Annotated in this window: 59 protein-coding genes, 2 tRNA genes and 3 pseudogenes (2 of these 64 cut by a window edge); 40 read left to right on the top strand and 24 right to left on the bottom strand. The window is 62.6% G+C overall.

Going from position 1 to position 54,030, the window contains the following annotated elements; all coding sequences use genetic code 11:
* From D3880_RS07050 to D3880_RS23310, 3 genes and pseudogenes are all read left to right on the top strand, one after another.
* Nucleotides 1-530, top strand: partial view of a DUF2058 domain-containing protein gene (locus tag D3880_RS07050; RefSeq protein ID WP_119892774.1) — the 3' portion only. Its footprint begins 10 nt before the window's first position; 530 of the gene's 540 nt are visible here — the last part of the coding sequence; its start codon lies beyond the left edge, outside the window; it ends in the stop codon at nt 528-530.
* A gap of 276 nt (nt 531-806) precedes the next feature.
* Nucleotides 807-2,123 (top strand): Wzz/FepE/Etk N-terminal domain-containing protein, encoded by a 1,317-nt coding sequence (locus D3880_RS07055; protein ID WP_119892775.1) that lies wholly within the window; start codon nt 807-809, stop codon nt 2,121-2,123.
* Between the two features lie 277 nt (nt 2,124-2,400).
* Nucleotides 2,401-2,665: pseudogene (locus tag D3880_RS23310) on the top strand (DUF2058 family protein); the annotation flags it as partial.
* 77 nt (nt 2,666-2,742) lie between these two features.
* Here D3880_RS23310 and D3880_RS07065 read toward each other — a convergent pair.
* From D3880_RS07065 to D3880_RS23320, 5 genes and pseudogenes are all read right to left on the bottom strand, one after another.
* A complete protein-coding gene (locus D3880_RS07065; RefSeq protein WP_119892777.1) occupies nt 2,743-3,459 on the bottom strand; it encodes a DUF3108 domain-containing protein in 717 nt (238 codons plus the stop codon).
* An 8-nt stretch (nt 3,460-3,467) separates the two neighbouring features.
* Nucleotides 3,468-4,118, bottom strand: a complete 651-nt coding sequence (purN, locus tag D3880_RS07070; protein ID WP_119892778.1) for a phosphoribosylglycinamide formyltransferase — start codon at nt 4,116-4,118, stop codon at nt 3,468-3,470.
* A complete protein-coding gene (gene purM, locus D3880_RS07075; protein WP_119892779.1) occupies nt 4,118-5,176 on the bottom strand; it encodes a phosphoribosylformylglycinamidine cyclo-ligase in 1,059 nt (352 codons plus the stop codon). Before purM ends, purN begins: the two co-directional genes overlap by 1 nt.
* Before the next feature lie 167 nt (nt 5,177-5,343).
* A complete protein-coding gene (locus D3880_RS23315; protein ID WP_420800861.1) occupies nt 5,344-6,207 on the bottom strand; it encodes a methyl-accepting chemotaxis protein in 864 nt (287 codons plus the stop codon).
* 276 nt (nt 6,208-6,483) lie between these two features.
* Nucleotides 6,484-6,957, bottom strand: a pseudogene (locus D3880_RS23320) (methyl-accepting chemotaxis protein); the annotation flags it as partial.
* A 192-nt stretch (nt 6,958-7,149) separates the two neighbouring features.
* Here D3880_RS23320 and D3880_RS07085 point away from each other — a divergent pair.
* From D3880_RS07085 to hda, 4 genes are read left to right on the top strand one after another with little or no spacing between them, the layout of a single operon-like run.
* A complete protein-coding gene (locus tag D3880_RS07085; RefSeq protein WP_119892781.1) occupies nt 7,150-8,190 on the top strand; it encodes a DUF2066 domain-containing protein in 1,041 nt (346 codons plus the stop codon).
* Nucleotides 8,191-8,235: 45 nt separating this feature from the next.
* The gene (locus D3880_RS07090; RefSeq protein WP_119892782.1) at nt 8,236-8,784 is read left to right on the top strand and encodes a CDP-alcohol phosphatidyltransferase family protein; all 549 of its coding nucleotides are present in this window, start codon (nt 8,236-8,238) and stop codon (nt 8,782-8,784) included.
* A complete protein-coding gene (locus tag D3880_RS07095) occupies nt 8,781-9,872 on the top strand; it encodes an AI-2E family transporter (RefSeq protein WP_119892783.1) in 1,092 nt (363 codons plus the stop codon). Before D3880_RS07090 ends, D3880_RS07095 begins: the two co-directional genes overlap by 4 nt.
* Nucleotides 9,869-10,573 carry a DnaA regulatory inactivator Hda gene (hda, locus tag D3880_RS07100; protein WP_119892784.1) on the top strand — a complete coding sequence of 235 codons (705 nt, stop codon included), beginning with the start codon at nt 9,869-9,871 and terminating at the stop codon, nt 10,571-10,573. The genes D3880_RS07095 and hda overlap by 4 nt, the downstream gene beginning before the upstream one ends.
* Nucleotides 10,574-10,681: 108 nt before the next feature.
* Here the strand turns inward: hda and D3880_RS07105 are convergent, their stop codons facing one another.
* From D3880_RS07105 to arsC, 3 genes are read right to left on the bottom strand one after another with little or no spacing between them, the layout of a single operon-like run.
* On the bottom strand, nt 10,682-11,089 hold the full coding sequence (locus D3880_RS07105; RefSeq protein WP_119892785.1) for a DUF2069 domain-containing protein: 408 nt from the start codon (nt 11,087-11,089) through the stop codon (nt 10,682-10,684).
* The gene (wrbA, locus tag D3880_RS07110) at nt 11,082-11,687 is read right to left on the bottom strand and encodes an NAD(P)H:quinone oxidoreductase (RefSeq protein ID WP_119892786.1); all 606 of its coding nucleotides are present in this window, start codon (nt 11,685-11,687) and stop codon (nt 11,082-11,084) included. Before wrbA ends, D3880_RS07105 begins: the two co-directional genes overlap by 8 nt.
* Entirely contained in the window at nt 11,684-12,037 is a 354-nt protein-coding gene (gene arsC / locus D3880_RS07115; RefSeq protein ID WP_119895686.1) for an arsenate reductase (glutaredoxin), read from the bottom strand. The genes wrbA and arsC overlap by 4 nt, the downstream gene beginning before the upstream one ends.
* Before the next feature lie 122 nt (nt 12,038-12,159).
* Here arsC and D3880_RS07120 point away from each other — a divergent pair, with 122 nt between their 5' ends.
* A complete protein-coding gene (locus D3880_RS07120; RefSeq protein WP_119892787.1) occupies nt 12,160-13,413 on the top strand; it encodes a virulence factor BrkB family protein in 1,254 nt (417 codons plus the stop codon).
* Nucleotides 13,414-13,810: 397 nt separating this feature from the next.
* Here the strand turns inward: D3880_RS07120 and D3880_RS07125 are convergent, their stop codons facing one another.
* Both D3880_RS07125 and D3880_RS07130 read right to left on the bottom strand, forming a co-directional pair.
* The gene (locus D3880_RS07125; RefSeq protein ID WP_119892788.1) at nt 13,811-14,203 is read right to left on the bottom strand and encodes a hypothetical protein; all 393 of its coding nucleotides are present in this window, start codon (nt 14,201-14,203) and stop codon (nt 13,811-13,813) included.
* A gap of 145 nt (nt 14,204-14,348) precedes the next feature.
* On the bottom strand, nt 14,349-15,764 hold the full coding sequence (locus tag D3880_RS07130; protein WP_119892789.1) for a PilZ domain-containing protein: 1,416 nt from the start codon (nt 15,762-15,764) through the stop codon (nt 14,349-14,351).
* A gap of 30 nt (nt 15,765-15,794) precedes the next feature.
* Between D3880_RS07130 and D3880_RS07135 the strand changes: the two genes are divergently transcribed.
* Both D3880_RS07135 and D3880_RS07140 read left to right on the top strand, forming a co-directional pair.
* The gene (locus D3880_RS07135) at nt 15,795-16,277 is read left to right on the top strand and encodes a TlpA disulfide reductase family protein (protein WP_238474416.1); all 483 of its coding nucleotides are present in this window, start codon (nt 15,795-15,797) and stop codon (nt 16,275-16,277) included.
* Between the two features lie 18 nt (nt 16,278-16,295).
* Nucleotides 16,296-16,571, top strand: a complete 276-nt coding sequence (locus tag D3880_RS07140; protein WP_119892790.1) for an acylphosphatase — start codon at nt 16,296-16,298, stop codon at nt 16,569-16,571.
* A 3-nt stretch (nt 16,572-16,574) separates the two neighbouring features.
* Here D3880_RS07140 and D3880_RS07145 read toward each other — a convergent pair whose 3' ends face one another.
* The 4 genes from D3880_RS07145 to D3880_RS07160 form a co-directional block, all read right to left on the bottom strand.
* Nucleotides 16,575-17,150, bottom strand: coding sequence for a transglycosylase SLT domain-containing protein (locus D3880_RS07145; protein ID WP_119892791.1), 576 nt, complete (start codon nt 17,148-17,150; stop codon nt 16,575-16,577).
* A gap of 8 nt (nt 17,151-17,158) precedes the next feature.
* Nucleotides 17,159-18,115 (bottom strand): hypothetical protein, encoded by a 957-nt coding sequence (locus tag D3880_RS07150; RefSeq protein WP_119892792.1) that lies wholly within the window; start codon nt 18,113-18,115, stop codon nt 17,159-17,161.
* A 24-nt stretch (nt 18,116-18,139) separates the two neighbouring features.
* Nucleotides 18,140-19,855 carry a proline--tRNA ligase gene (locus tag D3880_RS07155; RefSeq protein WP_119892793.1) on the bottom strand — a complete coding sequence of 572 codons (1,716 nt, stop codon included), beginning with the start codon at nt 19,853-19,855 and terminating at the stop codon, nt 18,140-18,142.
* Between the two features lie 436 nt (nt 19,856-20,291).
* On the bottom strand, nt 20,292-21,614 hold the full coding sequence (locus D3880_RS07160; protein ID WP_119892794.1) for an OprD family porin: 1,323 nt from the start codon (nt 21,612-21,614) through the stop codon (nt 20,292-20,294).
* A gap of 724 nt (nt 21,615-22,338) precedes the next feature.
* Here D3880_RS07160 and D3880_RS07165 point away from each other — a divergent pair.
* Nucleotides 22,339-22,764, top strand: coding sequence for an HIT family protein (locus tag D3880_RS07165; RefSeq protein ID WP_119892795.1), 426 nt, complete (start codon nt 22,339-22,341; stop codon nt 22,762-22,764).
* Between the two features lie 3 nt (nt 22,765-22,767).
* Nucleotides 22,768-22,974 (top strand): SlyX family protein, encoded by a 207-nt coding sequence (locus tag D3880_RS07170; RefSeq protein WP_119892796.1) that lies wholly within the window; start codon nt 22,768-22,770, stop codon nt 22,972-22,974.
* A 45-nt stretch (nt 22,975-23,019) separates the two neighbouring features.
* Here the strand turns inward: D3880_RS07170 and D3880_RS22685 are convergent, their stop codons facing one another.
* From D3880_RS22685 to D3880_RS07185, 4 genes and pseudogenes are all read right to left on the bottom strand, one after another.
* Nucleotides 23,020-23,244 (bottom strand): cold-shock protein, encoded by a 225-nt coding sequence (locus D3880_RS22685; RefSeq protein WP_162935043.1) that lies wholly within the window; start codon nt 23,242-23,244, stop codon nt 23,020-23,022.
* A 105-nt stretch (nt 23,245-23,349) separates the two neighbouring features.
* Nucleotides 23,350-23,622: pseudogene (locus tag D3880_RS23240) on the bottom strand (cold shock domain-containing protein membrane protein); the annotation flags it as partial.
* Between the two features lie 176 nt (nt 23,623-23,798).
* Nucleotides 23,799-24,866: a GGDEF domain-containing protein gene (locus D3880_RS07180; protein WP_119892798.1), complete on the bottom strand. Its 1,068-nt coding sequence runs from the start codon at nt 24,864-24,866 to the stop codon at nt 23,799-23,801.
* A 104-nt stretch (nt 24,867-24,970) separates the two neighbouring features.
* Nucleotides 24,971-25,441, bottom strand: coding sequence for a Dps family protein (locus tag D3880_RS07185; protein WP_119892799.1), 471 nt, complete (start codon nt 25,439-25,441; stop codon nt 24,971-24,973).
* A 440-nt stretch (nt 25,442-25,881) separates the two neighbouring features.
* On the opposite strand from D3880_RS07185, the gene D3880_RS07190 reads away from it, so the two are divergent.
* The 17 genes from D3880_RS07190 (at nt 25,882) to nadA (ending at nt 39,187) form a co-directional block, all read left to right on the top strand.
* Nucleotides 25,882-26,103, top strand: a complete 222-nt coding sequence (locus D3880_RS07190; RefSeq protein WP_119892800.1) for an FmdB family zinc ribbon protein — start codon at nt 25,882-25,884, stop codon at nt 26,101-26,103.
* Between the two features lie 41 nt (nt 26,104-26,144).
* Nucleotides 26,145-27,920 carry an aspartate--tRNA ligase gene (gene aspS, locus D3880_RS07195; protein ID WP_119892801.1) on the top strand — a complete coding sequence of 592 codons (1,776 nt, stop codon included), beginning with the start codon at nt 26,145-26,147 and terminating at the stop codon, nt 27,918-27,920.
* A gap of 64 nt (nt 27,921-27,984) precedes the next feature.
* Nucleotides 27,985-28,731 carry a YebC/PmpR family DNA-binding transcriptional regulator gene (locus tag D3880_RS07200; RefSeq protein WP_119892802.1) on the top strand — a complete coding sequence of 249 codons (747 nt, stop codon included), beginning with the start codon at nt 27,985-27,987 and terminating at the stop codon, nt 28,729-28,731.
* 159 nt (nt 28,732-28,890) lie between these two features.
* Nucleotides 28,891-29,415, top strand: coding sequence for a crossover junction endodeoxyribonuclease RuvC (gene ruvC / locus D3880_RS07205; protein ID WP_119892803.1), 525 nt, complete (start codon nt 28,891-28,893; stop codon nt 29,413-29,415).
* A gap of 15 nt (nt 29,416-29,430) precedes the next feature.
* Complete coding sequence (gene ruvA / locus D3880_RS07210; protein WP_119892804.1) at nt 29,431-30,036, top strand: Holliday junction branch migration protein RuvA; 606 nt, start codon at nt 29,431-29,433, stop codon at nt 30,034-30,036.
* 20 nt (nt 30,037-30,056) lie between these two features.
* On the top strand, nt 30,057-31,106 hold the full coding sequence (gene ruvB / locus D3880_RS07215; RefSeq protein WP_119892805.1) for a Holliday junction branch migration DNA helicase RuvB: 1,050 nt from the start codon (nt 30,057-30,059) through the stop codon (nt 31,104-31,106).
* 91 nt (nt 31,107-31,197) lie between these two features.
* Entirely contained in the window at nt 31,198-31,644 is a 447-nt protein-coding gene (gene ybgC, locus D3880_RS07220; RefSeq protein WP_119892806.1) for a tol-pal system-associated acyl-CoA thioesterase, read from the top strand.
* A gap of 2 nt (nt 31,645-31,646) precedes the next feature.
* Nucleotides 31,647-32,342 (top strand): protein TolQ, encoded by a 696-nt coding sequence (gene tolQ, locus D3880_RS07225; protein ID WP_119892807.1) that lies wholly within the window; start codon nt 31,647-31,649, stop codon nt 32,340-32,342.
* Nucleotides 32,343-32,376: 34 nt separating this feature from the next.
* Complete coding sequence (gene tolR, locus D3880_RS07230) at nt 32,377-32,829, top strand: protein TolR (RefSeq protein ID WP_119892808.1); 453 nt, start codon at nt 32,377-32,379, stop codon at nt 32,827-32,829.
* On the top strand, nt 32,826-33,794 hold the full coding sequence (tolA, locus tag D3880_RS07235; RefSeq protein WP_119892809.1) for a cell envelope integrity protein TolA: 969 nt from the start codon (nt 32,826-32,828) through the stop codon (nt 33,792-33,794). The genes tolR and tolA overlap by 4 nt, the downstream gene beginning before the upstream one ends.
* Nucleotides 33,791-35,089: a Tol-Pal system beta propeller repeat protein TolB gene (gene tolB / locus D3880_RS07240; protein ID WP_119892810.1), complete on the top strand. Its 1,299-nt coding sequence runs from the start codon at nt 33,791-33,793 to the stop codon at nt 35,087-35,089. The genes tolA and tolB overlap by 4 nt, the downstream gene beginning before the upstream one ends.
* A gap of 54 nt (nt 35,090-35,143) precedes the next feature.
* Complete coding sequence (gene pal, locus D3880_RS07245; RefSeq protein WP_119892811.1) at nt 35,144-35,641, top strand: peptidoglycan-associated lipoprotein Pal; 498 nt, start codon at nt 35,144-35,146, stop codon at nt 35,639-35,641.
* Nucleotides 35,642-35,647: 6 nt separating this feature from the next.
* Nucleotides 35,648-36,454: a tol-pal system protein YbgF gene (gene ybgF / locus D3880_RS07250; protein ID WP_119892812.1), complete on the top strand. Its 807-nt coding sequence runs from the start codon at nt 35,648-35,650 to the stop codon at nt 36,452-36,454.
* A 118-nt stretch (nt 36,455-36,572) separates the two neighbouring features.
* Nucleotides 36,573-37,220 (top strand): 7-carboxy-7-deazaguanine synthase QueE, encoded by a 648-nt coding sequence (gene queE, locus D3880_RS07255; RefSeq protein ID WP_119895688.1) that lies wholly within the window; start codon nt 36,573-36,575, stop codon nt 37,218-37,220.
* 1 nt (nt 37,221) lies between these two features.
* A complete protein-coding gene (queC, locus tag D3880_RS07260; RefSeq protein WP_119892813.1) occupies nt 37,222-37,896 on the top strand; it encodes a 7-cyano-7-deazaguanine synthase QueC in 675 nt (224 codons plus the stop codon).
* Between the two features lie 56 nt (nt 37,897-37,952).
* Nucleotides 37,953-38,028 (top strand) — tRNA-Lys (locus D3880_RS07265).
* Between the two features lie 100 nt (nt 38,029-38,128).
* Nucleotides 38,129-39,187, top strand: a complete 1,059-nt coding sequence (gene nadA, locus D3880_RS07270; protein ID WP_119892814.1) for a quinolinate synthase NadA — start codon at nt 38,129-38,131, stop codon at nt 39,185-39,187.
* A gap of 52 nt (nt 39,188-39,239) precedes the next feature.
* Here the strand turns inward: nadA and D3880_RS07275 are convergent, their stop codons facing one another.
* Nucleotides 39,240-40,673, bottom strand: a complete 1,434-nt coding sequence (locus D3880_RS07275; protein WP_119892815.1) for a M48 family metalloprotease — start codon at nt 40,671-40,673, stop codon at nt 39,240-39,242.
* A gap of 99 nt (nt 40,674-40,772) precedes the next feature.
* Here D3880_RS07275 and D3880_RS07280 point away from each other — a divergent pair, with 99 nt between their 5' ends.
* A complete protein-coding gene (locus tag D3880_RS07280) occupies nt 40,773-41,024 on the top strand; it encodes a sulfurtransferase TusA family protein (RefSeq protein WP_119892816.1) in 252 nt (83 codons plus the stop codon).
* A 106-nt stretch (nt 41,025-41,130) separates the two neighbouring features.
* On the top strand, nt 41,131-42,198 hold the full coding sequence (locus D3880_RS07285) for an AI-2E family transporter (RefSeq protein ID WP_119892817.1): 1,068 nt from the start codon (nt 41,131-41,133) through the stop codon (nt 42,196-42,198).
* Nucleotides 42,199-42,241: 43 nt separating this feature from the next.
* Here D3880_RS07285 and D3880_RS07290 read toward each other — a convergent pair whose 3' ends face one another.
* On the bottom strand, nt 42,242-42,715 hold the full coding sequence (locus D3880_RS07290; protein WP_119892818.1) for a peroxiredoxin: 474 nt from the start codon (nt 42,713-42,715) through the stop codon (nt 42,242-42,244).
* Nucleotides 42,716-42,725: 10 nt separating this feature from the next.
* Nucleotides 42,726-43,286 (bottom strand): glycine cleavage system transcriptional repressor, encoded by a 561-nt coding sequence (locus tag D3880_RS07295; RefSeq protein ID WP_119892819.1) that lies wholly within the window; start codon nt 43,284-43,286, stop codon nt 42,726-42,728.
* Nucleotides 43,287-43,453: 167 nt separating this feature from the next.
* On the opposite strand from D3880_RS07295, the gene dapA reads away from it, so the two are divergent.
* The 8 genes from dapA to D3880_RS07335 all read left to right on the top strand — a co-directional run bounded on the left by dapA (nt 43,454) and on the right by D3880_RS07335 (nt 50,460).
* Nucleotides 43,454-44,332: a 4-hydroxy-tetrahydrodipicolinate synthase gene (dapA, locus tag D3880_RS07300; protein WP_119892820.1), complete on the top strand. Its 879-nt coding sequence runs from the start codon at nt 43,454-43,456 to the stop codon at nt 44,330-44,332.
* 18 nt (nt 44,333-44,350) lie between these two features.
* Nucleotides 44,351-45,472: an outer membrane protein assembly factor BamC gene (gene bamC / locus D3880_RS07305; protein ID WP_119892821.1), complete on the top strand. Its 1,122-nt coding sequence runs from the start codon at nt 44,351-44,353 to the stop codon at nt 45,470-45,472.
* 111 nt (nt 45,473-45,583) lie between these two features.
* A complete protein-coding gene (locus D3880_RS07310) occupies nt 45,584-46,453 on the top strand; it encodes a phosphoribosylaminoimidazolesuccinocarboxamide synthase (RefSeq protein WP_119892822.1) in 870 nt (289 codons plus the stop codon).
* A 156-nt stretch (nt 46,454-46,609) separates the two neighbouring features.
* Nucleotides 46,610-46,699: transfer RNA gene (locus tag D3880_RS07315), tRNA-Ser, on the top strand.
* Between the two features lie 130 nt (nt 46,700-46,829).
* Entirely contained in the window at nt 46,830-47,201 is a 372-nt protein-coding gene (locus D3880_RS07320) for an XRE family transcriptional regulator (protein WP_119892823.1), read from the top strand.
* Nucleotides 47,202-47,228: 27 nt separating this feature from the next.
* A complete protein-coding gene (locus tag D3880_RS07325; protein ID WP_177412159.1) occupies nt 47,229-47,987 on the top strand; it encodes an RES family NAD+ phosphorylase in 759 nt (252 codons plus the stop codon).
* Nucleotides 47,988-48,532: 545 nt separating this feature from the next.
* Nucleotides 48,533-48,934 carry a tetratricopeptide repeat protein gene (locus tag D3880_RS07330; RefSeq protein WP_119892824.1) on the top strand — a complete coding sequence of 134 codons (402 nt, stop codon included), beginning with the start codon at nt 48,533-48,535 and terminating at the stop codon, nt 48,932-48,934.
* A gap of 167 nt (nt 48,935-49,101) precedes the next feature.
* The gene (locus tag D3880_RS07335; RefSeq protein ID WP_162935044.1) at nt 49,102-50,460 is read left to right on the top strand and encodes a DNA recombination protein RmuC; all 1,359 of its coding nucleotides are present in this window, start codon (nt 49,102-49,104) and stop codon (nt 50,458-50,460) included.
* Between the two features lie 101 nt (nt 50,461-50,561).
* On the opposite strand, the gene D3880_RS07340 is transcribed toward D3880_RS07335, so the two are convergent.
* The 3 genes from D3880_RS07340 to D3880_RS07350 are packed head-to-tail and all read right to left on the bottom strand — an operon-like array spanning nt 50,562 to nt 53,296.
* Nucleotides 50,562-51,455, bottom strand: coding sequence for a metal-dependent hydrolase (locus tag D3880_RS07340; RefSeq protein WP_119892826.1), 894 nt, complete (start codon nt 51,453-51,455; stop codon nt 50,562-50,564).
* Between the two features lie 54 nt (nt 51,456-51,509).
* Entirely contained in the window at nt 51,510-52,430 is a 921-nt protein-coding gene (locus D3880_RS07345) for an alpha/beta fold hydrolase (protein ID WP_119892827.1), read from the bottom strand.
* Nucleotides 52,427-53,296 (bottom strand): M24 family metallopeptidase, encoded by an 870-nt coding sequence (locus tag D3880_RS07350; protein WP_119892828.1) that lies wholly within the window; start codon nt 53,294-53,296, stop codon nt 52,427-52,429. Before D3880_RS07350 ends, D3880_RS07345 begins: the two co-directional genes overlap by 4 nt.
* Nucleotides 53,297-53,559: 263 nt before the next feature.
* Between D3880_RS07350 and D3880_RS07355 the strand changes: the two genes are divergently transcribed.
* Nucleotides 53,560-54,030, top strand: partial view of a MerR family transcriptional regulator gene (locus D3880_RS07355; RefSeq protein WP_119892829.1) — the 5' portion only. The gene runs 351 nt beyond the window's last position; only the first 471 of its 822 coding nucleotides appear in the window; the start codon lies at nt 53,560-53,562; its stop codon lies off the right edge, out of view.

Raw genomic sequence — 54,030 nt, forward strand, 5'->3', positions numbered from 1 at the left:
CCCTTCGCGACCAACTGCTGAAAGCCGGGCTGGTCAATGAAAAGCAGGCCAAACAGGCCAGCAAACAGCAACAAAAACAGCAGCGCCTGGAGAAGAAAGGCCAGGTCGAGATCGATGACGCGCAGAAGCGCGCGGCGTTGCAGGCCATGGCCGAAAAGGCGGCGCGTGATCAGGAGCTGAACCGCCAGCAGCAGGAAAAGGTGCAGAAGAAGGCCGAAGCGGCGCAGATCAAGCAACTGATCGAACACAGCCGCCTGCCCAAGCTGACCGGCGAGGATTACTACAACTTCGTCGACGACAAGAAGATCAAGCGCCTGCCGGTCAACAGCCTAATGCGCAACAAGCTGAGCAGCGGTTCGCTGGCCATCGTCCGTCATGCCGGCGGCTATGAAGTGATCCCGCGCGAGGCGGCGTTGAGGATTCAGGAGCGCGACGCCATGCGCATCGTCCTGCTCAATGCCCCGACCGAGGCACCGGATGCCGACGACCCCTATGCCGCCTACCAGGTGCCGGACGATCTGATGTGGTAACTCTTCAGCATCGTTAAAAAAACCGGGGGCTGCCCGGTTTTTTTATGTCCATGAAAACCCTTTTTCTGGTTTGGGCATCCAGAGGCGGGGTGCTCTAAAGCTTGTTTCTGTGACGACGGCCAGTTTTTTGTGTGCCGGTTCGCATATCGATAAATCCTGTACTAGTGTACCGAATTGCAATCATAGCGACCCAGGAGACTCCTACTTACCCAATAAGTTCCCTCTGTGCGACAAGCAGGCATATAAAATTTCTTTCAGTGAAAGGACATAATAAAAATGAATGCCACGGCCCAGCTGCCCCATCAGTACAGGAATGACGAGATTGATTTGCGGGCCTTGCTAAAGTCCTTATGGGCTCAGAAGTCCCTGATCCTCGCAGTGGCTCTCACCGTCGCCGCCATTGGCGCTTGCTACGTCTTCCTCGCCACCCCTCAATACCAGGTCCAGAGCTTAGTGCGGCCGGCTGCACTCAAGGACCTGGATGAGCTCAATGCAACAGGCTTGTACCAGCTGACGCCGGCGAATGCTTTGAAGCGGGTGGGAGCCGCTGCAGAATCTTTTGGCGTACGTTTGCAGTTCTTCCGCGACAATCCCGACTTGCTTGCCCCATTGCTACAGGCCGATCAATCGCCGGAGCAGACCTTCGAACGCTTCAATCGTGAGGCTTTCTCCGTTCTGCAGCCTGACCCCAAAAAGACTTCAGGCTTCTCTTCCTATGTCGGCCTCAGTCTGACCTATCCAGCGGGAGTCGATGGGGTGGGTATTGTGAATGGCCTGATCAACTCCGTCATCGAGAGTGAGCGAAATAGGATTCGGGAAGACTTCAAGGCCGTGGTCGCCAATCGCCTGGCTCTGGTGCAGAGCCAAATGGCTGCCCAGCGGGCCAGCTATGAGGCGGGCAAGGAGGCTAGGATTGCCGCCTTGCTCGAGACCGATCGGCTGAAGAAGAATCTGCTTCAGGATGAGTTGAATGCGCTGCGCCAGCAGTTGCAGACCCGCCGGCAGAACCGCATCAAGCAGCTTGACGAAGCGATTTTAATCGCCGGACAGCTAGGGATCGCTAAGCCAACCACACCCGCTGCTCTCGGTGAGAGTGGCAGAGAGGTGCAGGGCAGTGTGATCCGGACTGAAGTGAATAATCAGCAGATTCCTCTGTATTTCATGGGGGTCGAGGCCCTGCAGGCCGAACGGGCAGCATTGGTGGCGCGTCGCTCGGATGATTTCACGGAGCCGCGTATCTCTGAGATCCAAAAGGAGTTGAGCTTGTTGGCTCATGGCCGCGAAGTAGAGAGCTTGCGGCAGCGTGAGAATGAGGATCTCTTTCTGAAAAACCTTGGTCAATTGCGAGAGGAAAAGGCTCGTCTAGAAGGACTGCATGTCGATTTCTCGCGCATTCAGCTGGTGGATATCGATCAGGTCGCGGTCGCCCCTCAGGCCCCGATCAAGCCGAGGAAGATTCTGATCCTGGGATTGGGTTTGATGCTGGGGCTGATGCTAGGGGTTTTCGCTGCGATGCTTCGGGTGATGTTTGAACGCCCGGCGGAGGCCCACGCCACGACATCCCGGCATCTCTTCGAGGCTGCATATTCTTAGTAGGTGCGCATAGGGCGTAAAAGCCGGATAAGTCGGGTTTCTGTGTGTAACGACTATTGAGTGCTGCCAGTCCAGGGCATGGATGGATAGCTTGCGAGGGAATCTCTAGTTGCGGGTTGTGGGAGGCGGATCGCGATCTGCAGGAGCAGCCCCTTCTTGCTTGCTGTGGTTTGGTGGTCAGTGCTTCAGCCTTGAACGGTTCGGCACGAAGCGCTCAAGTGCCTGACAGAATTAGTAAATATCCTGGTAGGCGATGGCTTTTGTCCCGTTGCCGATGGCGCAGATCGAGCAGCTGATCGAGCACGGTCACCTACCCAGGCTGGTCGGCGAGGATTACTACAGCTCCGTCGACGAGAAGATCAAGCGCCTGCCGGTCAACAACCTGATGCGCAACAAGTTGAGCAGCGGTTCGCTGGCCATCGTCCATCCGGCGGCTAGGAAGTGATTCCCGGCGTTGAAAATTCAGGAACGCACTGCCACGCGCATCGTCCTGTTCGACACCCCCGACCGAAGCGCCAGATGTGGACGCCTCCCATATTTGATGTGGTAACCCGGGGCAGATAAAACCGCGTCAATAAAAAAGCCGGGCAGTTGGCCCGGCTTTTTTGTGGCGGCTGGATTACTGGCTGCGGCCCTTGACCGGCTTACCGTCCACCGTGCCGTCCTGCAGCATGATCTGATATTCCTTGCCGTCCTTCTCGACCTGCTGCAGGCGCACCAGCAGGTAGTCCCAGTCCTTGGCGAACCAGAGCACGGTCTTGCGGTTGCTCTGGGTCGGGTCGCGGACCCGCTCGACCTTAATCGCGTCGATCAGGCCGGCCTTGGTTTCCACCACTTCCTCACCGAGTACGCGGAAGTCGTAGGTTTCGACCTCGTCGCCATCGACCACCTGGTAGCTCATGCTTTGCTTGCCGGCGGCCACATCGTGCTGTAGCACCACTTGATAGGTCGACTTGTCTTGCAGGCCGCGGTTGAGCGGCAGGCGCACCTGGTTGCCGCGATCGCTGCCGAGGATCTGCTTTTCGTTCCAGTCGAAGTCCAGCTCGACCTGCTTGGCTTTACCCAGGCCGCCCCGGTTGAAGCGGTAGGTCAGCGGCAGGAAGGTGTCTTTCTCGACCCGGAAGGTGCTCTGTTCGGACAGGCTGGCGACCAGCATGGAGGCCTCGAAGTCGAGCAGCCAGCGGCCATCGGCCTCGGCCTTCAGGCTGCGCACGGCGCTGCCGCCGACCGGCACTTGTTTCCAGTCCGCGGTGTAGCTGGCGGAGAAGGGTTTGAGTTCCAGGGCCTGAACCGGCAGGGCGAGTGCGGCAAGGGCGAGCAACAGGGCGCGCAGCATAGAATCTCCTAGGTCCGTATCAGGTGGCCGGTGGCCGGTAGGGATTGGCCATCCAGCATTGCGCCGTGGTCGCCGAGGCGCAAGCGGCCACTGGCGAACCAGCCGACGGCCAGCGGGTAGATGCGATGTTCTTGCACATGTACGCGCTGGGCCAGGCTTTCCGGCGTGTCATCCGACTGTACCGGGATTATTGCCTGTACGACCAGAGGGCCGCCATCGAGTTCCTCGGTGACGAAGTGCACGCTGCAGCCATGCTCGGCATCGGCGGCTTCCAGCGCCCGCTGGTGAGTGTGTAACCCTTTGTGTTTGGGCAGCAGCGACGGGTGGATGTTCAGCAGGCGGCCCTGGTAATGGCGGACGAATGCCGGGCTGAGGATGCGCATGAAGCCGGCCAGCACCACCAGTTGCGGGTCATGGCTGTCGATCAGTTCGATCAGCGCGGCGTCGAAGGCTTCGCGGCCGTCGAACGCCTTGTGATCCAGGACCTCGGCGGCGATGCCCGCCGCCTTGGCCCGCTCAAGGCCATAGGCGTCGGCGCGGTTGGAAATCACCGCGCAGATCCGCGCCGGCTGGTCAGCGTCGCGAAAGCTGTCGATCAGCGCCTGCAGGTTGCTGCCGGAGCCGGAGATCAGCACCACAACATTGCACTGTGCAGCCATCAGTGCGCCTTGAGGTTGTTCAGTACGACCTGCGCAGCGCCTTCGGCGGCGCTGCCGATCTGGCCAATCACCCAGGGCTGCTCGCCGCTGGCACGCAGGTTGGCCAGGGTCGCTTCGACCTTATCCTGGGCGACGCAGATGACCATGCCGACGCCGCAGTTGAGTACGCGATGCATCTCGTGCTCGTCGACGTTGCCTTGCTCTTGCAGCCAGTCGAATACCGCCGGGCGTTGCCAGCTGGCGACGTCGATCACCGCCTGGGCGCCTTCCGGCAGCACGCGCGGGATGTTGTCGAGCAGACCGCCGCCGGTGATGTGGGCCATGGCCTTGACCGCACCGGTGTCCTTGATCAGCTTGAGCAGCGGTTTGACGTAGATGCGCGTCGGCGCCATCAGCAGTTCGGTCAGCGGCTGGCCGTCGAGCTGGATGGTCGCGATGTCGGCGCCCGCCACTTCGATGATCTTGCGGATCAGCGAGTAGCCATTGGAGTGCGGGCCGGAGGAGGGCAGGGCGATCAGCGCGTCGCCGGTCTGCACCTTGGAGCCGTCGATGATTTCGGCCTTTTCCACCACTCCGACGCAGAAGCCGGCCAGGTCGTAGTCTTCGCCTTCGTACATGCCCGGCATCTCGGCGGTCTCACCGCCGACCAGCGAGCAGCCGGCCAGTTCGCAGCCGGCGCCGATGCCGGTGACCACGGTGGCGGCGACGTCGACGTTGAGCTTGCCGGTGGCGTAGTAATCGAGGAAGAACAGCGGCTCGGCGCCGCAGACCACCAGGTCGTTGACGCACATGGCGACCAGGTCCTGGCCGATGCTGTCGTGCTTGTTGAGGTTCAGGGCCAGACGCAGCTTGGTGCCGACGCCGTCGGTGCCGGAGACCAATACCGGCTGCTTGTAACCGGCCGGGATCTCGCACAGCGCGCCGAAACCGCCCAGGCCGCCCATGACTTCCGGACGCGCGGTGCGCTTGGCCACGCCCTTGATGCGTTCGACCAGGGCTTCGCCCGCATCGATGTCTACACCGGCGTCCTTGTAGCTGATGGAGGGTTGCTTGCTCATAGATCCAGGCCTTTGAGGGAGTTCAGAGGGGCGACCGCTGCCGGTCTGCGAAGGCGCGCGATTTTAGCAGGCTTGCCGGCCAGCGGCCATCGACGGCCATAGTTCGGGCGCGCGCGGGCATGGCGCGCGCCTGTCGATCCGACGAACTACCGTGGCGCTCGGGCCAATCAGCAGCGGAAACGCTCCACCGACTTCGACAGGGCGCCCGCCAGCGTTTCCAACTCCTCGGTGGTGCGGCGGGTTTCGCCAATCACCTGGCTGTTGTCGGAGGACATCGCGGCGATGCTTTCCACCTGCTGGGCGATTTCATTGCTGGCCAGGCTCTGCTCGCCGATGGTGCGGGAGATATCCTTGACCAGTTGCGTCGTGTTCAGGGTCGCTTCGAGGATTTCACTGATGGCTCGTTCGACATCGGCGGTGACCGCCATGCCTTTGTCGACCTGGGTTACCCCAGCCTCCATGCTGCTGACCGCCTCGCGGGTGCTGTGCTGAATGCGTTGCACCATATCGGCGATTTCCTGGGTCGAGGTGCCGGTACGGGCGGCCAGTTGCCGGACTTCGTCGGCGACCACGGCAAAGCCGCGGCCCTGTTCACCGGCGCGGGCCGCTTCGATGGCGGCGTTGAGCGCGAGCAGGTTGGTCTGATCGGCGATGCCCTTGATCACTTGAATGATGCTGAAAATCTGTTCCGAGTCCTGGTTCAGGGTACGGATCACTTGGGCGGACTGCTGGACTGATTGGGCAATGTCGCCCATGTCCTCGACCACTTGATGGATCACTCGGCCGCCATTTTTGGCCAGATGTTCGGCCTGGCTTGCCATGCTCAGCGCGTGTTCGGCATGGCGGGTGATCTCCTCGATACTGGCCGTCATTTCACTGGTCGCCGCCGCCATGGTGCTGGCGGCGCCGCTCTGTTGCTGGCTGCTCTCGGCGATCTGGCGACAGCCACCGGCCAGTCGGCGGCTAATGGCGTCGACACCATGGGCGTTGCCGCTGATCAATTCGATCATCCCGCGCAAGTCACGCTGCATCGTCGACAAGCTGCGAATCAAGGCGCTGGCTTCGTCCCGGTGGGCGGGGGCGTCGATGTGTATGCCCAGGTCGCCCTGCGCGGTGGTCGCGGCGATGTGGCTGGCGGTTTGCAGCGGCCGGATGATGCTGCGGATGCTCCATGCCGCCTGCAGGATAAGCAGCAGAAGGCTGGCGGCCAGCACCAAGCCGAGGCTGAGGTTGGCGGTACTGATCGCGGCCTTGGCCTCATCGCCGGTAAGGTGGGCATTCTTCTCGATCAGTTCGCTGAGCACCTCCAGATCGCCCTCCAATTGCTCGAAGGCGGCGAGAAACTCAGGCAGGCCTTGCTGCCCGGCCTGCGGATCGCTGATGGCGAGGCCGATGATGCGTTCGGCGGCGGCAATATAGGCATCGAGGCTGGGCTTGGCTTGGGTCAGGCCGGCGCGGATCTCGGCGTTGACCGGCAGGGCCAAGTTTTGTTCCAGCAGCTTGCGAAAACGTGCGGCATGCTCCTGGAGCCCGCTGCGTACCTCTTCGGCCGAGGTCGGACTCTTGCCCAGGCCGACCAGCATGGCGGACAGCACATCGGCGCGGAGGGCGTCGTGCATCATGTCGCCCTCCAGGTGGTTGCGCAGGGCGGCCAGACTGACCACGTTGTCGCTCATGGCGGCGGCCGTCCGCGTATTGCCCCAGAAACTGACCAGGCCCATGACCAGCGCAGCGAGTAGGCAGGTTGCGGTGAGCAGCAATAGGCGCAGTTTGATCGTCATATTGACTCCTTAGCTGGGGATGGCGCCGATTGATGCTTCGGCCATGGTGCGGATTGTTCTGATCCGCTATCGGCAAAATGTCGCGCGGCAATAGGGTGAGGCTTGCGCCGGCGGACCGGCGGCATTGGTTGCCGGGCCGCTGGCGGCTGTTTAAGGTATAGGCCTTGTGTCCCGAAGCCTTGCGAGAGTCCCATGCGCGTGTTTGCCCGTCTGTTCTGCTGCTGGCTGACCCTGTTCAGCGTGCCGTCCTTCGCGGCCACGGTCGCCGATCTCTATCAGGTGCGCGAGCCGGTCACCAGCCAGACCCCCGAGGAGCGCAGCGCGGCTCTGGGCCGTGCCCTGGATACCCTGGTGCTGCGCCTGACCGGCGACAGCAAGGCGGCGCAGAGTCCGGCCTTGGCGGCCTTGCGCAAGGACCCGCAGCAGGTGATCAGCCAGTACGGCTACGAGAACGGTCCGCCCCCGGTGTTGGTGGTGGATTTCGACCCGGTCAGCACCGACCGTAGCTTGCGTCAGGCCGGTTTGCCGCTCTGGGGGGCCAATCGCCCGGCAATCCTGGCCTGGTGGCTGAACACCTCCGCTGAAGGCGCCAGTCTGGTCGGCGATGCCCAGGCCAGTGCCGCACCGCTGCAGCGTGCGGCGCAACGGCGTGGGTTGCCGCTGCGCTTGCCGCTGGCGGACCTGGATGAGCAACTGCTTGGCACCGCGGAAAACCTCGGCGCCGGCAAGCCGGATGCCCTGCGCCAAGCCTCCGAACGTTACGCGGCGGACGCCCTGCTGGCGGTCGATGCCCGCGAGGAAGCGGGGCAGTGGCAGGCGCAGTGGCGTCTGTGGATGGGCGACAGCCGCGAGCAAGGCAGCGCCCAGGGCGCCGATGCCGACAGCCTGGCCGATGCCGTGCTGCTGGCGGTGAGCGAGCGCCTGGCCCCGCGTTTCGTCGTTGCCCCAGGTGCCGCCTCTGGCAAACTGACCCTGGAAGTACAAGGCGCCAACCTGGCCCGCTACGCCGAGATCGGCCGCCTGCTGGAGCCGTTCGGGGCGAAGCTGCGGCAAGTGGTCGGTGACCGCCTGATCTATGAGGTTAACGCCAGCGCCGAGCAATTACGTGCGCAGTTGGCCTTGGCTCATTTGCAGGAGGTGGCGGCCGCGCCGCCCGAGGCCGCTCAGGCACCGGCAGATGGCAGCACGCCAACGCTGCAGCCGCGTGGCGATGTCCTGCATTTCCGCTGGTAGTTCGGTTCAACCCGGCGGCCATGTTGGCCGCCTACAAGGATGACCATGCACCAACTGCCTAACCTGCTGACGTTGCTGCGTCTGGCTCTGACCATACCGATTGCCTGCCTGCTATTGGCCGAGCGCCATGCGCAGGCGCTGTCGCTGTTCGCCGTGGCGGGGGCATCCGACGCGCTGGATGGTTTTCTCGCCCGCCGCTTCGGCTGGACCAGTCGTCTCGGTTCGATCCTCGATCCGCTGGCGGACAAGCTGCTGCTGGTCACCAGTTACGTCTGCCTGGCGCTGAGCGCGGTGTTGCCCTGGTGGCTGACTCTGCTGGTGCTGCTGCGCGATGCTCTGATCGTCGGCGGTGCCGCCCTCTATAGGCAGCTGCGCGGACCCTTCGCGTTTCGCCCGAGCTGGCTGGGTAAGGCGTCTACCCTGCTGCAAATCGTTCTGGTGCTGGCCGTGCTGCTGGAACTGTCTGTCTTCCCGGCCTTCGTCGTGGTGCATTGGCCGCTGGTCGCCGCCGTAGTCGGGTTGACCCTGCTGAGCGGCGGCGATTATCTGCGCACCTGGATCGCTAAATTTCGGGCCACGAGGCTGCCAGCATGAACGTTTCCCGTCACTGGTTCGGCTTGGTCGGCTTGCTTCTGCTCGGTTGGCTGTTGTATCTGCTGCACCCTATTCTCTCGCCCTTTCTGATCGGCGTGCTGCTCGCCTATATGGGCGATCCGCTGGTCGATCGCCTGGAGCGCTGGAAGCTGTCGCGCACCTGGGCCGTGGTGGTGGTGTTCGCGCTGTTCAGCCTGATGCTGCTGGTGTTGCTGCTGGTCCTGGTGCCGATGCTCGGTCGGCAACTGGTGCGCCTCTACGAACTGGCGCCGCAGATGCTCGACTGGCTGCAGCACACGGCATTGCCCTGGGTACAGGCGCAATTGGGCCTGGCCGACAGTTTCTGGCGCTTCGACCAACTCAAGGCGGCGTTATCCGAGCATCTGGGCAAGACCACTGACATCGTCGGCGCGGTGCTGGCCCAGGCGACCGCTTCCAGCCTGGCGCTGCTCGGCTGGCTGGGTAATCTGCTGCTGATCCCGGTGGTCAGCTTCTACCTGCTGCGCGACTGGGACCTGCTGGTGGCCAAGCTGCGCGGTCTGCTGCCGCGCCGCCGCGAGGACTTCGTCGTGCAGCTGGTCGGCGAGTGCCATGAGGTGCTCGGCGCCTTCCTGCGCGGCCAGTTGCTGGTGATGTTGGCGCTCGGCGTGATCTATGCCAGCGGCCTGATGCTGGTTGGGTTGGAGCTGGGGCTGTTGATCGGCCTGATCGCCGGGCTGGCCAGCATCGTGCCCTACATGGGCTTCGTGGTCGGCTTCGGCGCGGCGGTGACGGCGGGGCTGTTCCAGTTCGGTGTGGAGTTCTACCCGCTGTTGGGGATCGCCGCGGTATTCATGGTCGGTCAGCTGCTCGAGGGTATGCTGCTGACCCCCTGGTTGGTGGGTGACCGCATCGGCCTGCATCCGGTGGCGGTTATCTTCGCCATCCTCGCCGGCGGTCAGCTGTTCGGCTTCACCGGCGTCCTGCTGGCCCTGCCGGTGGCCGCGGTGATCATGGTTTTGCTGCGTCATGTGCATGATTTGTATAAACTTTCGAATCTTTATCGAGAGTCCATCGACGGTTTCGACGAACCGTCCAATCCGGCATGAAACCGACCCAGCTGCCTCTAGGCGTTCGTCTACGCGATGACGCCACCTTCGCCAACTACTATCCCGGCGCCAATGCGGCCGCCCTCGGCTATGTCGAGCGCTTGTGCGAAGCCGATGCCGGCTGGACGGAGAGCCTGATCTACCTGTGGGGCGGTGAAGGCGTCGGGCGCAGTCATTTGCTGCAGGCGGCCTGTCTGCGCTTCGAGCAGCACGGTGAGCAGGCGGTGTATCTGCCGCTGACCGAGGTGGTCGAGTACGGCCCGGTCTTGCTGGACAACCTCGAGCAATGCGAGCTGGTGTGTCTGGATGATCTCGACGCCGTGGCCGGCCGTGACGACTGGGAAGTGGCGCTGTTCCATCTGTTCAACCGTCTGCGCGACAGTGGCCGGCGCCTGCTGCTGGCGGCGAGCGCCGCGCCGCGCGAGCTGGCAATACGTTTGCCCGATCTGCAGTCGCGCTTGAGTTTGGCGCTGGTGTTCCAGCTGCAGTCGCTGTCCGACGAAGACAAGCTGCGCGCCCTGCAACTGCGCGCCTCGCGCCGGGGCCTGCATCTGACCGACGAGGTCGGGCGCTTCATCCTCACCCGTGGTACGCGCAGCATGAGCGCACTGTTCGAGTTGCTCGAACAGCTGGATCAGGCCTCGTTGCAGGCGCAACGCAAGCTGACCATCCCCTTCCTCAAGGAAGTGCTGCACTGGTAACGCCGTCAGCCGACACCTGCTTGCCTTTGTAGCGTATTTATTCGCGAATTTGAGCAGCTCCGCACGGCCCTTTTCGCGAATAAATTCGCTCCTACAGGGGCTATCCGTTTATTCCCCCGCCAGCTTGCGGTCGTACTGGAAACGCCAGCGCGTGTAGAGCAGGGCGGTGCAGAACAACACCAGGCTGAGCAGCGCCTCGCTCCAGCCCAGGACGCTGCGGCTCGGGTCGAAGGCGGCGAGCACGCCCTTGATGAAGTACAGGTTGACCACGAAGCACAGCCAGGCGTGTGCCCGCGCATTGCCCAGCAGCAGGCCGGGGGCGAGGATCAGCAGCGGCGCCAGTTCGATCAGCAGGATCACCCAGGTCCGCGCACCGTGTAGGTCGGCGAAGACCAAGTCCCACACCAATAGCAAGAGCACCAGGGCGAAGTAGCACAGCAGGCTGAGCAGGCGGCTGGCGTTCAGCCGCGGTTGCAGCCAGTCGAGGGACGGCAGGGGTTTTGCTTTTTTAGCCACGGCCACGCTCCAGGTGCGAGGCGGTTTGCGCCAGTCTCTGGCCGAGCGAGCGGCAGAGGGCGATTTCGTGCTCGTCCAGCGCGCGCTTGCCGTCGGCGCCGGCATGGTGGCTGGCGCCATAGGGGGTGCCGCCGCCGCGGGTTTCCAGCAGGGCGGCCTCGCTGTAGGGCAGGCCGGTGATGAGCATGCCGTGATGCAGCAGTGGCAGCAGCATCGACAGCAGGGTGCTTTCCTGGCCGCCATGCAGGCTGGCGGTGGTGGTGAAGACCCCGGCCGGTTTGCCGACCAGTTCGCCGGTCAGCCACAGGTTGCTGGTGCCATCGATGAAGTATTTCAGCGGTGCGGCCATGTTACCGAAGCGGGTTGGGCTGCCAAGCGCCAGGCCGGCGCAGTTCTTCAGATCATCGAGGCTGGCATACAGCGCGCCTTCCTCGGGAATGGCCGGCGCCACTGCCTCGCATTCGGTGGACACCGGCGGCACGGTGCGCAGACGCGCTTCCAGGCCGCCGAGCTCGACGCCGCGGGCGATCTGCCGGGCCATCTCGGCGGTAGAACCGTGGCGGCTGTAGTAGAGCACCAGGATGTAGGGGGCGCTCATGGCAGGATCTCCAGGACTTTCTCCGGCGGGCGGCCAATCACCGCCTTGTCGCCGGCAACCAGAATCGGTCGCTCGATCAGCCGCGGATGGCTAGCCATGGCTTCGACCAGTTGCGCTTCGCTGAGGCTGCTGTCGGCCAGGTTGAGCGCTTGGTACTCGTCCTCGCCGCTGCGCAGCAGTTGCCGGGCGCTCAAGCCGAGCTTGGCCAGTAGGGCGCGCAGTTCGTCGGCACTGGGCGGCGTTTCCAGGTAGCGCACCACGGTCGGCGCCAGGCCGCGGGCTTCGAGCAGCTCCAGCGCGGCGCGGGATTTCGAGCAGCGTGGGTTGTGATAGAGGGTCAGATCGGTCATTTGCATGTCGCATCCGGTATAAGGTGGCGGCTATTCTACCCGCGTCGGCGTAGCTGTCTGCACAGGCTGCAGGGTTTGCGGCGGCGGAGAGGGGGTGGCCGATAAGTCGCTAAGGAGATGGCATGCGCCAAGGCGTTGCTGATGTTGTGGAATTCTGGCGTTTCCTGTTGCAGCGCTTCATCGATGATCGCGCGCCCAACAGTGCCGCCGCACTGACCTACACCACCCTGTTCGCGGTGGTGCCGATGATGACCGTGACTTTCGCCATGCTCTCGGCGATTCCGGTGTTTCAGGGCGTTGGTGAGCAGATTCAGCGCTTTATCTTTCACAACTTCCTGCCGGCTTCCGGAGAGACGGTGCAGGAGTATCTGACCAGCTTCACCCTCCAGGCCCGCCAGCTGACCTGGCTCGGGGTGATTTTCCTGGCGGTCACGGCCTTCACCATGCTGGTCACTGTGGAGAAGGCCTTCAATACCATTTGGCGGGTGCGCCAGCCACGCCGCGGAGTGTCCAGCTTCCTGCTTTATTGGGCGATTCTCAGCCTCGGGCCCTTGCTGCTCGGCGCCGGTTTTGCGGTGAGCACCTATATCACCTCGCTGTCGTTGATTTCCGGGCCGGATGCGGTGATCGGCGCGAAAACCCTGCTGCGTTTCGCCCCGCTGCTATCCAGCGTGGCCGCCTTCACCCTGATTTACGCGACAGTGCCGAACACCCGCGTGCCGTTCAAACATGCGTTGGTCGGCGGGGTGCTGGCGGCCGTGCTGTTCGAGTTGGCGAAGATGCTGTTCGGCCTTTATGTCCGCCTGTTTCCCGGTTATCAGCTGATCTATGGCGCCTTTGCCACGGTGCCGCTGTTCCTGTTATGGATCTACCTGTCCTGGCTGATCGTCCTGCTCGGCGCCGAGCTGGTGTGCAACCTGTCCAGTTCCAGGCACTGGCGGCGCCGGGCCGTGCCGCGCCTGCTGGTGGTACTGGGCATTCTGCGGGTGTTCCACGACAGCCAGCTGCGCGGTGAGGTGGTCAGCCATCGCCACGTGCAGAGCCAGGGCTGGCTGCTGCCGGAGGACGAGTGGGACGAGATCCTCGGTTTTCTCGAAGGCGAACAGTTGATCTGTCGTGCCAGTGGCGGGGCCTGGGTGCTGTGCCGTGATCTGGCGCATTACAGCCTGGCTCAGCTGCTCAGTCGCAGCCCCTGGCCGTTACCGCGGCTTGCCCAATTGCCCAGGGCGCTGGACGAATCCTGGTATCCCGGTTTGCGGCTGGCGCTCGAGCGCTTTTACCAGCATCAGCAGGCGCTGTTCGGCGCCAGCCTGGCGCAATGGCTGCAATCCCATGCACCCGAGGGGCCGGGTGGAATCGCCGAAGCGGACAAGTGACGTAAAAAGTCAGTTTGCGGCGCGTTGCTTCGCCGCCTTCCGGCATCACCCTCGAAGCAGCCAAGACATGGCCCCCGCAGGGTTGGCACGCTTCTGGCTCTGCTCATGAGGGATTGCTGTCATGTTGCCAGCAATGCATGACTGCCGAAGGGATGATGAGCGAGATGAGTCGTACGCAGGGCAAAGTCCTTCAACTGCAGCGCTGTAAACCCGAGCAAGCTCTGGAGCGTCTGAATCGGCTCACCGGGCTGCGCTTTGTCTGCTGGCCCGAGTCCTTGCGTGGGGCCGGTGTGGCAGGGCCTGAACCGACGGTGGAGACCATTCCACTGGAAGCCGGGCGGCGCTAGAAACACGAACCCCGCGCTTGGGCGCGGGGTTCGGTCATCCAGCGACCGAATCAGGCCAACGCTTGCTGGCTCTCGCTGCTGGCTTGTTCCACGGGCTGAACGAACAGTTCCTCGACAATCAGGCTGCGGACGGCGACTGCCGAACGCAACTGCACCTGCATGTCCTTGACCTTCTGCTTCACCGCCAGCCGCGCGACACCCGATAACAGGATCTTGTTGTGGGCGTTGACCTTGCCATGGTCGATCGTCGCCTCGCGGCGTACGCCGCCATCCTCATAGCTGACCAGCAGGGACACCGGCAGATTGGCCAGGCCAGGCAGGTGCAGCCAAGCGGCGATATTGTATTCGGCAACGCGGCCTTCGTAAGGGGTGACGATCAAGCGGGCCGTATCGCTGATGCGCGATGGCACGTTGCCGATCAGCTGGTCGTGGGCTTGGGTCATTGCGGGCTTCCGGGCTGATAACGGGTCAACGCTGCTAGATGGGAATTCAGCCGGGCGTTGATCGTGCCGATTATAGGCTCGCCCGTTTCGTTGAAACTGTGCGCTCAGGCGCCGGGTGGCGTGACCCGTCTCGCAGTTCAGGCTCTTACGCCAGCTTCAGTGGGTAGCGGGCCACCAGCGGCGTCGCCAGGTTGGCAGTGGTCAGCGGGACTATGGCCTGGTTATGCACGCTGGCCAGCTGCAGCCAGAGATTTTCCCCTTCGACGAACTGACCGGTCGCTAGCCACAGGCCGTGGTGCCAGGCATTGCCCGGCACCGGCGTGCTTTGCAGCACGCCGGGGTGAGTCTGGGCGCTGGGCGCACGGCGCAGCCAGACGGGGCGGGGCAGGCCCTTGAGGTAGCGGATGCCGAGGTGCAGGCCTTCGCTATTGAGATGACGCCAGCGGATCAGGGCCAGCGTCGGTGTGCCGCTCGGGCTGAGCAGCAGAAGCAATTGCCCGACCGGCAGTCGGGGGCCCTGGTCGGCATTGCAGAGCAGGCGTGCCCCGCCGGGGCTGACGTCGAGTACCTGCGCCGAGCATTGGCTGGGGCGCTGGTCGAGCAGCTGGGCGTGAATGGCGGCCAGGCCAATGATCAACTGGCAGTTGCTCTGCTGGTCGGTACGCAAGTGGCGGCGCTGCTGGCGGCCCAGCCAGTGCTGGTGGACGCGCTCCAGCACCTGACGTTCCTTACCGCTTTGCAGTGGTGCCGGTTCATGCAGGGCGACCAGCAGGGCACCTAGTTCGAATCGGCGCAGGTATTGGTTGTCGATTTCCGCGATCTGCTCGAGCATCAGGCAGGGTTGGGCCGCGGTGAGGTCGATCGTTGGTCCTTCGGTGTCTCCAGTCTCGTCCTCGTCCCAGGGCTGCAGGCGGGCCAGGCCTGCCAGCGGCGCGAGGGCACTGAACAGCGCCGGGCCTTCACCTTCGGCCAGATGGAAGGGATTGCTCAGGGCCATCAGCAGCATCTGTTGGTAGAGCCCGCGCAGGGTGTTGGCTGGCTGCGGTTGAAAGGCGGCGGCGACCGGTTCGTCCAGACAGTTCTGGTATTCGCCGATCCAGTACAACAGGTGGCTGTCGCGCCACAGGCTGGGCGGCGGCTCCTGATACAACTGGTAATTTCGCAGCAGGGTCTGGGCGAGAAAGTGCTGGGCCATGTACAGGCACCAAGCCAGGTGCGGGCGCGAGGGATGGCGGCTCTGGAGGATCTGCAGCAACAAGCGCTTGAAGCCCACCGCCAGTTCCGCGCACAGGCGCACGAACAGCGCTGGCGGCGGGCGCTCGTCGCTGTAGGGCTGGGCGTAATGGCGGAATTCCTCGCTGAAGCTTTGCAGGGTGCGCTGCCTTTCGAGTAAGGTCATGGCACTGCGATTCAGCCGGAACGACAGGCTCAAGACCTGTTGCAGCCCATGCTCCGGGGGCTGCAGACGCGCATTGGCGAGCTGCGCCTGGAGATCGGCGAGCGGCTCCGCATGCTCATCGTGGATGTCTGGCACCTCCAGACGCAAAGCATCCAGTGTCATATCAACCCTGCATATATGAGGATCGACTGCATGGACGTGCGACTCCAGAGGGTGATGAGAGGGTTGGTCATGGGGATTGTCGCCGGGCTCTTGCTGGCCGGTTGTGTCGAGGACGCGGGTGTCGACCAGCATGGGCGAAAGGTAGCGGTTGAGCGCCTGGAAGGCCAGTGGTTAGTGATCAATTACTGGGCCGAGTGGTGTGGGCCCTGCCGCACCGAGATTCCCGAGTTGAACCGTCTGGCCGAGCAGCTCAAGGGGCAGCCGGTCGAGGTGTTCGGGGTGAATTTCGATGGCCTGCAGGGTGACGAATTGACTCAGGCGGCGGAATCTTTGGGGATTCGTTTTACCGTGCTGGCGCAGGACCCGGCGGCGCGTTTCGATCTGCCGCGTAGCGAGGCGCTGCCAGTGACTTATATCGTCGATCCCCAGGGTAAGGTGCGTGAGCGCTTGATGGGGGAGCAGAACGCGGCGGGGCTGAGCAAGCGCCTGGCCGAACTGCAGGCCGGCAAGTAACCACCGAGGAGCGAGACGATGGCGCGCATCTGTATGCATGGTTATGTCAGCGGGCGGGTTCAGGGCGTGAGTTTTCGCCAGTACACCGAGGAACAGGCCGAGCGCCTGGAGCTGGATGGTTGGGTGCGCAATTTGCCAGATGGCCGGGTGGAGGTGCTGTTCGAAGGCGAAGAGGACGCCGTGCGGGAGTTGGCGGCCTGGCTCGAGCGGGGTCCGGCGAGTGCCAGGGTCGAGGCGGTGGCGCTGGAGCAGCAGGGGCTGCAGGGCGTCGCCGGGTTTGTCATACGCCGCTAGGTCTCAGGGTTTGACATACCAGAAGTCTTGCCACAGGCCGATCACTTTGGCCGGATAGGCGTTCTGGCCGAGGCTGCCGTTGTAGCGGGCGAGGGCGCGACTGAGGTCGCCGTGCTCCTTCTTCAGGTAGTAGCTGAGAATGGTGCAGCCGTAGCGCAGGTTGGTGGCATTGTCGGTCAGGTTGTCCTGCGGGCGCCCCAGTTCGGCCTTCCAGAATGGCATCACCTGCATCATGCCTTGCGCCCCCACCGAGGAAATGGCGAAGCGGTCGAAGCGGCTTTCGGCGTGGATCAGGGCGATGACCAGGTCCGGGCGAAGGCCGGCTTTGCTGGCTTCGCGATGCACCAGTCGAAGCAGATGGAGGCGTTCCTCGACAGCCGGCAGGTAGCGGGCGAGGCGGGTGGACATGTCCAGCAGCCAGACTTCTGCCTCGAAGCGATCTTGAAAACTGTCGGCTTCGGCGACCGTACGCTGCAGCAGGCTGCGTAATCCCGGCTCGGGGGCTTGGCGCAGATTGGCCGCGGCCGGTGCGGCCAGCAGCAGGAGGCTCAGCAGGGCGAAGCAAATCCGCGCCGGCATGGCTGGCCTCAGTTACTGCTACCGGGGTCTGCGGCCAGGCGGCCGGCGTCTTTCAGCAGAGATTTGAGGAAGTCCTGTTGCAGCTCGGGGTCGTTGCGGGTCAGTTCGACCAGGCTCTGCTCCAGCTCGCTGGCTTCCTCTTCCAGGCCCAAATCGGATAGGCGCTTGACCCGGTGCACCCATTGCGGCACCTCATCATCTTCCAGGTCGTCGTAGATCAGCGCGTGGGCTTCCAGCAGCTTGCCACGCAGGGTGCGGCTGACCAGCAGGGTGGCATCGGCGCGGGCATTGTCCTGCGGATCTTCGACGCCCAGTTGCAACTTGCCGACGCGGCTGACGTCCTGCTCGGCAAAGGGGCCGTCGAGCAGGTTGAGGCGCAGGACGCCGTTACGATCGGTGGTCAGCTCGTGGGTTTCAGCGCCGGCCTTGACCTGCACTGGCCGTTCCGCCCATGGCAGGCTGGAGTATTCCATCCGCTGGTCCAGCTGTTTCTCGTCGATGCCGGCGAGGTTCTGCTGGGAGCGGCCATTGGATTGCGCGTTCATCAGCGGGTTAAGACCGGCGAAACCGTAGCTGATCCAGTCCTTGGTAACGGTATCTGGCAGGCTGCCGAGCATGACCACATTCAGCACGTTGGCACCGATACCAGCTACCACCGCCACGGCGCCGAGCGGGATTTCGTAGGCCTCGCGCCAGGGTTGATAGGGGGTGTAGCGATCATAGCGTCGCGTGACCTCGAACTCGGTGACTTCGAAGGTCTTCTGTTCGTTGATCCGCACGCGGCGCTGCGGCAGCTCCAGCACGCGCGGCTCGCCGACTTCGATCTGCAGGCTGTGGTTCAGCAGTTTGCGCTCGACTCGTTCCTCATGCTCGCTGCGCTGCGGCAAGTGGTTGGCGCAACCACTGAGAAAGAGGGCGCCGCAGAGCGCGGCGCCACCGAGACGGAAGGTACTTCGTGGGAACATGATGTCTCTTGGTGATGGGCTGGATCAGCGATGGACACGAGCCTGGATGAAGGAGAGCACATCGGCGACCGGTATGGCCTGAGCCTCGGTCTCCTGGCGATTCTTGTATTCCAGGTTGCCTTCGGCCAGACCGCGATCGCTGACGACGATGCGGTGGGGGATGCCAATCAGCTCCATGTCCGCGAATTTGATGCCCGGGCTGGTCTTTTTGTCACGGTCGTCGAGCAGCACTTCGAAACCGGCAGTCGTCAGTTCGGCGTAGAGCTTGTCGGTGGCGGCGCGCACTTCTTCGTTCTCGTAACGCAGCGCTACCAGGGCGATCTGGAAGGGGGCCAGGATGTCGTTCCAGATAATCCCGCGTTCGTCGTGGTTCTGCTCAATGGCGGCAGCCACCACGCGGGACACGCCGATGCCATAGCAGCCCATGGTGAGCACGGCCGGTTTGCCGTTTTCGCCCATGACCGTGCAGCCCATCGCTTCACTGTATTTGGTGCCGAGTTGGAAGATATGACCGACCTCGATGCCGCGTTTGATTTCCAGGCTACCCTGGCCATCCGGGCTTGGGTCGCCGGCGACCACGTTACGCAGGTCGGCGACTTCCGGCAGCGGCAGGTCGCGTTCCCAGTTGACGCCAAAGTAATGCTTGTCATCGATGTTGGCGCCGATGGCGAAGTCGCTCATCAGAGCCACCGAGCGGTCGATGATGCATGGCAGCGGCAGGTTCAGCGGGCCAAGAGAGCCGGCGCCGGCACCGATGGCGCTGCGCAGTTCGGCTTCCGAGGCGAATGCCAGGGGGCTGGCGACCTGGGCCAGGTTGGCAGCCTTGATCTCGTTCAGTTCATGATCGCCGCGCACCATCAGGGCGATCAGGGTGCCGGCTTCGACGCCGTGTACCACCAGTGTCTTGATGGTTTTCTCGATGGGTAGATTGAAACCCTCCACCAGTTCGGCAATGGTCTTCGCATTCGGCGTGTCGACCAGGCGCAGTGCTTCGGTCGCTGCGCCGCGCACGGTTTCGCGTGGCAGGGCTTCGGCTTTCTCGATGTTGGCGGCGTAGTCGGAGCTGTCGCTGAAGGCGATGTCATCTTCGCCGGACGCGGCCAGTACATGAAATTCGTGGGAGCCGGTGCCGCCAATCGAGCCGGTATCGGCTTGCACGGGGCGGAAGTTCAACCCGAGGCGGCTGAAAATATTGCTGTAGGCCAAGTGCATGCGGTCGTAGGTTTCCTGCAGCGAAGCCTGGTCGAGGTGGAAGGAGTAGGCATCCTTCATGATGAACTCGCGGCCACGCATCAGACCGAAGCGCGGGCGGATCTCGTCACGGAACTTGGTCTGGATCTGGTACAGGTTGATGGGCAGCTGCTTGTAGCTGCTCAGCTCGTTACGGGCCAGATCGGTGATGACTTCCTCGTGGGTCGGGCCGGCGCAAAAGTCGCGCTCATGGCGGTCCTTGAGGCGCAGCAGTTCGGGGCCGTACTGCTCCCAACGGCCGGACTCCTGCCACAACTCGGCCGGTTGAATGCCGGGCATCAGCACTTCCAGGGCGCCCGCGGCATTCATCTCATCGCGCACCACGGCTTCGACTTTGCGCAGCACACGCAGGCCCATGGGTAGCCAGGTGTACAGGCCAGAGGCCAGTTTGCGGATCATGCCGGCGCGCAGCATCAGCTGATGGCTGATGACAACGGCATCGGACGGGGTTTCTTTGAGGGTCGAGAGCAGGTACTGACTGGTACGCATGGTTGGCCGTTATATCGGTTGCGAAGGCTGGAAATAGGTCGGCATTGTACGGCGCCCGTACAGTCGCGTACAGGATTGCGGCTGGGCTAACAAGGTGGCCGGTATGGCGAGTTGACTGCGGAGCAGGCGCAGAAACTGATTCGTCTGGGGGCGCTTACGGATTGAGCATCTGCGGAAGGTTGTTGAAGGTCGATCTGAATATCAACGTCCTGACTAAACCGAAGCCACTGGATCTGCTGGACGTTTGCGTTTGTCGCGGCGCCAGGCGGTATGCAAGGTCAACCTGATTTCCTGGGGAGGCTTGGATCAGTTGGTGGTGTACGCCTTGTCGCTTTGGGCTGGCCAGTTTCAGATGTGGTCCCGAGTTGGATTGTGCGGCGATAAAAAAGCCCGGCAGAGCCGGGCTTTTTCATGGGGTATCGAACTAGCGCAGGAGTTACAGCACTTCCAGCGGGTATTCGATAATTACACGTACTTCGTCCAGATCGCTGTCGAAGCTGGTAGCGCGGTGGGTAGCGTGACGGATGCGGAAGGACAGGTCCTTGGCAGAGCCTTCCTGCACTACGTACTTGGCTTCCAGGTTGCGTTCCCAGTGTTTATCGCTGCCGTCGCCGAAGTTGCCGGCATAGATGCCGTTCGGGTCCATCTTGGTGCCGTCGATGTCGTCACCGCTGACATAGCGACCCATGAAGCTCAGGCCCGGCACGCCATATTCGGCCATGTTCAGGTCATAGCGGGCCTGCCAGGAGCGCTCGTTCGGGGCGTTGAAGTCCGAGTACTGAACCGAGTTGGCGAGGAAGATCGAGTCGCCGGAGTTAAAGCCACCCATGGACAGGTAGTCGAACGGCTCGTCGCCATTCACGCGCTGGTAGGCCAGGGTGAACTTGTGCGCGCCGAGGGAATAGGCGGCAGCCAGCGAGAAGGTGGTGTTGTCGATGTCGCCAGCGTCGGCGCGGCCTTCATCGAGGGTGCGGTACGCATTGAAGTCGAAGTTCAGCGCCTGATCATCGCTCAGCGGGATGTTGTAGTTGGCGTTGCCATAGTACTGGCGCCACACGTCCTCGAACTCGGATGCGTAGAGGGTGAAGCTCAGATTGTCGTTGACGCCGTAAGTGCCGCCCACATAATCGGCGTTGCGGGCATCGATGACGCCGGCAAAGTCGTAGGACAGCGCAATGCTACCGTCACGGTTAGTGGAGGCGTTGCCGTCACGGGTGGAGGTGAAGTGGCCGGCATCCAGGGTCAGGTTCTCGATTTCACCACTGGTCAGCTGGAAACCTTCCGCGCTGCTCGGGAACAGGCGAGCGGTGCCGATGGCGAATACCGGAGCGGTGGGGAACAGGTTGCCGTATTTCAGCACGGTGTTGGAAATTTGCGCTTTAACCGCGCCGCCAGCGTAGGAGTAATCATCCTGTGCTTTGCCATCGCTGCCAATTGGCAGCAGGCCAGTGCCCCTGGTGCCGCCACCGCTATTCAGCTTAATGCCCAGCATGGCGTGGGTGTCGACACCGAAACCTACGGTGCCTTGGGTGAAGCCGGACTCGTACATTGCACTAATGCCGTGGGCCCACTCATTGCGGTAGTTCTGGCCGCCCGGGTTGTTTTTGAAGTTGCGGTAGAAGGCGAAGTTTTTATTCAACAGAGTCAGGCTGCTGTCTTCGGCAAAGCCCTTGGAGTCGGACTGTTGGCTGGCGGCTGCCATTTGAGTGGTGCCCGCGGCGATGGCCAGGGCAATGATGCTCCACTTCATCACTTGCATTGTGATTGCTCCTTTGGTTTAGAAGAGTTGTGCTGCCCATCGTAATTGTTGTATGGGCGGCTCTTTCTTTTTGTGTCCGCGCTAACGTATAGCACGCGGACAATATTGGCGATAGTTGCTCTTGGTTCCTTACGGATTCTTCACGCCACTGTCGCAGAATCCGATAGAGCATGTCGCAATTTCATAGCTTTGACGGTGCTGCGGCTCCCGTTTAACTAATTTTTCTTGGCTTTTCAAGGCGTAAGAGGCAGTAAAGCCGGTTTGCCGAAAGTTTCCACCTTGTATTGATCGCTAGGCTGAGTGCAGTGCCTGCCTGAGTGTGCCGAGGATTTCGATTTCTCCTTTTTTACTGTCTTGCTCAGCCCGATTCTGGTGATAAGCAACAAGCGTGCACAAAATTGATAAATGGCGAAAAGAAATGTGGTACCCGCTTTAAGTCTGGCTTTTGCTTGAGTCGTGTCCTATAGAGGCACGCCTTGCCTGGCGTCGTTGCGGGTGCGATTTTCATCGTCTAGGCGGGGCGAGAAGCGGTGACCCCCAAAGAGTCGTGGCCGCTGCCGGGCTTGCTCAGGTCGGCGGCTGGCGATGCCTTCTTGCTCCATTTCGGTGCGATCTTGGGAGGGTGAACAAGCCGCTGATCGCGCGTATCCTATGGACTGGCCGTTTGATGCGCTGTGGTCGAGCGCTGATGCGGATTTTGATTGGTCGAGCAGGAGAGGCTGGTATGTTCGCCCTGGATTCCCGTCTGCAGCAGGACACCCTGGCTGTCGGCGACTATCCCTTATGCCGCTTGCTGTTGATGAACGAGGCGCGCTACCCCTGGTTCATTCTCGTGCCGCGGCGTGAGGAGGTTACTGAGCTGTTTCAGCTCGATGCCGCTGACCAGCAGCGCCTGTGGCAAGAAACCACCTCTTTGGCGGAGACGCTCAAGGATACCTTTGCGGCGGACAAGATGAATGTCGCCACGCTGGGTAATGTTGTTAGTCAGTTGCATATGCATGTCATCGTGCGCCGTCGTGACGATGCGGCTTGGCCGGCTCCTGTCTGGGGCAAGTATTCGCCTCAGCCATACACGGCGGAGCAGATTGCAGCCATTCGAGCCAGGTTGTGTCTGGTGCTGACGGATGATTTTCGTTTTATCGAGGGCTAGGCCGTGGGTTTGGAAGAGCGCGTTACCGAGTTGGAAAGCCGTTTGGCGTTTCAGGATGACACCATTCAGGCGTTGAGCGATGTGCTGGTTGCGCAGCAGCAGGTGATCGATCGTGTGCAGTTGCAGTTGGCGACTCTTGCCAGGCGGCAGGAGGAGTTGCAAGGGCGGTTCGATATTATCGATGACGATGTTCCTCCTCCGCATTATTGACCCATAAAAAACCCGCCAGCTGGCGGGTTTTTTATGGGTCGGGTATTAGCGTCGTTGCGGTAGGGCGGCTATCACATCTTCTGCCTGCAGGCCCTTGTCGCGTTGCATGACGGAGAACTCCACGCGCTGCCCCTCGACCAGTACGCGGTGGCCTTCACCGCGAATGGCGCGAAAGTGCACGAAGATGTCATCGCCGGAGTCGCGCGAGATGAAGCCGAAGCCCTTGGAGGTGTTGAACCATTTGACGGTGCCGGTCTCGCGATTGCCCAGATCTTTGGTCGACGTGGTGCCGCGGGTCTTCATGCGCAGGTTGGTGGCCAAGTGCAGCGCCACGGCCGTGAAGACTGTCAATAGGCTGAGCAGGACTGCAGGTTGGCCGCCAATCACGGGCAGGGGGGCCAGCAGGATCAGGACCTGCAGGACCACGGCGAATACCAGTAGGGCGGATACCAGGCCTTGCAACTGGTTACGCGCGCCGACATGCCAGATAGGTAGGAGTGGTGCCAGAAGCAGATTCAGTGAGCCAAACAAGGCAAGGTAGAGCGCATCGGGTTGTTGCAGGTAGGGCAGTGCTTCGTTGCGAAGGCTCGGAGCAAAGGACAACAGTAAGGCGATGACGCCCGTTAGTAGGTGGACGGTCTTCAACATGGGTAATGAGCTCGCTTAATAATAAGAAGTATCACAAGGAAGAGCGGCTTGACGCCTGCGCCCCTGAATAATGATGGGCGTTCGATGTTCGCACGGAGTCATGCCTGTACGTCGCGTTCCAAACAGCTATGCGGCCGCACGCGCGTATTTAACAGCAAAGCGGATGGCTACTCAAATCAAGCGTTTAGGCTATCTTGCGAGGGGGAAAAGAAGACCTGATTGCGGCCATTGCGTTTCGCCTGGTAGAGGGCGTCGTCGGCGCGGGTCAATAGGCTTTCGAGGTCGTCGTCGGTCCGGGCTAGGGCCAGGCCGAAGCTGGCGGTGATGCTGTCCAGAACCTCGTCGGTGCGTCTCACCTTGATGCGTAGGGCCTGGAGTTTCAGGCGCAGTTGTTCGGCGAAGGCTTGTGCGCTTGACGCGTTGCTGCAGTCGCGCAGGATGATACAGAACTCTTCGCCGCCGTAGCGGGCGGCCATGGCTCGAGGGGGTAACAGTTCGCGTAGCAGTTGGCCGACGTGCTGAAGCACGCGGTCGCCCAGTGGGTGGCCATATTGGTCGTTGAACTGCTTGAAGTGATCGATATCCAGAATGATCAAGGCCACGCCCTGATGGCCGGCCGCGAGAATTTGCTCGAGCAGGCGAGTGAAGGCATGGCGATTGAAAACCTGAGTCAGGCTATCCACTGTCGCGGCTCGGTGGGCGCGCTCCAGTTGGCTGCGCAACTGCGTGATCTCGTCTTGAGCCGAGCGCAGTCGGTAGAGAAATTGTTCCTGCTGCTCCTGCATGAGCTGCGTACTTTGTTGTAGCTCGTTCAGCACGCTGGGCAGGTCGTCGATGAGCGGCTCATTCAGCGCGGCCAATCCTTGGTCCAGGCTGTTCTGGTAGGCGCGGCTGTGGGTCAGGCTGTGAGAGACATCGCCTTCGATGTCGTCGACCAGCTCAATCACTTGCTGTTGGCCGGCGCGGGCTTCTTCCAGCTCGCCACGAATGATGAATTCGCGGAAAAGCTTGGTGGCAGTTTCAGGAGGGAAGCTGTCGAAGTCCGTGACAGTCTTGTCCAGGCGTCGATTGAGTTCGGGGTTCCGGCCTTGGCTGTAGGTGTACCAGAGGGCGTAATGCACCGGGTTCGGCGGGATGTCATGGCGCACCATGAGGGGAACCGCATGCTTGAGCAAGTCTGCGGCCTCGCGGGTTTCTTCTGGATAAAGCTCGAGAGTGTTCGGGTTTTTCGGCGACTGCTTCATTCGCGTCACTGTGGCGGGGTCCAGGTCGGCAGAGCATAGAGTAGCCGCCGTGCCCTGCCTAGCAAAAGGCCCGACTAGAGCGGGCCTTTTGCGTGTTGGGTGGCTCAGGCGGCGAGCAGGCTGCGCAGCATCCAGGCGGTTTTTTCATGCACTTGCATGCGCTGGGTCAGCAGGTCGGCGGTGGGCTCGTCGCTGACCTTGTCCAGTAGGGCGAAGATGCCGCGGGCGGTGCGCACCACGGCTTCCTGCCCCTGGACCAATTGCTTGATCATGTCCTCGGCGCCTGGCACGCCTTCTTCTTCTTTAATCGAGGACAGGCGCGCATACGCGGCATAGGTACCGGGAGCAGGGAAGCCGAGGGCGCGGATGCGCTCGGCGATCGCATCGACGGCCAGCGCCAGCTCGGTGTACTGCCCTTCGAACATCAGGTGCAGGGTGTTGAACATCGGGCCGGTGACGTTCCAGTGAAAGTTGTGGGTTTTCAGGTACAGGGTATAGGTGTCCGCCAATAGACGGGACAGGCCTTCGGCGATGGCTGCGCGGTCCTGTTCGGCAATGCCAATGTTGATTTCCATGTCGTTTCTCCTTTCAGGTGGTTCGGAGCCGAATCCGCTCCATGATGGGCACAGCCTAGCATGGAGCGGATTCGGCTTGATCTTGGCTTGTGTCAATGAAACCAATGTTTAGAGACTATGAGTTCTCCGGGTTCCGTCCTGATGCGGGAAGCGGGCATTGGCGCTTGGGCGGTTGCTCTTAGAGTCGCTCGAGCGCTTGTGCTGTCGCTTGTCGCTGTCCGTTGGCTCGGCCCGGGGGCAGCCAATACCAGAGGCATCGGCGGCGTTTACTTGCCAGAACCCGGGCGTATAGGTCTTGAGGCGGGGCCAGGCGCGGATTCATCGGGGCTGGTGTCGACCGCCGCCCGGCGGCTGCATGGAGTGGATTAACCATATATAATCCCGCCCCTTGCCGCGAGACGCGGGCTCGCGGCGCTGTTTTAGTTTGCCGAGTCGAGCGGATGCCTATTTACGATTACCAATGCACTTCCTGCGGTCATCAGTTGGAAGCCATTCAGAAGTTCAGCGATGCAGTGCTGGTCAATTGTCCGGCTTGCCAAGCTCCCGAGTTGAAGAAGCAGCTGTCCATGCCGGGTTTTCGGCTCAAGGGCGGTGGCTGGTATGAAACCGATTTCAAGACCGGCACGAAAAAGAACCTGGCTGGCGGCGACAAAGCCGAGTAACCAGCACACCGAATATCGATTACGAGAAGCGAACCACCATCATGATGCGCAGCCATTATTGCGGCCAGTTGAACGAGAGCCTGGACGGCCAGGTAGTCACCCTTTGTGCGTGGGTCCACCGCCGTCGTGACCATGGTGGGGTGATTTTCCTCGATCTGCGTGATCGGGAAGGCCTGGCCCAGGTCGTGTTCGACCCGGATCGCGCCGAGACCTTCGCCGCTGCCGACCGGGTGCGCAGCGAATATGTGGTCAAAGTCACCGGCAAGGTGCGCCTGCGTCCGGCCGGTGCGGTCAATCCGAACATGGCCTCCGGCTCCATCGAAGTGCTCGGGCATGAGCTGGAAGTGTTGAACGAAGCGGAAACCCCGCCGTTCCCGCTCAACGAGTACAGCGACGTCGGCGAAGAAACCCGTCTGCGCTACCGCTTCATCGATCTGCGCCGCCCTGAGATGGCCGACAAGCTGCGTCTGCGTTCGCGCATCACCAGCAGCATTCGCCGCTACCTGGACGAGAACGGCTTCCTCGATGTGGAAACGCCGATCCTGACCCGCGCTACGCCGGAAGGCGCGCGCGATTACCTGGTGCCGAGTCGCACCCATGCCGGCAGCTTCTTCGCCCTGCCGCAGTCGCCGCAGCTGTTCAAACAACTGCTGATGGTGGCCGGCTTCGATCGCTACTATCAGATCGCCAAATGTTTCCGTGACGAAGACCTGCGTGCCGACCGCCAGCCGGAATTCACCCAGATCGACATCGAGACCAGCTTCCTCAACGAAGAGGACATCATCGGCATCACCGAGGGCATGATCCGCAAGCTGTTCAAGGAAGTGCTGGATCTGGAGTTCGGCGAGTTCCCGCACATGAGCTTCGAGGAGGCCATGCGCCGCTACGGCTCGGACAAGCCGGATCTGCGCATCCCGCTGGAGCTGGTGGATGTTGCCGATCAGCTTGCCGGCGTCGAGTTCAAGGTGTTCAGCGGCCCGGCCAACGATCCGAAGGGGCGAGTCGCCGCCTTGCGCGTACCGGGTGCCGCGAGCATGCCGCGCAGCCAGATCGACGACTACACCAAGTTTGTCGGTAACTTCGGCGCCAAGGGTCTGGCCTACATCAAGGTCAACGAGCGGGCCAAGGGTGTCGAAGGTCTGCAGTCGCCGATCGTCAAGTTTATCCCCGAAGAGAACCTCAAGGTCATTCTGGATCGCGTGGGTGCGGTCGACGGCGACATCGTGTTCTTCGGCGCCGACAAGGCCAAGATCGTCAGTGACGCCCTGGGTGCGTTGCGGATCAAGCTCGGCCATGACCTCAAGCTGCTCACTTGCGAGTGGGCGCCGCTGTGGGTGGTTGACTTCCCGATGTTCGAAGAGACCGACGATGGCGGCCTCACCCCGCTGCACCACCCCTTCACTGCACCCAAGTGCAGCCCGGCCGAGCTGGAGGCCAACCCGGCGGCCGCACTGTCGCGCGCCTATGACATGGTGCTCAATGGCACCGAACTGGGTGGCGGTTCCATCCGTATCCACCACAAAGAGATGCAGCAAACGGTATTCCGCGTGCTCGGCATCAGCGAAGAAGAGCAGCAGGAGAAGTTCGGCTTCCTGCTCGATGCGCTGAAATTCGGCGCGCCGCCGCACGGTGGTCTGGCTTTCGGCCTCGATCGCCTGGTGATGCTGATGACCGGCGCGCAGTCGATCCGTGAAGTGATCGCCTTCCCGAAAACCCAGAGCGCCGCGTGCGTGATGACCCAGGCGCCGGGGGCAGTGGACAGCAAGGCCCTGCGCGAGCTGCACATCCGTCTGCGCGAACAGCCGAAAGCCGAGTAATTCGAGTCAACCCTGAGGCGGCGCCTGCCGGGCGCCGCCGAGCCGAGAGAGTACGGAGTGAGTTATGGCCGGTCATTCCAAATGGGCCAACATCAAGCATCGCAAGGGGCGTCAGGACGCCAAGCGCGGCAAGATCTTCACCAAGCTGATCCGCGAATTGACCGTTGCGGCTAAGAGCGGCGGGATTCCTGCGGACAACCCGCGTCTGCGTTTGGCGGTGGACAAGGCGCTGACCGCTAACATGACCCGTGACACCATCGATCGTGCCATCGCCCGCGGCGCCGGCTCGAACGAAGCGGACAACATGGTCGAGCTGAGCTACGAAGGCTATGCGCCGAGCGGTGTGGCGATCATCGTCGAGGCGATGACCGACAACCGCAACCGCACCGCGGCGGAAGTGCGCCATGCGTTCAGCAAATGCGGTGGCAACCTGGGTACCGATGGTTCGGTGGCCTACATGTTCGAGCGCAAGGGTCAGATCAGCTACGCCCCGGGTGTCGACGAGGATGCCCTGATGGAGGCGGCGCTGGAGGCCGGTGCCAACGACGTGGTTGGGGCGGAGGACGGTTCGGTCGAGGTCTACACCTCCTTTGCCGACTTCCTGGTGGTCAACGAGGCGCTCACCGCCGCCGGTTTCAAGGGTGACGAAGCCGAAGTGGCGATGATTCCGTCGATCAGTGCGCCGGTCAGCGATCTGGAGACCGCCAAGAAGGTGATGAAGCTGATCGACATGCTGGAAGACCTGGACGACGTGCAGAGCGTCTACCACAACGCGGAAATCCCCGACGAGCTCATGGAGCAGCTGGACTAATTCCTTCTCGTGCGGAGCAGGCCGGAAGCCGCCTGAGGCGCTTCCGGCTTTTTTATGCGCCTGGTGCGGGTGACGGCGGCCGTGGCTGGTCCGTATACTTGCAGCCTGGATAAATAGACAGTATGGCGCGGGCCTTCCCGGCGCTGTGGACGGCAGAGCATGACGCTGATTCTTGGTATCGACCCTGGCTCGCGGATCACCGGCTACGGCGTGGTGCGCGACACCGGCCGCGGCTGCGAGTACGTCGCTTCCGGTTGTATCCGTACCGGCGGTGGCGCGTTGCATGAGCGACTGCAGATCGTCTTTCGCGGTGTGCGCGAGGTGATCCAGGCCCATGGTCCGGTGACCATGGGCATCGAGCAGGTGTTTATGGCGCGCAACGCCGACTCCGCGCTGAAGCTCGGTCAGGCCCGTGGCGCGGCGATAGTGGCGGCGGCCGAAGAGGGGCTGGAGATTGCCGAGTACACCGCGACCCAGGTCAAGCAGGCGATTGCCGGAACCGGCGGCGCCGACAAGCAGCAGGTGCAGCTGATGGTCATGCATCTGCTGAAGCTGACCCAGAAACCGCAGATCGATGCCTCCGACGCCCTGGCAATCGCCCTCTGTCATGCCCATACCCGCTCCAGCTTGATTCCCCACGGGCTGGCCGGCGCCAAGCGGCGCGGTGGCCGGCTGCGCCTCTAAATAAGGAAACGATTCGTGATTGGACGTCTGCGCGGCATGCTGGCAGAAAAGCAACCGCCGCATTTGATTGTGGATATCAATGGGCTCGGTTATGAGCTGGAAGTGCCGATGACCACCCTTTATCGGTTGCCGGGTGTCGGCGAGCCGGTAACCCTGCACACTCACTTGGTGGTGCGCGAGGATGCCCATCTGCTCTACGGCTTCTTCGAGAAGCGCGAGCGCGAACTGTTCCGCGAGCTGATCCGGCTCAATGGCGTCGGGCCGAAACTGGCCCTGGCGTTGATGTCCGGGTTGGAAGTGGATGAGCTGGTCCGCTGCGTGCAGGCGCAAGATACCTCGACCCTGGTGAAGATTCCCGGAGTGGGCAAGAAAACCGCCGAGCGCCTATTGGTTGAACTCAAGGATCGCTTCAAGGCCTGGGAAACCATGCCGGCCATCTCCGGCCTGGTGGTTGAACCTCGCGGGGCGGCAGCAGTCTCAAGCGCGGAGAATGATGCGGTCAGCGCGCTGATCTCCCTCGGTTTCAAGCCGCAGGAGGCCAGTCGCGCCGTGTCTGCCGTGCAGGAAGAAGGCTTGAGCAGCGAAGAGTTGATCCGTCGCGCGTTGAAAGGAATGGTCTGAACCTTGATGGATAACCCCCGATGATCGAAGCCGACCGCCTGATAACCGCCACGGGACGTGATCGCGATGAGCAGTTCGACCGCGCCATCCGCCCGTTGCGCCTGGCCGAATACATTGGCCAGCCGAATGTGCGCGAGCAGATGGAGCTGTTCATTCAGGCCGCCAAGCAGCGCAGCGAGGCCCTGGACCACACCCTGATCTTCGGTCCGCCGGGGCTCGGCAAGACCACCCTGGCCAATATCATCGCCCAGGAGATGGGCGTGTCGATCAAGAGCACCTCCGGGCCGGTACTGGAGCGCCCGGGTGACTTGGCGGCGATGCTGACTAATCTCGAGCCGGGCGATGTGCTGTTCATCGACGAAATTCATCGCCTGTCGCCGATCGTCGAGGAAGTGCTGTATCCAGCCATGGAGGATTTCCAGCTCGACATCATGATCGGCGAAGGCCCGGCGGCGCGCTCGATCAAGCTCGATCTGCCGCCCTTCACCCTGATCGGCGCCACCACTCGTGCCGGCATGCTGACCAACCCGCTGCGTGATCGTTTCGGCATCGTTCAGCGCCTGGAGTTCTACGGTGTCGAGGATCTGACCACCATCGTCGGTCGTTCGGCGGGGATTCTTGGGCTGCCGGTCGAAGCCGAGGGGGCTTTCGAGATCGCCCGCCGCGCTCGCGGTACGCCGCGGATCGCCAACCGCCTGCTGCGCCGGGTGCGGGACTTCGCCGAAGTGCGGGCCCAGGGGCAGATCAATCGAACCACTGCCGATCTGGCTCTGAATCTGCTGGATGTCGACGAGCGCGGCTTCGATCACCAGGACCGCCGCCTGTTACTGACCCTGATCGAGAAGTTTGATGGCGGCCCGGTGGGGGTGGACAGCCTGGCCGCGGCGATCAGCGAGGAGCGCCACACCATCGAGGATGTGCTGGAGCCCTATCTGATCCAGCAAGGCTATATCATGCGCACCCCGCGCGGGCGGGTGGTGACCCGGCATGCCTACCTGCATTTCGGTCTGAATCTGCCGAAACGCATGAGCGAGCTGCCCGCTGCGGATCTGTTTGCCAGTGACGAGTAAGGCGACTGTGGATGCTGGTGCGCTGGAGTCAACCAATGTTGCAAAACAGTTGCCTGACCTGATTGGCAACCCGGGGAGTAAGCACTAGAGTATGCGCGCGCAAAATGGGGCTCAGCCGTTCACGCATCGTTGTCGTGTCTATTACGAGGACACCGATGCTGGTGGCATCGTTTATTACGTCAATTACCTCAAGTTCATGGAGCGGGCTCGCACCGAACGGCTGCGGGATCTGGGCTTTGCCCAGTCCGAGTTGGTGGGCGAGAACCTGTTGTTCGTGGTGCATTCCAGCGAAGCGCGTTATCACGCCCCGGCGCGTTTGGATGACGAGCTGAGCGTTAGTGCCGAAGTGATCGAGTTAAACCGCGCCAGCCTGCGCTTTCGTCAACAGGTGCGGCGGGTTGCGGATGATGCGCTGCTCTGCGAAGGGCAGTTCCTGGTGGCCTGTGTGCGCGCCGACAGTTTGAAACCCCGGGCCATCCCCGAAGTGCTGCGTGCAGCCTTCGCCAATGGCTCGGGACTATCCCTTGCAGGAGATTAAGCGTGGAAGCCAACGTCGTCGACCATACCTCCATGTGGAGCCTGATCAGCAACGCCAGTTTTGTGGTGCAGCTGGTGATGCTGATTTTGGTGGCCGCCTCGGTCACCTCGTGGATCATGATTTTCCAGCGCAGCACCATGCTGCGTGCCGCCAAGAAAGCTCTGGAAACCTTCGAAGAGCGCTTCTGGTCGGGTATCGATCTGTCCAAGCTGTACCGCCAGGCTGGCAGCAGCCCCGACCCGGATTCCGGCGTCGAGCAGATCTTCCGCGCCGGTTTCAAGGAGTTCTCCCGCCTGCGTCAGCAGGCCGGTGTCGACCCGGATGCCGTGATGGACGGTGTGGCGCGGGCCATGCGCGTGGCCATCTCGCGTGAAGAAGAGAAGCTCGAGCAGAGCCTGCCATTCCTCGCCACCGTCGGCTCCACCAGCCCGTATATCGGTCTGTTCGGTACCGTCTGGGGGATCATGAATTCCTTCCGCGGTCTGGCTCAGGTGCAGCAGGCGACCCTCGCCACTGTCGCGCCAGGCATCGCCGAGGCCCTGATCGCCACTGCCATCGGTCTGTTCGCGGCGATTCCGGCAGTAATCGCCTACAACCGCTTCGCCGCCCGCGGCGAAACCATGATCAGTCGCTATTACACCTTCGCCGACGAGTTCCAGGCCATCCTGCACCGCAAAGTGCATACCAGTGACGACTGAAACGCAGGTTTCCCGAGAGGACAGGTTGTAAGTCATGGCCAGAATTCGCAACAGACGCAAACCCGTCGCCGAGATGAACGTGGTGCCTTACATCGACGTGATGTTGGTACTGCTGGTGATCTTCATGGTGACCGCGCCGATGCTCAATCAGGGGGTCAAGGTCGATTTGCCCAAGGTCGGCAGCGAGGCGTTACCGCAGGACAACAACGCCCAAGTGCTGACCATCTCGATCAAGGCCGACAAGACCTATTACTGGAACATGGGTAGCGAGGTCGATACCGACACGGTGCAGGACAAAGCCCTGACCCTGCCGGAAATGACCGCCGCTGTGACTGCAATCATGAACCAGAGTCGCAGCCAGGGTAAGCAGACCCAGGTCATGGTGCGCGGTGACAAAGCGGTCGACTATGGTGCCGTGATGGCGGCCATGGGTGGTCTGCAGCAGGCTGGCGTGGGCAACGTCGGGCTGATTACCGAGGCGCCCTGATGCAGCAGCGAGAGCGCTCCTCTTCGGAAGGCTATTTCTGGCCCAGTGTTTGGGCCGTGGCGCTGCATGCGCTGGTGTTTGCCATGCTGTTCGTCAGCTTTGCCTTCACTCCTGAGCTGCCACCGGCCAGGCCGATTGTGCAGGCCACGTTGTATCAGCTGAAGTCGCAAAGTCAGGCCACTACCCAGACCAACCAGAAAATCGCCGGCGAGGCGAAGAAAACTGCTGCCCGTCAGTTCGAAGTCGAGCAACTGGAGCAGAAGAAGGTTGAGCAGCAGAAACAGGAAGCCGCCAAGGCTTCGGAGCAGAAGAAGGCCGACGAAGCTCGAAAGGCTGAGGCGGTGAAACAGGCTGAAACGGCGAAGAAAGCCGATGAAGCCAAGAAGGCCGAGGAAAAGAAACAGGCGGACTTTGCCAAGAAGAAGGCCGAGGACGAGGCGAAGAAGAAGGCCGCCGAGGAAGCCAAGAAAAAGGCCGTAGCGGAAGCCGCGAAGAAAAAGGCGACTGACGACGCGAAAAAGAAAGCTGCTGCGGAAGCTGCCAAGAAGAAGGCTGCGCAAGAAGCGGCGCGCAAAGCCGCTGAGGACAAGAAGGCTCAGGCCCTGGCCGAATTGCTGTCGGATACCACCGAGCGGCAGCAGGCCCTGGCCGATGAGCAGGGTGATCAGGTCGCCGGCAGCCTGGATGATCTGATCATCAAGTTGGTCAGCGAGCAGTGGCAGCGCCCGCCGTCCGCACGCAATGGCATGAGCGTCGAGGTGCTGATCTCGATGTTGCCGGACGGCACCATCACTAATGCGAGTGTGACCCGCGCCAGTGGCGATGCACCGTTCGACAATTCGGCGGTAGCCGCAGTACGCAACGTCGGGCGTATCCCCGAGATGCAACAATTGGATCGCGCAACCTTTGACCAGATGTACCGGCAGCGCCGCATCATCTTCAAACCGGAGGATTTGGACCTGTGAACACTCTGATTCGTATCGCCCTGCTCGGGCTGACCTTGCTGGTCGGCAGCGTGCAGGCGGCTGACCCGCTGCTTGTTACCTCGGGTACTGACCGGGCTACCCCCATCGCGGTGGTGCCGTTCGGCTGGCAGGGCGGCACCGTGCTGCCCGAAGACATGTCCACCATCATCGGCAACGACCTGCGCAACTCGGGCTCCTTCGAGCCGATTCCGCGGCAGAACATGATCAGCCTGCCGACCCAGGCGAGCGAGGTCATCTATCGCGACTGGAAGGCCCTCGGCGCCCAGTATCTGATGGTTGGCAACATCGTTCCTGCTGGGGGGCGTTTGCAGGTGCAATTCGCGCTGTTCAACGTCACCACCGAGCAGCAGGTGATGTCCGGCAGTGTCAGTGGTTCGATGGATCAGCTGCGTGATATGGCGCACTACGTCGCCGACCAGTCATTCGAGAAACTCACTGGGATCAAGGGCGCCTTCTCCACGCGCATGCTGTATGTCACGGCCGAGCGCTTTTCGGTCAATAGCACCCGCTATACCCTGCAGCGCTCCGACTATGATGGCGCTCGTGGGGTAACCTTGTTGCAGTCGCGCGAGCCGATCCTGTCACCGCGCTATGCTCCGGATGGCCGGCGCATCGCTTATGTGTCTTTCGAGCAGCGCCGCCCGCGCATCTTCATCCAGCACATCGACACCGGTCGCCGCGAACAGATCACCAACTTTGAAGGCTTGAATGGTGCCCCGGCGTTCTCGCCGGATGGCAATCGCCTGGCGTTCGTGCTGTCGAAAGACGGCAACCCGGAAATCTATGTGATGAACCTAGGCTCGCGTCAGTTGCAGCGCGTGACCAACCATTTCTCCATCGACACCGAGCCGTTCTGGGGCGCGGATGGTCAGACCCTGTATTTCACCTCGGATCGTGCCGGCAAGCCGCAGATCTATAAGACCCGCGTGGGCGGTGGTGAGCCGCAGCGAGTGACCTTTGTCGGCAACTACAACGCCAACCCGAAGCTGTCGGCGGACGAGAAGACCTTGGTGATGATCCACCGCCAGGATGGCTACACCAACTTCAAGGTGGCGGCGCAGGACCTGCAGCGCGGCAACGTCAAGATCCTCTCTGAGACCAGCTTGGACGACTCGCCTACTGTCGCGCCCAACGGCACCATGTTAATCTACGCCACCCGCCAGCAGGGCCGGGGAGTCTTGATGCTCGTGTCCACCAATGGGCGCGTTAGGCTCCCGATTCCAACCGCGCAAGGCGATGTCCGAGAGCCTTCCTGGTCCCCTTACCTGAACTGATGCGGCGCAATATTTTTTGCTTTTACACACCTGGGGTTCATTAGGAGTTTTACGATGGAAATGCTGAAGTTTGGTAAGTTTGCTGCGCTGGGTCTGGCCCTTGCTGTGGCTGTTGGTTGCTCCTCCAAAGGCGGTGACACTGCTGGCGAAGGTGCTGTTGACCCGAACGCCGGCTACAACGCCAACGGCAGCGGTGTTGATGGCAGCATGAGCGAAGAAGCCGCTCTGCGTGCCATCACTACCTTCTACTTCGAGTACGACAGCTCTGACCTGAAGCCGGAAGCCATGCGCGCTCTGGACGTTCACGCCAAAGACCTGAAAGGCAACGGCGCTCGCGTCGTTCTGGAAGGCCACACCGACGAGCGCGGCACCCGCGAGTACAACATGGCTCTGGGTGAGCGTCGTTCCAAGGCCGTTCAGCGTTACCTGGTTCTGCAGGGCGTTTCCCCGGCTCAGCTGGAGCTGGTTTCCTACGGTGAAGAGCGTCCGGTTGCTACTGGCAACGACGAGCAATCCTGGGCTCAAAACCGTCGCGTCGAACTGCGTAAGTAATTCGTCATGCGTACGTGCCGCCGTGCTTTGACCGTTCTGGCGCTCAGCCTGCCGTTCGCGGCCTGGGCTGAGGTTCCCGTGGTGGATAATGCAGCGGGCTATCCCGCCAGCAGTTATCCGCCGGCTGGTTATGGCACGAGTGGCGCCTATGCCGGGGGCGGGGTTACGACCCCGACTTCGGCGCAGGGTGAGTTGTTCATGCAGCTGCAGCAGCTGCAGGACGAGGTCGCGCGTCTGCGCGGCATGGTGGAAGAGCAGCAAAACGAGATTCAGCGCCTCAAGCAGGAAAGCCTCGAGCGTTATCAGGATCTTGATAGCCGCCTGTCCGGTGGTGCTGCCGCTGCCTCACAGAATTCATCCGCTGCTGGCGCGGTCAATGCCAACGGCGCGCCGACTACGCCTGCCAATCAGGCGTCGGCAAGCAGCGAGCCGGGCGATCCGGCGAAGGAAAAGCTGTACTACGACGCTGCCTTCGATCTGATCAAGGCCAAGGATTTCGAGAAAGCCAGCCAGGCTTTCTCCGCGTTCCTGCGCAAATACCCGAATAGCCAGTATGCCGGTAACGCGCAGTATTGGCTGGGCGAGGTGAACCTCGCCAAAGGCGACCTGCAAGCGGCCGGTCAGGCCTTTGCCAAGGTCAGTCAGGCTTATCCGCAACACGCCAAGGTTCCAGATTCGCTGTACAAGCTGGCCGATGTCGAGCAGCGTCTAGGGCATACCGACAAGGCCAAAGGCATTTTGCAGCAGGTTATCGCCCAGTATCCCGGCAGTTCCGCCGCACAACTGGCCCAGCGTGATCTGCAGCGCATGTAAAGCTGATTCGCTATTCAAGAAAACCCGCGCTTGTCGCGGGTTTTTTCGTTAAAATCGGCGCCCCCAATTCCCGCAACGGAGGCGGATGGCCTGTTTCGCCGTCACGCCCGTGGCTGATATGCAAAAAAACCTGCGAATTACCGAGATCTTCTACTCGTTGCAGGGGGAGACGCGCACGGCCGGTTTGCCGACTGTGTTCGTCCGCCTGACCGGCTGCCCCCTGCGCTGCCAGTACTGTGATACCGCCTATGCCTTCAGCGGCGGCGAGCTCATGAGCCTCGAGGCCATCCTTGAGCGTGTTGCCGGCTACAAGCCGCGCTACGTCTGTGTGACGGGGGGCGAACCCTTGGCGCAACCCAATTGCATCGACTTGCTCGAGCGTCTGTGCGACGGCGGTTACGAAGTTTCGCTGGAGACCAGCGGCGCCCTGGACGTATCGGCGGTCGATCCGCGGGTCAGCAAGGTGGTCGACCTGAAGACCCCGGGCTCCGCCGAAGTGGCACGCAATCGCTATGAGAATCTCAACTTCCTCACGGTCAACGATCAGGTCAAGTTCGTCATCTGTTCCCGCGAAGACTACGACTGGGCAGTGTCCAAGCTGATCCAGTACCGTCTGCAAGAACGTGCTGGCGAAGTCCTGTTCTCGCCCAGCTATCAGCAGGTGGACGTGCGGGCACTGGCCGATTGGATAGTTACTGACAATCTGCCGGTGCGTCTGCAGATGCAGTTGCACAAGATTTTCTGGAATGACGAGCCGGGGCACTGAAATGACTGAGAAAAAAGCGGTAATCCTGCTTTCCGGCGGTCTCGACTCCGCCACCGTGGTGGCGCTGGCCAAAGCCGATGGCTATGCCTGTTACACCATGAGTTTCGACTACGGCCAGCGCCATCGTTCGGAGCTGCAGGCGGCCGAGCGTGTCGCGCAACAGCTTGGGGTGGTCGAGCACAAGGTGATCGGCCTGAACCTCAATGGTATGGGTGGCTCGGCCTTGACCGACAGCTCGATCGCCGTGCCGGAAAGCCCGGGTGAAGGCATCCCGGTGACCTATGTGCCAGCGCGCAACACGGTGTTTTTGTCCCTGGCCCTGGGCTGGGCTGAAGTGCTCGGCGCGCGGGATATCTTTATCGGGGTCAATGCAGTCGACTATTCCGGCTATCCCGATTGCCGTCCTGAATTCATCGCCGCCTTCGAACGCATGGCCAATCTGGCGACCAAGGCCGGGGTAGAGGGGCAGGGGTTCCGTATTCAGGCGCCGCTGCAGAGCATGAGTAAGGCCGAGATCGTTCAGGCTGGCGTCCGCCATGGTGTGGATTATGCCTTGACGGTGTCCTGCTACCAGGCTGACGACGAAGGACACGCCTGTGGCAAATGCGACAGTTGCCGTCTGCGTGCGGCGGGCTTTGCTTCCGCTGGCGTGCAGGACCCTACCCGGTACCGCTAATTTTTTTGTGGGTGCTATTGAATTTATGAATTAAATCAGTATCATGCATCCGCGTTGGGTCGTTAGCTCAGTTGGTAGAGCAGTTGGCTTTTAACCAATTGGTCGTAGGTTCGAATCCTACACGACCCACCACTCCTTCCTTGCTTCACCTCTCCTCGGTTGCTTATCGCCTCCATTACCCTGCAAGGGGTGGGTGATATACTCGTCTCATGCCTTTACAGGTTCAGCGAATATGACGCAGATTTCAGAACGCCTCCTGGTTCAAGCCCATCTCGATGCCAAGCAACCGAAGCCGTTGACTGTCGAGGAAGAGGCACATTATCGCGCGGCGATTGCGGCCGAGCTGAAGGCTCAGGATGCCGTGCTGGTGGCGCATTACTACTGCGATCCGGTACTCCAGGCGCTGGCCGAGGAGACCGGTGGTTGTGTGTCCGACTCCCTGGAGATGGCGCGGTTCGGCAATCAGCATCCGGCCAAGACTGTGCTGGTCGCCGGTGTGAAGTTCATGGGCGAAACGGCGAAGATTCTCAACCCGGAAAAGCGCGTGCTGATGCCGACCTTGGAGGCTACCTGCTCGCTCGATCTGGGTTGCCCGATCGATGAGTTCTCGGCCTTCTGCGATCAGCATCCCGAGCGCACCGTGGTGGTTTACGCCAATACTTCGGCGGCGGTGAAGGCGCGGGCCGACTGGGTCGTGACTTCCAGTTGTGCGCTGGAGATCGTCGAAAGCCTGATGGATAACGGCGAGAAGATCATCTGGGCGCCGGACAAGCATCTGGGCCGCTATATCCAGCGCGAGACTGGCGCCGACATGCTGCTCTGGGATGGTGCCTGCATCGTCCATGAGGAGTTCAAGTCCCGGCAGCTGGAAGACATGAAGGCGCTGTATCCGGATGCCGCGATTCTGGTGCATCCGGAATCGCCGGAAGCGGTGGTGGCCCTGGCCGATGCGGTGGGTTCCACCAGTCAGCTGATCAAGGCGGCGCAAACCCTGCCGAATCAGACCTTCATCGTCGCCACCGATCGCGGCATCTTCTACAAGATGCAGCAGTTGTGCCCGGACAAGACCTTCATCGAGGCTCCGACGGCCGGTAACGGGGCGGCCTGCCGCAGTTGTGCGCATTGCCCGTGGATGGCGATGAATACCCTGGAGCGTACCCTGCAGAGTCTGCGCGAGGGCAGCAACGAGATCTTCGTCGATCCGGCGTTGATTCCGCGGGCCTTGCGTCCGCTCAAGCGCATGCTCGATTTCACCCAGGCAGCGCGCCTGAAGCTGGCAGGCAACGCCTAGCGCCCCAGCCCAACAAAAAGCCCGGCCTAGGTCGGGCTTTTTTGTGGGCGCTTCAGCGCAGCATCTGCTTGATCAGTTTCTGCTGCTCGATCATTTCCTTCTGCCGTGCATCGATGCGCGAAGCCAGCTGGAAATTATTGGCCGAGCGGCGTTTGGCGAAGTCGAGCTGCTCGATGGCTTGGTCATAGTCGCCGACCAGGGCGAAATACTCGGCGCGGGCCTGGTGCAGGCCAATGATGTTGCCTGCCTGGCCGCGGGTTTCGGCCACTTGGTACCAGATATCCGGGTCGTGCGGGCGCCTCTTCAGTAGGGCGTCCAGGGCCTTCTCGGCTTCGGTGGAGCGGCCCTGCTTAAGCATCAGGTCGATCTGCGCCTGCTTCAGTGGGTAGTTGTTGGGATACTGGCCGAGCAGACGCTGGACCCGCTGTTGGGCATCCGGCAGGCGGTTGGCGGTGATATCCAGATCGACCTGGGCAAGGTTGTAGGCAACGTCGTTGGGGGCCCTGTCCAGCAGTGCTTTCAGGCTGTCACGCGCCTCGTTGAGGCGGCCGCCCTTGATCAGCGCCAGGGCTAGGCCATAGCGGGCGGCATCCTGCTTGGGATCCTCGTCGAGCATGGCGCGAAAACGCTTGGCCGAAACTCCCGGAGTTTCCTCGTAATACAGCATCATCCGTGCGCGGATCTGCTCGTAGCTCGGGCTGTCCTCCTTGCCACCGGCCGGGAACTGTTCGGCGCGGTTGCGGGTGTCGGCGATCCGCGATTCGGTGACCGGGTGGGTGAGGAGGAACTCCGGCGGTTTGGCGTCATAGCGGTACTGACGCATCAGGCGTTCGAACATGCTGGGCATGGCGCGCGGATCGTAGCCGGCTTTTTCCAAGTTGAGGATGCCGATGCGGTCGGCTTCCTGCTCGTTCTGCCGGGAAAAGCGCCGTTGTTCCTGAATGGCTGCCGCCTGAGTCGAGGCGATGGCGGCGATGCCGGCATCTCCGGCGCCGGCCGCGGCGGCGATGATGCCGGCAAGCATGGCGGCCATCATCGGAATCTGCATGCGCTGCTGGGCCTCGATGCCGCGGGCGAAGTGGCGTTGCGACAAGTGCGCCAATTCGTGGGCCAGCACTGAGGCGTATTCGGCTTCGCTCTGGGCGTAGAGGAAAATGCCGCCGTTGACGCCGACGATGCCGCCGGGAGCGGCAAAGGCGTTCAGCTGCGGGCTGTTGATGTACACGAACTCCAAGCGCCGATCCTGTAGCTGACTGGTTTCAGCCAGGCGAAAGACGCTGGTTTCGACGAAATCTTTCAGCTGCGGATCATGCAATTGATCGACCTGGCCGCGTAGCAGGCTGAGCCAGGCGCGACCGAGTTGATGTTCCTGCTCCGGCGAGACAATGGAGGAACTGGCGTCGCCAAGAGACGGCAAGTCGTCGGCCAGGCCGGGTTGGGCGAGCAGGCAGGCGAGCGTCAGCAGAGTAGGGCGCAATAGATTCATGCACGGGGCTCACGGCGGGAAAGGCGTTACTGTAGCTGCCCAGTTGGTCAACTGGCCAGGCTTGTGCGGTATCCTAGAACCTTCTCCCGGAGACTGAACATGACCGACGCTGTAGAGCGGGCCGAACCCTGCGACGCTGAGCTGGATGCCAGCGGCTTGAACTGCCCGCTGCCATTGCTCAAGGCCAAGCTCGAGCTGAATCGCCTGCCCAGTGGCGCCGTGCTCAAGGTGACGGCGACCGATGCCGGTTCGCAACGCGATTTCCGCGCCTTCGCCCATCTGGCCGGCCATGCCTTGCTGCGCGAGGAGTGCGAGGGCGGTGTGTATCGTTATTGGTTGCGCAAGGCCTGAGAACCCGTTCGGGATCCGCTGTGCGTCGGTCATACGCCGTTGAAAATGGCCTTGGCTCGCGAGATCCGAAACAGGTTCTGAGGGTTGGTCGCTCTAGGGAGCAGTAATGTTCAAGGTGTTACGCGATTGGGTGCAGCGCTATTTCTCCGACGAGGAGGCGGTGGTGCTCGCGGTGCTGCTGGTGCTCGGCTTCACCGCGATTCTGACGCTCGGCGGCATGCTGGCGCCGGTCCTGGCTGGCTTGGTGCTGGCTTTCCTGATGCAGGGCTTGGTGCGCCAGCTCGAGAGCCTGCGTGTGCCGCGCCTACTGGCGGTGTGGCTGGTGTTCGCCCTGTTCATCGGCCTGTTGGCGTTGTTCCTGCTGGTCCTGATGCCACTGCTGTGGCAGCAGGTGATCACCTTGTTCAACGAGTTGCCGGGCATGCTCGGCAAGTGGCAGTCGCTGCTGCTGGTCTTGCCTGAGCGCTATCCGCACATGGTGACCGACGAGCAGGTGCTGGAAGCCATCGCGGTGACGCGCGGCGAGTTGGGCAAGTTCGGCCAGTTGTTGCTGACCTCTTCGCTCGCCAGCCTGCCGCTGCTGGTCAACGCCATGATCTATCTGGTGCTGGTGCCGATCCTGGTGTTCTTCTTCCTCAAGGATCATCAATTGATCGGTCGTTGGTTTCGTGGCTACCTGCCGCGTGAGCGGGCGCTGATGACCCATGTGGCGCAGGAGATGAACCAGCAGATCGCCAATTACATTCGCGGCAAGGTGATCGAGATCGTCATCTGTGGCGGGGTGACTTACGCGGCCTTTGCCGCGCTAGGGCTGAACTATGCGGCGCTGCTGGCCTTGCTGGTCGGTCTGTCGGTGGTGGTGCCCTACGTCGGCGCGGTGGTGGTGACCGTGCCGGTGGCGCTGATCGCGCTGTTCCAGTGGGGCTGGGGCGACCAGTTCATCACCTTGATGGTGGTCTATGCGGTGATTCAGGCGCTGGATGGCAACGTGCTGGTGCCGCTGTTGTTTTCCGAGGCAGTGAACCTGCACCCGGTGGCGATCATCTGCGCGGTGCTGCTGTTCGGTGGGTTGTGGGGCTTCTGGGGGATCTTCTTCGCCATTCCGCTGGCGACCCTGTTCAAGGCCGTGCTGGATGCCTGGCCACGCCAGCCGCCGGCGCTGGTGGGCGAATAAAGCAAAAAGGCCGCTGCTGCGGCCTTTTTGTTGCCAGCCGTTCTCAGGCTTGCTGTAGCGCTTGGGCGGCGGCGAGCACGGCGTCGACATGCCCTGGGACTTTCACCCCGCGCCATTCCCGGCGCAGCACGCCGCTCTGGTCGATCAGGAAGGTGCTGCGGTCGATGCCCAGATATTCCTTGCCATAGAGCTTCTTCAGCTTGATCACGTCGAATAGCTGGCACAGCGCTTCATCCTTGTCGCTGATCAGCTCGAAGGGAAACGCCTGCTTGCACTTGAAGTTCTCGTGGGACTTCAGGCTGTCGCGGGAGACGCCGAAAATCTGCGTGTTGACCGCCTGGAACTCGGCATGGCGATCGCGAAAGCCCTGGCCTTCGGTGGTGCAGCCCGGGGTGCTGTCCTTCGGGTAGAAATAGATCACCACCTGCTGGCCCTTGAGCGCGGTCAGGGAGACCTGATGACCGCTGGTGGCCTGGGCGTGAAAGTCGGCGACGGCGTGGTCGAGGCTAACGGCCATGGGGCTCTCCTCAGGCTGGGGTTTGCGGGCGCCAGGGTTCGATCAGCGCATCCAGGTTCAGGGCATCGGCGAAGTCGAGGAACTGGTCGCGCAGCCAGCTGATCTGGGTGCCGGCTGGCAGGGTCACGGTGAGGGTGGCATTGAGCATGGTGCCGCCGGTGTGCGGGGCTTGATAGGTGTCGCAGGTCAGGTTCTCCAGCTCGACGTTGTGGTCAATGAAGAACTGGCACAGCTCGTTGAGAATGTCCGGACGATATGCCGCGCTGACATAGGCCACATAGGGCAGGGCATGCGGGCGATGTTCGGCGGCGGAACTGCGTACCACATTGACGCTGAACGCGTGCTTCTTGGCCAGGGCCGGCAGTCCGGCTTCCAGGCGGGCCAGCGCGTCCCAATTGCCCGACACCTGCAGGACCAATGCGCAGAGCTCTCCATGCCGAGTCAGGCGGGTGCTGATGACTGCGCAGCGGTTCTCATGGCTGGCGCGGCACAGCACATTGGTCAGCTCCATGGGGGTGGTGCCGAGGGCGCTGATGACAAGGAATTGTTCGCGAACGGAGGGGGTGGACATGCAGCATTCCTAAAGCGATGGGCGGTCGGCGGTCGAGCTGCCGATCAAAGCCGGAAGGTTAGCGAAAACTGCCGCTCAGGGGAATGCTCATGGCACGGCGCTTCGCTTGTGCAAGGCAGGTGGCGCCAGTACCATTACGGTTCAATTTTTCCGGCAGGAGCGGTTGCATGATTGCGGGCAGTATGGTGGCGCTGGTCACGCCTATGGATGCACAGGGACGTCTCGATTGGGATGCGCTGAGCAAGCTGGTGGATTTCCACCTGCAAGAAGGCACCAATGCCATCGTCGCGGTCGGCACCACCGGTGAGTCGGCCACGCTGGACGTCGGCGAACACATCGATGTGATCCGCCGGGTAGTCGATCAGGTCGCCGGGCGCATACCGGTCATCGCCGGTACCGGCGCCAACTCCACCCGTGAAGCGGTGGAGCTGACCGAGAACGCCAAGAAGGCCGGCGCGGATGCCTGTCTGCTGGTGACCCCGTACTACAACAAGCCGACCCAGGAAGGCCTGTACCAGCACTTCCGCCATATCGCCGAAAGCGTGGCGATCCCGCAGATTCTCTACAACGTGCCGGGCCGCACCGCCTGCGACATGTTGCCGGAGACTGTCGAACGCCTGTCGAAAGTGGCGAACATCATCGGTATCAAGGAAGCCACCGGCGACCTGCAGCGCGGCCAGGAAATCCTCGATCGGGTGAGCCAGGACTTCCTCGTCTACTCCGGTGACGACCCGACCGCCGTCGAGCTGATCCTGATGGGCGGCAAGGGCAATATCTCGGTCACCGCCAACGTCGCACCGCGCGCCATGAGCGAGCTGTGCGCCGCCGCCATGGCCGGCGATGCGGCCACCGCACGGGCGATCAACGAGCGCCTGATGCCGCTGCACAAGAATTTGTTTATCGAGTCCAACCCGATTCCGGTGAAGTGGGCGCTGCATGAAATGGGGCTGATGCAAGAAGGCATCCGCTTGCCTCTGACCTGGCTCAGCCCGCGTTGTCACGAACTGCTGCGTCAGGCTCTGCGCCAGTCCGGCGTATTGGCTTAATTTGAGGAATTACTACGCATGAAGCGACTGGCCGGACTCTCCGCACTTGCCTTGATCATCTCCAGTACCAGCGGTTGCGGCTGGCTCTGGGGTGATGAGGGTTACTTCCGCGATCGTGGTAGTGACTACCTCAACGATCGGCAAACCGCGCCTATGCAGGTTCCGCCGGATATCAGCAACGCCAAGCGCCTCGATCCGCTGCTGCCGGTACCGCGCAACGTGGCCGATTCGACCGCCCAAGGCGAGTACGAAGTACCGCGTCCACAGGCGCTGGCAGTGCAGGCCGACTCGCGTGAGTTCAGCTTGCAGAAGAGCGGCGATTCGCGCTGGGTAGTGGCCCAGCGCGCACCGGCGGAAGTCTGGCCGGTGGCCCGCCAGTTCTTCGAGGACAACGGTTTTCAGGTCGTCGATGAGCGCCCGCAGACCGGTGAGTTCAGCACCGCCTGGCAGCGCTTCGATCAGTTGTCCGCGTCCATGGCGCGTCGCCTGAGCAGCCGCGTCAGTGGCGTTGCGCCAGACAGCGAAACCCGCGTGCGCGTGCGCATCGAGCCGGGCGTGCAGCGCAATACCAGCGAGATTTTTGTGGTCAGCGCCGAGCGCCCGGCCGGCAGCTCGGACGAGATCGAGTTTCCGAGTAAGGCCGGCAACGCCAGCCTGGATGCGGCGCTGCTCGACGAAATGCTGGCGAGCATGGCGCGCAGTGCCGAGCAGGGCGGTTCCGTGTCCCTGCTCGCGGCCCGCGACTTCGATGCACCGGATCGCGTGACCCTGTCGGAAGACGGCAGCGGTAACCCGGTGCTGACCCTCGGCACCGATTTCGATCGGGCCTGGTCAAGCGTCGGCCGTTCTCTCGATACTGGCAACGTGCGCATCGACGACCTCAACCGTTCCCTCGGCGTGTACTACATCAACCTCGCCGAAGGTGCGAAGAAAGAAGACGAGAAGCCCGGCTTCTGGACGCGCATGTGGGGCAGTTCGCCCAGTGACGAAGAGATCGAAGAGCGTGCCGAGCGCTATCAGGTGCGCCTGACCAGCGTCGGCGACAGTGTGCAGGTGACGGTGGAGAAAGACCTCAATACCGTGGCGCCGGCCGACGTGGCCCGCCGCGTGCTGAGCCTGATCCAGGAACACCTCGGCTAAGCCGGCAGCGGGCCGCTGCCTGCGGCCCCGGCGCTGCCCAAGATGTAGAAGCCAATAGGCGAAACCCGGTGGGTTTCGCCTGTTTCGTTTACTCAAGGCGGAAATTCCGACATGACCACTCCCAGCACCCTGAGCCTGAAAAAAATCTATTCGGGTAAAGTCCGCGACCTCTATGAAATCGATGCCAAGCGCATGCTGATGGTGGCCAGCGATCGCTTGTCGGCGTTCGATGTGATCCTCAATGAGCCGATTCCGGACAAGGGCAAGATTCTCACCGCCATCTCCAATTTCTGGTTCGACAAGCTCGCCGGCCTGGTGCCTAACCATCTCACCGGCGACAAGGTCGAGGACGTAGTGCCGGCGGCCGAGCTGCCGCTGGTGGAAGGTCGCGCGGTGGTGGCCAAGCGCCTCAAGCCGGTGGCGGTAGAGGCCATCGTGCGCGGCTATATCGTTGGTTCCGGCTGGAAGGAATACCAGAAGAGCGGCACCGTCTGCGGCATCCAGCTGCCGGCCGGGTTGAAGGAGGCGGCCAAGCTGCCGCAGCCGATCTTCACGCCGTCGACCAAGGCGGCGGTCGGTGACCACGACGAGAACATCTCCTTCGCGCAGTGTGAGGCGATCATCGGCAAGGAGCTGGCCGCCAAAGTGCGCGATACCGCCATCGCCCTGTACAGCGCGGCCGTGGAGTACGCGGCCACACGCGGCATCATCATCGCCGACACCAAGTTCGAGTTCGGCCTGGACGAAGACGGCACCCTGACCCTGATGGACGAAGCGCTGACCCCGGACTCCAGCCGCTTCTGGCCGGCCGACAGCTATGTCGAAGGGCAGAGCCCGCCGAGCTTTGACAAGCAGTACGTGCGCGATTGGTTGGAATCCACTGGCTGGGATAAGCAGCCGCCGGCGCCCACGGTTCCGGCCGAGGTGGCGCAGAAGACCGCCGACAAGTATCGCGAGGCGCTGACCCGCCTGACCGCTTGAGGTCTGTCCTGGCTGATACCAGAGGAGCTACGGCTCCTCTGTGCGTTTCTGGCTGCCCAGTTGTCGCGATTTTCCCGCAAGCATCTGAAACCACGCAAAAAAATGCCGAACGGGCTTCGCCAAACCGCTTCAAGCTGTTATGATGCGCGCCGCCTAGGGGAGATGCCGGAGTGGTCGAACGGGACGGATTCGAAATCCGTTGAGTCAGCAATGGCTCCTAGGGTTCAAATCCCTATTTCCCCGCCATACATCAAAAGCCCCGGACGTTAACGCGTCCGGGGCTTTTGCTTTTCGGGCGGTTCGATGGTTGGCACCTGGTTTGTGTATTTTTGTCATTTGTGGCTAATATTGTTGTAAATACACATAGGGGAATGCCATGAGTGCGCTCACCCGTCCGCAGTTGGATGCCGAAGCAGTACTGGCCAGGGCCCTGCTCAATGCTCGCGAGCAATTGGGGCTGACCCAGCAGGAGCTGGCGGAGATCGTCGGCGTACACCGCACGGCTGTCACCCGCTGGGCGGACAGCGGTGGTTTGCGTCCGCAGAGCAAGACCGGTGAATTGGCGCTGTTGCTGATCCGGGTCTACCGCGCGCTGTTCGCCTTGTTCGGTGGCAATCTCGATGACATGCGTCACTTTCTGCGCACCGAGAACCGTCATCTGGCCGGCGTGCCTTTGCAGCAGATGGCTCAGGTGCAAGGGCTGGTGCGGCTAGTGGAGTACCTGGATGCCATTCGCGGCAAGGTTTGAGTTCGGCAGCAGGGATCGCAGCGGAATATGACCGTGGATATCTGGCAGCTTTGCCATGGGCCTGAGCAGGTCGCCCCGTTACGCGGCCAATTGGTGCGGCTGGTGGAAAGCCAGGAGCAGGTTGCTACCTTGCGTCTGGTCGACAGCCTGGCCGAGCAGGCGCTGCTGGAAGACTTGATCGAAGGCAGCAAGCCGCCGCTGCCGACGGGCACGGAAGCGCTTCATTACCTGCTGAAGACGCCGTTCCGCTACCCGCCGCTGCGCTGGGGCTCGCGTTTCGGCAGTGTCTACGAACCCAGCCTGTTCTATGCCGGCGCGCGTCTGGAAACCGCCATGGCCGAGACCGCCTATTACCGCTGCGTGCTGTGGGATGGCATGCTCAGTCCGCCGCCGAGTGGGCGCATCCTATCCGAGCATGCCTCGTTCGAGGTGCGTTATCGGGTCGAGCGGGGCGTGCGCCTGCAGGTGCCGCCCTTTGCCGAATTTCAGGCCGAGCTGAGCGATCCCAGGCGTTATGCCGCCACCCAGGCGTTGGGCCAAGCGATGCGCACCGCCGGGGTCGAGGCGTTCGAGTACCGTTCGGCGCGCTGCCCGCAAGGGGGCACCAATGTCGCGTTGTATACCCCGCGGGCGTTCAGTGAAAAGCAGCCGCGTAACCTGACGCCTTGGCTGTGCGAAACCACGGCCGACTATGTCGCCTTCAAACATGCCCAGGCGCCCGACGCGCCGCGGCTGTTCCACTGGCAGCAGTTTCTCGTCGACGGGCAATTGCCGCTGCCGGCATAGGCCATTCGCTACTGCAGCGCTGTCTTCCGCGGCGAAGAATTGGCACGACTGTGCACAATTGCTGTGCGCAGTTTTCCTGCGTCGCTGACCGAGTCGAAAAGGGCGGCTGAGCGCTGCTGCGGTGTTGCGTGCTCCGCTCATTTCGGCGGGCCAATATGGTTCGCCAGCGATCTGCCAAAGGCCGGCATTTGCCCGCAAACGGGGCGTCCGCCGTAAGTTGCGAGCGGACTTGTGCACAATGACGAGGCGTCGTGCTAAGCCACTGTCACAAGCGCTCGCAACATCTTGATTCTGTATGGTGATTTTTTAAGTCAATGAAAAATATTGATTTTTTTCACTGGTGAAAAAATCATCAACTTGACTCGGAGCCCCGTGGCAGTGGGGGTCGAGGCGGCTGCTCCCAAGTTGTCCACGGAGTTATCCACAGCTTCTGTGGATTGTCATCGGGCGCTCGTCTAGATCGCGGCCGGGCACGGTTGGCAAGTCTTTACCGGTGGGGAAAAAGGAGTAGAGTGGCGCGCCCTGACTGCCCCCGCCGATTGGTTATGCCGCGCGCCTCGCTCACTTTGCCTTCCCGTTCTACCGATCAGCGTTGGTCGCTGCATGTCGCGCTGTGGCTGCTGGATAGCCCGCGCCTCGGTCAGCTTGCCTGGGCCAAGCATCTGGCTGGGCGTCTGCTCAAGCAGCCGGCGCGCCAGGGCGTGGTGCTGGCGCAGAGCCGCCTGGGGCAACTGCTGTGCCGCGATTGCGGCAATGCCCGTGATCGGCGCATCGGCGTGGAGCTCTTGCGCCAGGCCGCGCGCAGTGGCGATCGCCGCGCTCAGCTGGAGCTCGGTCGGTTGTACCGCCAACCGCGCTCGCTGGAACCACTGCAAGCCCGGCACTGGCTGCAACAGGCTGCCGCGCAGGGCTCGCACGAGGCCCAACGGCTGCTCAACAACCTCTGAGTTCCCATTCCGCGGCTGGGTATACTGCCCGGCAGTCCTGTGCGGAGCCGCTTATGCCCATCGATTTGCCCAACTTGCTGATTGGTCTGTCCGTCGCGGCGCTGCCGCTGTTGGCCTTGGCTTGGCAGTTGCAACGGCGCATGAGCCTGCAGCAGGCCGAGGCGGCTTTGCTGGAAGAGCGTCTGAGCCATGCGCAATTGGCGCAGGACGGTCTCGGCGCGCAAGTGGACGCCTACCGGGCGGAAGTCACCGAGCTGAGCGAGCAGAAGGCCGCGCAGCAAGCCGAGCTGGCGGCGCTGCGGCGCGAAACCGAGCTGCTGCAAGGCGAGCGCCGCGCCAGCCGCGAAGCCGCGCAAGGCTGGAGCGCCGAGCGCGAGCAGAAAGAAGCCGAGCTGCGCCGCCTGAGCGCCGCGCATGCCGGGCTGGCCGCCGAACTGCGCGAGCAGCAGGACAGTCACCAGCAGCGTCTCAACGACTTGCAGGGCTCGCGCGACGAGCTGCGCGCGCAGTTCGCCGAACTGGCCGGGAAGATCTTCGACGAGCGCGAGCAGCGCTTCGCCGAGACCAGCCAGCAGCGCCTCGGCCAGTTGCTCGACCCGCTCAAGGAGCGCATCCAGCTGTTCGAGAAGCGCGTCGAGGAGAGTTACCAGCAGGAGGCGCGCGAGCGCTTTTCCTTGGCCAAGGAGCTGGAGCGCCTGCAGCAACTCAATCAGCGCCTGGGCGACGAGGCGACCAACCTGACCCGCGCGCTGAAGGGGCAGAAGACCCAGGGCAACTGGGGCGAGCTGGTGCTCGAGCGGGTGCTCGAGCACGCCGGGCTGGAAAAAGGCCGCGAATACCAGACCCAGGTCAGCCTCAAGGGCGGCGATGGCGAGCGCTTCCAGCCGGATGTGTTGATCCAGCTACCCGGCGACAAGCAGGTGGTGGTGGATGCCAAGGTCAGCCTGACCGCCTACCAGCAGCTGATCGCCGCCGAGGACGAGCAGGTCCGCCAGTTGGCCCTGAAGCAGCATGTGCTGTCGTTACGTAGCCATCTGAAGGGCTTGTCGGTGAAGGATTACCAGCGCCTGGAAGGCCTGCACAGCCTGGATTTCGTGCTCCTCTTCGTGCCCATCGAGGCGGCCTTCGCCGCCGCGCTGCAGGCCGATCCGGGGTTGTTCCAGGAGGCCTACGACCAGCACATCGTCATCGTCAGCCCGACCACCTTGCTGGCCACCTTGCGGGTGATCGACAGCCTCTGGCGCCAGGAGCGGCAGAGCCAGAACGCGCGCGAGATCGCCGAGCGCGCCGGGGCGCTGTACGACAAGTTCGTCGCCTTCATCCAGGACCTCGATGAGGTCGGCAGCCGCCTGCAACAGCTGGACAAGGCTTACGCCGCGGCGCGCAACAAGCTGAGCGACGGGCGCGGCAATATCGTCGGCCGGGTGGAAAACCTCAAGCTGCTGGGCGCGCGGGCGAGCAAGAGCCTGCCGGTCGAGTTGCTCGAGCGCGCCGCCGTGCCGCTGTTGGATGAGGCGGGGGAGTGACGCCGAACCTGGGTTTACTTCCCTCGCCCCTTTATGAGCGAGGGTAAAACCGCCTGCGCGTCCCTCTCCCCCGGCCCTCTCCCGCAAGCGGGAGGGGCAAGCTACACCGCAGCCTGCATCTGTTCCGCCGCCGCCCGCTTGGCCGCCGGGGAACTGGCCAGATAGTCCAGCGCCACCTTGATGTCGCCCTCGGTACGCGGGTGGAAAGACGGCTGGAAGTAACGCAACACCGCCTGGCCGATGCTCCCCATCCGCGGCAACAGGCCGCGTTTGCCCAGTCGCGACCACAGGCGCAGGAATCCCGGTGCACCACGGGTCGCCGGGTCCTGGCGCATCATCAGGCGTGAGCCGGTGCTGAACATCAGCGTCACCGCCGCCGAGCCGATGAACATATACAGCCAGCGCATGAACAGGCTGCCGCCCAGGTGCACGTGCAGGTCGTGGGCGACGCAGCGGTGTTCGATCTCCTCGGCCCCATGCCAGCGCAGCAGGTCGAGCATCACCGGGTCGGCATGGTCGAGGCTGCGGGTGGTGATGATCCAGTCGCCGAGTACGCAGGTGAAGTGCTCGACGGCGGCGATCAGGCCCACGCGCTGGATCAGCCACCAGTGCTGCAGGCGGCGGCTGATGGCGTTGTTGCCCAGTGGATAGTCGCCGAGTACGCGGTCGAACAGCCATTCGATACGCCGGGTGAAGGGTTTCGGGTTGATGCCGTGGCGCAGCAGATAGGGCTCCAGCGCGCTGTCGTGAGCGCGGGCGTGCTGGGCTTCCTGCTTGATGAAACCGCGCACGTCGTCGCGCAGGCGCTCGTCGGTCACCAGCGGCAGGGCCTTGTTGTACACCTTGCAGAACCAGAACTCGCCGGCCGGCAGGAAGATGTGCAGGGTGTTCATGATGTGCGACACCTCCGGCTCGTTCGGCACCCAGTGCAGTGGGGTGTTGGCGAAGTCGAAGCGTACTTTGCGTTGTTCCAGGCGGTGATGGGGCTCGTTCATTGTTGTTCTCCTAGGCGGCGGACGGGGCAGGCCGGGGTGTTGAGCAAGCGCTGGTCAGGAGCGCGCCGCGTCGGCGCTCGGGCGCAGGTGGTCGATGTATTCGCGAAGCCACAGGGCCAGTTGCTGCGGTTCGGCCAGTAGTTGCCAATGCCCGGCACGCACTTCGCGGCGCGCCAGGTTCGGCGCCCAGTGCTGCAACTGCTCGAACAATTGCGGCCGCACATAACGGTCGCGAGTCGGCACGATCAACTGCACCGGTATCGGCGTATGGCGCTCGCGGGGCTTGAACATGCAAGTGATAAAGTTGGCGCGATAGAGCTTGACACCGTGTTGGCCGTCGGACACTTGCGTGCTGTTGGGTTGCGCTTCGCGCACGCCCTCGAGGCGTTCCAGCACCTTCGGCCACAGACGACCCAGGCCGTTGCGCCAAAGGAATTCCGGCAGCCAGGGTGTGTGGAAGAAGGCGATGTACCAGGAGCTGAGCAACTGGCCTACGACCTTGAGCAGCGAACCCAGGCGTTTCTCGGCCAGGCGCGCACGCATCCAGTGGGCGACATGGTCCAGGCAGGGCCCGGAGATGGTGGTGTAGGAAGCCAGCAGCGGCTGGATGCGTGGCTCGGTGACCGCCTCCCAGGTCTGGATCGAGCCCCAGTCGTGGGCAATCAGGTGCACCGGCTGTTGCGGGCTGAGCGCGAGGATCACCGCTTCCAGATCGTTGGCCAGCTTGGCCAGGCGGTAGTCCTGCGTGCGCCGGGGAATCTGCGAGGCGCCGAAGCCGCGCACGTCGTAGGCGATGATCCGGTAGTCGGCGGCCAGCTGCTGGACCAGCGGCAGCCAGACCTCGTGGCTGTCCGGATAGCCGTGCACCAGCAGCAGGGTCGGGCCGCTGGCTTTGCCCCAGCGATAGGCGGCCAACTCGACGCCATCGCCCTGCACGCGGAGCTTTTCCGGCTCGACGCGGAGCGACGCGTTCATGCCGCCACCTGCGTGTCGATGCTGTGGCCGCGGGCCAGCCAGCGCTGGACATGCGGCAGCTCGTCGTCGAGCCAATAGGCCTCGGTTTCGGTGACCACCAGCAACTCCTCGAACTTGGCGCCGACGCCCTGGCGGCCCAGGTGCGGCTCCACCGCCCACAAGCCCGGCGTCGGCGCATGGGCCGAGCGCGCGTTGCTCGACCACAGCGGCGACCAGCCTTCGCGGCGCCCGGTAACCAAGGCGTTCTTGGTCAGGGTGTAGATGTTGCGCAGGCCGAAGCGGGCGATGGACGGGCCGCTCTGCCGTTCGCCGAGCTTCTCCACGCGGTGGGCCAGCACCTCGAAGGGATAGGCCTTATGGCGCGGCAGGGTGCCTTGCGCGGCGCACAGGCGATCGACCGCCTGGCTGACCTCGGCGAGGGTGCGGCGCTGTTTGACCTGCTCGACGATCAACTGCCGGTGCGCCATCAGCTCATCCAGCAAGCGCTCGACCTGCGGATTGGTGCCAAGGGCGCCGGAGTAGCCGATGTCGGCGGTGTAGGCGCCGAGGGTCGGCGCGCAGTCGAGGATGAAGGGCATGCCTTCTTCCAGGCGCTGCTTGCCCGGGTAGAACGCCAGGTTGAAGCCGCCCAGGTGACGCAGACCGTCGAAGCCCTTGAAGGCGGTGCGCGGGCCGAACCAGGCGAAGGGCTGATGGAACCAGTCCTGCACGCCATGATCGAGCAGCCAGGTTTTCATCGAGTGCGCCGCTTCCTTCTCGGTGATGCCGGGCTTGAGTTCCTTGGCGATGGTTTGGGCGCAGCGGTAGGCGAGTTGTTGGATGGCACGAAATTGCGTCAGGTCGTGCTCGGACAGGGCGGCAGGCATGAACGCTCTCCAGATGACCGAATCGTTACATCAAATGATGTCGAGTTCATTGTTGAATGCCTGCGGGCTGCTTGGCCAGTCGCGACGGACAGCTTCTGAGGCCGCTGTTACCGCGTTACCGCTGGCCTGAAAGCGGCTTGCTAGCTGGGTTGCGCCGGGATTCGCCGCGATTGCTGGAATTCTGCGTAGCGCATTTCTATCCCTTGGTTGGGCGCTGCCGGCGTTGTTGTTGGCGACTTGCCGTGGCGGCTATGATCGCGGCCATGAACGACTCTCCTTCTTTCCTCCAGCGCTGGCTGGTGCGCACACCCAGCGCGACGGAGCCGGTGGCCGCCGAATACAGCGTCGATGAACTGGCCGATGCGGCGGGCACCACGGTGCGCAACCTGCGCGCCTATCAGGACCGCGGTCTGCTGCCGCCACCGGAGCGGCGCGGGCGGGTGGGCATCTACAACGACGAGCACCTGGCGCGTCTGCGTCTGATCGGCCAGCTGCTCGAGCGCGGCTACAGCATCGCCAGCATCCGCGAGCTGTTCGCGGCCTGGGAGCAGGGCCAGGGGCTGGCCCATGTGCTGGGTCTGGAACAGGCGATAGTCGGCGCCTGGCACCCGCTGGAGCCGACCCGTCTGGAGTTTGCCGAGCTACAGGCGCTGTTCGGCGATGCGCTGACCGACGAGACGCTGGATCTCGCCCAGGCGCTGGGGCTGGTGGAGTTCGCCGGCGACCACCTGCGC

This window comes from Pseudomonas cavernae (assembly GCF_003595175.1).
GTDB classification, from domain to species: Bacteria; Pseudomonadota; Gammaproteobacteria; order Pseudomonadales; family Pseudomonadaceae; genus Aquipseudomonas; species Aquipseudomonas cavernae.

Coding starts and splice junctions, on each gene's coding strand:
- D3880_RS07325 (WP_177412159.1), top strand. CDS start 47,229: ATGACCGTGGATATCTGGCAGCTTTGCCATGGGCCTGAGCAGGTCGCC.
- nadA (WP_119892814.1), top strand. CDS start 38,129: ATGACGCAGATTTCAGAACGCCTCCTGGTTCAAGCCCATCTCGATGCC.
- D3880_RS07135 (WP_238474416.1), top strand. CDS start 15,795: ATGGACGTGCGACTCCAGAGGGTGATGAGAGGGTTGGTCATGGGGATT.
- arsC (WP_119895686.1), bottom strand. CDS start 12,037: ATGACCGATCTGACCCTCTATCACAACCCACGCTGCTCGAAATCCCGC.
- D3880_RS07160 (WP_119892794.1), bottom strand. CDS start 21,614: ATGCAAGTGATGAAGTGGAGCATCATTGCCCTGGCCATCGCCGCGGGC.
- tolR (WP_119892808.1), top strand. CDS start 32,377: ATGGCCAGAATTCGCAACAGACGCAAACCCGTCGCCGAGATGAACGTG.
- pal (WP_119892811.1), top strand. CDS start 35,144: ATGGAAATGCTGAAGTTTGGTAAGTTTGCTGCGCTGGGTCTGGCCCTT.
- ruvB (WP_119892805.1), top strand. CDS start 30,057: ATGATCGAAGCCGACCGCCTGATAACCGCCACGGGACGTGATCGCGAT.
- D3880_RS07340 (WP_119892826.1), bottom strand. CDS start 51,455: ATGAACGAGCCCCATCACCGCCTGGAACAACGCAAAGTACGCTTCGAC.
- ybgC (WP_119892806.1), top strand. CDS start 31,198: ATGCGCGCGCAAAATGGGGCTCAGCCGTTCACGCATCGTTGTCGTGTC.
- D3880_RS07310 (WP_119892822.1), top strand. CDS start 45,584: ATGACCACTCCCAGCACCCTGAGCCTGAAAAAAATCTATTCGGGTAAA.
- D3880_RS07150 (WP_119892792.1), bottom strand. CDS start 18,115: ATGTTCCCACGAAGTACCTTCCGTCTCGGTGGCGCCGCGCTCTGCGGC.
- D3880_RS07090 (WP_119892782.1), top strand. CDS start 8,236: ATGCACCAACTGCCTAACCTGCTGACGTTGCTGCGTCTGGCTCTGACC.
- D3880_RS07275 (WP_119892815.1), bottom strand. CDS start 40,673: ATGAATCTATTGCGCCCTACTCTGCTGACGCTCGCCTGCCTGCTCGCC.
- wrbA (WP_119892786.1), bottom strand. CDS start 11,687: ATGAGCGCCCCCTACATCCTGGTGCTCTACTACAGCCGCCACGGTTCT.
- D3880_RS07165 (WP_119892795.1), top strand. CDS start 22,339: ATGTTCGCCCTGGATTCCCGTCTGCAGCAGGACACCCTGGCTGTCGGC.
- D3880_RS07295 (WP_119892819.1), bottom strand. CDS start 43,286: ATGTCCACCCCCTCCGTTCGCGAACAATTCCTTGTCATCAGCGCCCTC.
- D3880_RS07140 (WP_119892790.1), top strand. CDS start 16,296: ATGGCGCGCATCTGTATGCATGGTTATGTCAGCGGGCGGGTTCAGGGC.
- D3880_RS07055 (WP_119892775.1), top strand. CDS start 807: ATGAATGCCACGGCCCAGCTGCCCCATCAGTACAGGAATGACGAGATT.
- D3880_RS07130 (WP_119892789.1), bottom strand. CDS start 15,764: ATGACACTGGATGCTTTGCGTCTGGAGGTGCCAGACATCCACGATGAG.
- bamC (WP_119892821.1), top strand. CDS start 44,351: ATGAAGCGACTGGCCGGACTCTCCGCACTTGCCTTGATCATCTCCAGT.
- ruvC (WP_119892803.1), top strand. CDS start 28,891: ATGACGCTGATTCTTGGTATCGACCCTGGCTCGCGGATCACCGGCTAC.
- purM (WP_119892779.1), bottom strand. CDS start 5,176: ATGAGCAAGCAACCCTCCATCAGCTACAAGGACGCCGGTGTAGACATC.
- D3880_RS07120 (WP_119892787.1), top strand. CDS start 12,160: ATGCGCCAAGGCGTTGCTGATGTTGTGGAATTCTGGCGTTTCCTGTTG.
- D3880_RS07290 (WP_119892818.1), bottom strand. CDS start 42,715: ATGGCCGTTAGCCTCGACCACGCCGTCGCCGACTTTCACGCCCAGGCC.
- D3880_RS07125 (WP_119892788.1), bottom strand. CDS start 14,203: ATGACCCAAGCCCACGACCAGCTGATCGGCAACGTGCCATCGCGCATC.
- hda (WP_119892784.1), top strand. CDS start 9,869: ATGAAACCGACCCAGCTGCCTCTAGGCGTTCGTCTACGCGATGACGCC.
- D3880_RS07320 (WP_119892823.1), top strand. CDS start 46,830: ATGAGTGCGCTCACCCGTCCGCAGTTGGATGCCGAAGCAGTACTGGCC.
- D3880_RS07085 (WP_119892781.1), top strand. CDS start 7,150: ATGCGCGTGTTTGCCCGTCTGTTCTGCTGCTGGCTGACCCTGTTCAGC.
- D3880_RS07330 (WP_119892824.1), top strand. CDS start 48,533: ATGCCGCGCGCCTCGCTCACTTTGCCTTCCCGTTCTACCGATCAGCGT.
- purN (WP_119892778.1), bottom strand. CDS start 4,118: ATGGCTGCACAGTGCAATGTTGTGGTGCTGATCTCCGGCTCCGGCAGC.
- D3880_RS07155 (WP_119892793.1), bottom strand. CDS start 19,855: ATGCGTACCAGTCAGTACCTGCTCTCGACCCTCAAAGAAACCCCGTCC.
- D3880_RS07285 (WP_119892817.1), top strand. CDS start 41,131: ATGTTCAAGGTGTTACGCGATTGGGTGCAGCGCTATTTCTCCGACGAG.
- aspS (WP_119892801.1), top strand. CDS start 26,145: ATGATGCGCAGCCATTATTGCGGCCAGTTGAACGAGAGCCTGGACGGC.
- D3880_RS07065 (WP_119892777.1), bottom strand. CDS start 3,459: ATGCTGCGCGCCCTGTTGCTCGCCCTTGCCGCACTCGCCCTGCCGGTT.
- queC (WP_119892813.1), top strand. CDS start 37,222: ATGACTGAGAAAAAAGCGGTAATCCTGCTTTCCGGCGGTCTCGACTCC.
- D3880_RS07180 (WP_119892798.1), bottom strand. CDS start 24,866: ATGAAGCAGTCGCCGAAAAACCCGAACACTCTCGAGCTTTATCCAGAA.
- D3880_RS07190 (WP_119892800.1), top strand. CDS start 25,882: ATGCCTATTTACGATTACCAATGCACTTCCTGCGGTCATCAGTTGGAA.
- D3880_RS07280 (WP_119892816.1), top strand. CDS start 40,773: ATGACCGACGCTGTAGAGCGGGCCGAACCCTGCGACGCTGAGCTGGAT.
- D3880_RS07345 (WP_119892827.1), bottom strand. CDS start 52,430: ATGAACGCGTCGCTCCGCGTCGAGCCGGAAAAGCTCCGCGTGCAGGGC.
- queE (WP_119895688.1), top strand. CDS start 36,573: ATGCAAAAAAACCTGCGAATTACCGAGATCTTCTACTCGTTGCAGGGG.
- D3880_RS07095 (WP_119892783.1), top strand. CDS start 8,781: ATGAACGTTTCCCGTCACTGGTTCGGCTTGGTCGGCTTGCTTCTGCTC.
- D3880_RS23315 (WP_420800861.1), bottom strand. CDS start 6,207: ATGCAGCGTGACTTGCGCGGGATGATCGAATTGATCAGCGGCAACGCC.
- D3880_RS07350 (WP_119892828.1), bottom strand. CDS start 53,296: ATGCCTGCCGCCCTGTCCGAGCACGACCTGACGCAATTTCGTGCCATC.
- D3880_RS07145 (WP_119892791.1), bottom strand. CDS start 17,150: ATGCCGGCGCGGATTTGCTTCGCCCTGCTGAGCCTCCTGCTGCTGGCC.
- D3880_RS07185 (WP_119892799.1), bottom strand. CDS start 25,441: ATGGAAATCAACATTGGCATTGCCGAACAGGACCGCGCAGCCATCGCC.
- D3880_RS07200 (WP_119892802.1), top strand. CDS start 27,985: ATGGCCGGTCATTCCAAATGGGCCAACATCAAGCATCGCAAGGGGCGT.
- ybgF (WP_119892812.1), top strand. CDS start 35,648: ATGCGTACGTGCCGCCGTGCTTTGACCGTTCTGGCGCTCAGCCTGCCG.
- dapA (WP_119892820.1), top strand. CDS start 43,454: ATGATTGCGGGCAGTATGGTGGCGCTGGTCACGCCTATGGATGCACAG.